Below are 55231 nucleotides of genomic sequence, written 5' to 3' on the forward strand. Positions count from 1 at the left end.
GCAACGGATCGAATAACCGCTGAAATGGCTTGCAAGGCCACTGCCACTGTCCACAGTATTTATGCGATAAACCGCGGGCTCTCTACACAATTGCCACCCTTGTACAAGAACACGGCTGCTGACAGCCTGGTAATTCGACACTATGGAAAACGGAACCGGCAAAGGGTTGTCATTTGCCAAACGCATTTATGGCCCTCGGGTACTGGGCACTGCGCTGTGCCTGGTCAGCGTGGTGGCAGGGCTTTACCCTTTGTCCCCGCCCGCCTGGCTGTTGGGGTTGCTGGCGTTCAACGGCCTGGTGTGGCCACACATTGCCTATCGATTGGCGCGCCGCGCTGCCGAGCCTTTCCAGGCCGAACGCCGCAACCTGTTGTGCGACTCGCTGTTCTGTGGATTTTGGGTCGCTGTCCTGCATTTCAACCCGTTGCCCACCGTTACCCTGCTGTCCATGGTCACCATGAACAACGTCGCCGGGGGCGGCTGGCGCCTGTTTCGTCATGGCCTGGGTGCGCAACTGCTGGGCATGCTGACGGCGGTGACCCTGTTCGGGCTCGGCTGGGCGCCACAATCCACCCCTGCCCAGGTATGGGCCTGCCTGCCTATGCTGATCCTCTACCCCCTGGCCGTCGGTTGGGTGTGCTACCGCCTGGCCATCCAGCTGTCGGAGCACAAGCGCACCCTCAGTGCCCTGAGCCGCACTGATAGCCTCACCGGGTTGCTCAACCACGGCGCCTGGAAAGACGCCCTCAACCGCAAGTTTCGCAAATGCCAGCATGAGCGCAGCCAGGCCGTGCTGGCCCTGATCGACATCGATCGGTTCAAGGAAATCAATGACACGTTCGGCCACATGATCGGCGATGAAGTGCTGCGTTACTTGAGCGTCCAACTGCGCCGCAACCTGCGCGACACCGACCTGGCGGGGCGCTATGGCGGTGATGAGTTCTGCGTGATCCTGCCAGGCCTGTCCATGGCCCAGGCTTGCGACGTGATGGAGCGCCTGCGCCGGGTGTTCGGCGATTACCACCACCCCCATGCCCACGCTATGCGGGTCAGCCTGAGCATCGGCCTGGCCGCCTGCCGGCTGGAAATGGATGACGCCGGCACCTGGCTGGGGGAAGCCGACAAAGCCCTGTATGTGGCCAAGAACACTGGCCGCAACCGCGTGAGCATCTGCGTCGCCGATAACCTGTTACTCAATTGAGTCAAGTTTCGGACAGCCGGTTAGAACAATTCTGGATCCAGCTGCTTCTATAGATCAGGACGTCTCCGTGCTGTGCGCCCTTCCGCCCATGGCATGAGCCTCAAGGAAGTGCCTGACCAAATGGACCTTACTGCCGCCGTACCGCGCCACCCGATGTTCACCCGCAGGCTGCTTGGCGTGCTGGCGGCCCTGTTCGCCCTGACGCTGGTCGGCGCCATGGTGATGCTGGTCCGGATCGCCGACGACCTCAACGCCGAGCAGCAGCGCAAGACCGTGGTGTATGCGCAGCGCGCGCTGGACAGCCGCCAGGCCGCGTCCGCCAGCCTGGTAAGCGGCTACGGGGTATGGAACGCCGGCTTCCAGCACCTCAACGGCGCCATCGACCGCCAGTGGGTGTACAGCCAGCGCAACCTGGGGCCTGCCCTGTACAGCCAGAGTGGCTACGAAGGCGTGTTCGTGGTGGACAGCCACGGCACCAAGTACAGCCTGTACCTGGGCCAACTGAGCAACGCCGAGATCGGCGACCTGGTGACCACGCCCCTACGCCCACTGATACAAGCCGCCCAGGCGGCCATGGCCGGCGCGCAACCGGTCAGCAGCGTGGTGCTGTTCAACGGCTGGCCGGCACTGGCCAGCGCCTCACCGATCCTGCCCGACGACGACAGTGCCCAACCGGCCCCTGCTGACACCTCGGTGCTGGTGTTCATCGACGCCCTGACGCCGGCCAAGCTACACGCCATGGGGAAGGCTTACGACCTTCAGGACCTGACCGTTCAAAGCCATGCCACCGGCGCGCCGGACCAGTCTCGCCTGGCGCTGGGCGATACCGGTTACGACCTGACCTGGGCCCCCTCGCGGCCCGGTAACCAACTGTTGTGGCGGGTGTTGCCGACCCTGGTGCTGGCTTTCGTGGTACTGGCCCTGTTGATGGCCTGGTTCTTTCGCTTCACCCTGCGTACCGCGCGCCAGATCGACGACAGCTACCAGAAGCTGCACCAGAGCAACCGCGCCCTGGAAGCCAGCGAGGAGCGCTTTCGAGCAGTGGCCGAGGCGGCGTCGGACTGGATTTGGGAGACGGATGCACAATGCCGTCTCAATTACCTGTCCGGCCGATTCGCGGTGGTCACCGGCTACACCAGCCAGGACTGGATGCACTGCTGCATCGACCAATTGCTGCAGTGCGAAACCATGCCCCTGCAAGCCTGGCTGCAAAGCCTGAGCCGCCACGCCTCGGCCACCAGCCTGCGCTGTGCGTACCGCGACCAGGGTGGGCAGTTGCGTTACTGCCGGGTATCGGCGCGGCCGATCATCGGCGACGACAAGGTGGTGGGCTACCGCGGCACCGCCAGCGATGTGACCGATGAAGTGGCGGCCCACGCGCAGATCCAGCACTTGTCCCTGCACGACCCGCTAACCGGGTTGGCCAACCGCAACCAGTTGATCCAGTTCTTCGAGCCTTTGCGCCAGCAAGCCACGGCGCCCCAGATCACCGTGGTGGTGCTGGACCTGGACAGTTTCAAGCCCATCAACGATGCCCTGGGCTACCCCGCAGGCGACGCCGTGCTGATAAAGATCGCCGAACGCCTGCGTGCGTCTACCCGTGGAAAGGACCTGGTGGCCCGCCTGGGCAGCGACGAGTTCGCCCTGGTGCTGTGTGGCCTGAACACCCGGCAGGAGATAGATCGTTTCTGCGCGCGGCTGGTGGAATACCTGCGCCAGCCCATTGCCTTCCAGGCCCAGACCCTGCACGTGGGCGCCAGCCTGGGCATCGCCCAGTCAGCGCACCAAGGGCTGGACGCCGGTGAATTGCTGCGCTGCGCCGACATCGCCCTGTACCAGGCCAAGGCCGCGGGCAAGAATACCTGGCGGTATTTCAGCGCGCAGATGCATGAGCAGGTGCAACAACGCCTGCAACTGGAGCAAGACTTGCGCCTGGCCATCAAGCAGCAGGAATTCGTGCTGCACTACCAACCCCGCTACCGGGTCGACGGCATGGAAATCGTATCGGTGGAGGCGCTGGTGCGCTGGCAGCACCCCATTCATGGGCTGCTTGGCCCCGACACCTTCATTCCCCTGGCCGAGCAGACCGGGCTGATCGTGCCCCTGGGCCGCTGGGTACTGCGCGAGGCCTGTGAAGCGGCGTTCCAGTGGCCGGCGGCGCTGGTGGTGTCGGTCAACCTGTCCCCGGCGCAATTCGCCGGCAGCGACGTGGTGCGCGACGTGCGCGATGTGCTGGTGCAGACCCGCCTGCCCGCCCAGCGCCTGGAGCTGGAGGTCACGGAAAACGTGATGCTCAATGACATCGACAATGCCCTGGGTACGCTGACGGCACTCAAGGAACTGGGGGTCAAGCTGAACATGGATGACTTCGGCACCGGCTATTCCTCGCTCGGCTACCTGCGCGCCTACCCCTTCGACAGCCTGAAGATCGACAAGCGTTTCATCGCCACGCTTAATGGCACCGACAGCGACCGCGCCGTGGTACAGGCCATCATCAGCCTGGGCAACGCCATGGGCCTGACCGTGACGGCCGAAGGCGTGGAAACCGCCGAGCAATTGCGCACCCTCAGCCGCGACCACTGCCACGAGGTGCAGGGCTACTTCATGAGCCCGCCCATCGACCGCCACGCCCTGACCCGCCTGCTGGGCGCCCCCCTTCCCGCCCCTGTGCTCGCCTTACCCTGACCCGGCCGGGCTGCCCAGCAAGCGATGGGTACGCCGCTGGCAAGTTTTTTCAATTACTGCTCGACTTGGCCACTGGACTTTGGGAAATTCCATTCTTGCCCACTACGCGACGCCGCAACAGGACCACCATGGGGACTACCATTGCCACCGATATCGCCACGATCGGTCGCATCAACGCCGTACCCGCTATCCTCCAGGTCATCTGCGAGACCACCGGCATGCGCTTCGCCGCGGTCGCGCGCGTCACCGACACCACCTGGACGGCCTGCGCCGTGCTGGACAACCTGGGGTTCGGCCTGGGGGTGGGCGGCGAACTGGACCTGAGCACCACGCTGTGTGACGAAATTCGCGGCAACCACCACACCATCGTGATCGACAAAGCCAGCGAAGACGAGCTGTACCACGACCACCACACCCCACGCATCTACCAGTTCGAAAGCTACATCTCGGTACCGGTGTTTCGCACTGACGGCAGCTTTTTTGGCACTATCTGCGCTCTTGACCCCATCCCCGCGCGGCTCAAGCAGAGCCCCATCCAGCCGATGATGGAGTCTTTTGCCCGGGTACTGGCCATTCAGATCGAAGCCGAGGAAAACCACCAGCGCACCGAAGCTGCCCTGAGCCAAGAGCGGGCCATCGCCGAACTGCGCGAACAGTTCATCGCTGTGCTCGGTCATGACCTGCGCAACCCGTTGTTCGCCATGAGCGCGGGCGCCGAACTACTGCTGCGCAAGGCCGCCGATGACAAGAGCCGCGGCATTCTGCAACACATCCTTACCGCCGGCCGTCGCGCCGCGCAATTGGTCGACGACGTGCTGGATTTCGCCCGTGGCCGGCTCGGTGGTGGCATCCTGCTGAACGTGCAACCGGTAGCCGACCTGACCGCCTCCCTGACCCACGTGGTCAGCGAGATCCACGGTGCGCACCCCTCGCGGCAGATTCAACTGCGCATCGGCAATGTCCAGGGCATCCATTGCGACCCGGACCGCATCGCCCAATTGCTCTCCAACCTGGTGGCCAATGCGATCCACCACGGCGCCGACGATGGCCCGGTGGAAGTCCGCGCCGACACCCTGGAAGGCGTGTTCGTGCTAGGTGTGCACAACCTGGGCAAGCCCATCGAAGCTGCCGTGCAGGCGCAGCTGTTCCAGCCGTTCTCGCGCCGGGGTACCGGCTCACCGCAAAATGGCCTGGGGCTGGGGCTGTACATCGCCAACCAGATCGCCGTGGCCCACGGCGGCCGCATGGAAGTGCTGTCCAGCCACGAGGCCGGCACCCTCTTCACCTTTCGCCTGCCGCTTCAGCCGGCGGCCTGATCCGCCACCACGGCGATCAGGCGATCCAGGCTCTGCCCCCAACCTTCATGAAAGCCCATGTCTTCATGGGCCTGACGGTCAGCGGCGCTCCAGTGCAGGGCCCGCGCGGTGTAGCGGGTCTTGCCGTCCAGGTCCTCGAAACTGATGACCGCGGTCATGAACGCCCGCGCCGAGGGTACCCAGCCAGGACCAAAAGCATCGGTAAAGACGATGCGGTGGGGCGCCTGAATATCCAGGAACACCCCTTGGCTGGGGTATTCGCTGCCGTCGGGCGCGCGCATCAGGGTGCGAAACAGCCCACCCACCCATAACTGCATTTCGCATTCCGGCGTGGTCATGCCGTGGGGGCCCCACCACTGGCACAGCAAGCGCGGTTCCACCCAGGCGCGAAACACCTGGCTGGGTGGCGCGTCGATCAGGCGGGTGATGGACAGCTCGAACTCGCCCGGCGGGGTGACGAGGGAATGAAGGCTCATATTGTTATTCTCCTTCGGCGCCCGGAAGCGGCGCAACGCCCCACTATGGCGGTATTTGCCCGTGCAACTGAAAGCGCCATTGGCAATAAGCCTGGCACTGCTAAGCACCAAGCCGATGACTGCTGGCCCGTCGCGATAAAAGCGTCGCAACGGCCACCCTGAGCTATGTTACAAGTTCACGCTTTTTTGACGGCGTGGCGGCTAGATTTTCCAGCCCGCAGGGGCACACGATTCCAGTAGCAGGTTTGAGGCGAGGAGCAGTAACGATGGTGGCACGTCAGGGCAGACGCTTTCAGCTCAGTTCAACACGACTGGTGTTGCTGTGTTCATTGGCATTGGTGGTGCTGTACAACCTCGCGACCTGGGAGGCCCTGGCCAACCTGGTCACCCTGGAGGGTGTGAAACGCGCCGGGTTCTACCTGTCCTTCGGCCTGTTCCTGTGGGCCGCCTTCACGGTACTCCTGACCCTGGTGTCATTCCGCCCGCTGCTCAAGCCAGTCATCACCCTGGTGGCGCTGTGTTCGGCGGCCGCGGCCTACTTCATGAACAACTACGGCATCGCCATCGACACGGTGATGATCCAGAACGTGGTGGAAACCAACCCGGGTGAAGCCAAGGCGCTGTTGAGCCCGAAACTGTTCGGCTACCTGCTGGTGCTCGGCGTGTTGCCCTCGGCACTGATCTGGTGGTTGCCGGTGCACTACCGGCGCTTTCTACCGGGCCTGGTGAACAAGGTGCTGGTCATCGCTGCCGCGCTGCTGGTGGTGGGCGCCTCCGTCGGCGCGTTCTACTCCACCTACGCGCCTATCTTTCGCCAGGAAGACAAACTCACCCATTTCATCAACCCCACCAACTACCTCTACGCCGTGACCAAACTGGCCAAGTCGCGCTATGCGGTCAAACAGAATGTGGTGGTGCAGCCGGTCGGCACCGACGCGGTACTCACGGCCCAGGCCAAGGCCCAGCCGAAGAAGAACCTGATGATTTTCGTGGTGGGCGAGACCGCCCGCGCGGACCATTTCTCGCTCAACGGCTACGCCCGCGAAACCAACCCGGAACTGAAGAAACTGGACATCCTCAATTTCACCCGGGTGAGTTCGTGCGGCACGTCCACGGCGGTGTCGGTGCCGTGCATGTTCTCCATGTTTCCGCGCAGCGACTACAGCGACAAGAAGGGCAAGACCTACGAGGGCCTGCTGGATATCCTGCAGCGCGCCGGGGTGCAGACCGTGTGGCTGGACAACAACAGCGACTGCAAGGGCACCTGTCTGCGCATTCCCCACCAGGATATTCCCAAGGATCAGAAAAGCCCGTTCTGCGATGGCACCAATTGCCTGGACGAGTCCTTGCTGGTGGGCCTGCAGGCCTACATCGACGGCCTGAAGGACAACGCCATCATCGTCCTGCATGCCGACGGCAGCCACGGCCCGGAATATTACGACCGCTACCCCAAGGACAAGGAACAGTTCCAGCCGGTATGCCGTACCAACCAATTGGGCAGTTGCAGCCATGAGGAACTGGTCAACGTCTACGACAACACGATTCTGTACACCGACTTCTTCCTGTCCAAGGTGGTGGCGTTGCTCAAGCAGAATCAGGACAAGTACGACACCTCGATGATCTACGTGTCGGACCACGGCGAATCACTGGGTGAGAACGGCATGTACCTGCACGCCGCGCCCTACGCCATCGCCCCGGATGCGCAGACCCACGTGCCCATGGTGATGTGGTTCGGCCAGGACACCCTGGCCCAGGAAGGCATCGACCGCGCGTGCCTGAAAGCCAAGCAGGACGAGGGCGACCTCAGCCATGACAATATCTTTCACTCCGTACTGGGGCTGTTCCAGGTTCAGACCGGGGTGTACCAGTCCGGCCTGGACATGTTCCATGACTGCCGCCGTGCACTGACCGCCAGCCAATGAACCGCGCGGCCAATCAATCCTTGATCGGCAGCCAGATTTCCAGCCGGCCGCTGCTGGTGCTGGGGTCGTAGTCATCGCTGTAGCGCTCGAACTCGGGCGCATCGGCCGCCTCCAACCCCGAGTTGGGCAGCCAAACCTGCCAGATAGCCTGGAAGGTCTGGCCCAACCCGGAAATGTGGCCCTGGTGTTCGAACACGGCGTAGCGACGGGGTGCCAGCTTGATCCAGCGGAAATCCTGGGGCAGGCCCTCTTCGGTCTCCACTTGCACCCCGGCGATGTACTCGAAGCCCCCTACCCCGTCAGGGTTGCAGCACACCCCGTAGCTCTCGCGGCCTACCTGCCCGGGCACCTTGCCCAGAAACGGCACGAACTCGCGCCACAGCGCTTCGATGCCGCTGGTCGTATCCTGGGTATAGCGGTCCGACAGCCCGGCGATGACCATCGCCGTGCCCTGCTCATAGCGCAACGGTTCAATAGCGGTGGGTTCGATACCTGACATGGTCACCTCTCTTCCTGATTAACGTCCGAACACTACTGTAGCAGCGGACCTGGCCGCGTCGCAGCGGCCCGGGTTGCAGGTGTTTTATCCCTGCGTTACCGTTCAGACCTCCCGTTCCCCGAAAAAGTCGGCATGGACCTGATTACCGAAGACTGGCACGCCGGCGCCGTGGTTGAAGCCTCGTGGGTACGCGCCAACGCGGCGAGCTTCCCGCGCCACACCCACGACGAATACGTGCTGGGCACCAACCTGACCGGCGTCGAACGCATCTGGCTCGACGGCCAAGAGCTGGAAGCCCCCGCGGGCACCGTCACCCTCTACAACCCCCAGGCGGTGCAGGCCTCGCAGTTCAGCCCCGACGGCGTCGAATACATCAGCCTGCACTTGGCCCCGGATGCCATCGAACAGGTGGTGCGCGACAACAACCTGCCCGGCAGCACCTTCGAGCAGGGCGTGTTCGAGCACCCCGGGTTGGCGGCCGCCATCCTCGACTTCGCCCGCACCCCGGCCGCCCACCGCGCCGAACACGAGGAGGCCTTCATCCAGCTATTGTGCCAGTGGGTGCAGCCAGGCCCGAGCAAGACCGGGGAGCAGCACGCCAGTGTCGAACGCAGCCTGCAATACCTGCGCGACTGCCTGGAAGAACGAATAGACCTTGATGCCCTCGCGGCTGTGGCGGGGCTGAGCAAGTACCACTTCGTGCGCTGCTTCAAGAAGCACACCGGGCTGGGCCCGCTGCAGTACCAGATGCAACTGCGCCTGCTGGAAGCGCGCAAGCGCCTGCGCGCCCAGCAGCACTCACTGGAAATCGTCAGCCAGTTGGGGTTTTACGACCAGAGCCATTTCATCAACGCCTTTCGCAAGGTCATGGGCGTGACTCCGCAGGCCTACGCCCAGGCCTTCAAGACGAAAGCCCGCTGAGGGCGGGCTTTCGTTACAACGTGCCAAGGCCTCAGTGGCCAAAAATATTCGACTTTTTCGCGCGCTTTTCCGCGCGTTTCTCGTCGGCAGTCTTGGTGGGTTTTTTCTTGGCGGCCTTTTTCGAGTCCATGCCTTTCATGCTGCGCACTCCCGTGGTTGGGTGGATGGTCTATCAGGCTCTGTACGAAATGCATCCCAACTCGGCCATGCTGCGTTGGAATACATTTCATACAGACCCTAGGTATAACACCTGCCAAGCCGCCTGCCCGACTATTTACAGGCCCGCCACGGCCGGCCCCTGGCCGAGGATGAACTCCTGGTAACCGGAGCCGATCACGTACACGGCGAACCAGGCGAAAATACCGGCTGAAGCGACGTAGCAATACCGCAGTAGCCGATCGCCCAGCAGCTTGCCGCCCTGGCTTGCCACTGCGCAGATAGCCACGCACCACAGCACACCGGCGCTGAAAAAACCCGCCAGAAACTGCCCGGCACTCAACAGGCCACCGCCCCCCGACCGCGAGATCAAGGTACCGCCAACCGCGGCGAACCAGAGAATGGCACTGGGCGACGACATGGCCAGAAATACCCCGCGCATGAAATCCCGAAACCCCGACCGGCCCCCGACTGCCTCACCTGTCTGCAGGCTGCTACCGTGGCGCCAGGCATGAATGAGCATCTTCACCGTGAAATACACCAGCAGCGCCGACCCGCCCACCCACAACCCCCACCGCACCCCGCTGTACTGCAACAACACCGTCATGCCCACCAGCGCTAGCACGGCGTACGCCAAGTCGCCGAAACAGGTGCCCAGGCCCAGCCAGAACCCCCGCAGGTACCCGCGCTGCATGGCCAGGGTGATCATGGCGATATTGGCCACGCCAATGTCCAGGCACAGGGAGAGGCTGAGGAGGAAACCGCTGGAGAATTGCATGGGTGTGTCCGAATCGTGGCTGAGTAGGCGTAGTGGACCTGAAGGGGTGGCCGGTTGTATTGGAAGAAATTGCGCCCTGCCAAATCAGCACTGTCTGCACGACATGAATGCTGCTCATGTCAGTTATGGCGCGATCGTTGTGTATTAATAACCGCCTTCCTTCTACGATGCAGCCATGCGAACCGACCACAGGGCAATACCATGACTGACGCACGCACCCTGCTGGGCATCGAGTTGCCCATCATCCAGGCCCCCATGGCGGGCACGGCCACGCCCAGGCTGGCGGCCGCGGTCAGCAACGCCGGGGCACTGGGGTCCATCTCTATCGCAGCGGTAAACGCCGCAGCCGGCCGCAGCATGATCCGCGAGCTGCGCGAACTGACCACGCGGCCGTTCAACATCAACGTGTTCTGCAACCGGCCTTCGCACCCGGATGCGGCCACAGAGGCCGCCTGGCTGGCACACCTGCAGCCGTATTTCGCGGCATTCGGTGCCGCCGCGCCGGCGAGCCTGCACGATATCTACACCAGCTTCTACAACGACAACGCGCTGTTGCCCATGCTGCTGGAGGAACGCCCGCCTATCGTCAGCCTGCATTTGGGCTTGCCGCCCCAGGCGCGTATCGATGCACTGAAAGACGCCGGGATCGTGCTGCTGGCCAGTGCCACGTCGTTGGCAGAAGGCCGCCAGGTGCAGGCCGCGGGCATTGATGCCGTGGTCGCCCAGGGGACCGAGGCCGGTGGCCACCGTGGTGTGTTCGACGAGCACGGCCCGGACCAGCATCTGAGCACACGCGACCTGGTGCGCGTGCTGCACCAACAGCTGGACATACCGATCATCGCCGCCGGCGGCCTGATGGACGGTGCCGACGTAGCCGACGTGTTGAACCTGGGCGCCGTGGCAGCACAGCTGGGTACCGCCTTCATTCTGTGCCCGGAGTCGGCGGCCAACGCGGCCTACCGGCAGATGCTGGGCAGCGAGCGGGCGCGTAGCACTGCCCTGACCACCGTCATCTCCGGGCGCCCGGCCCGGGGCATCGTCAACCGTTTCATGACCGAGGTCGGCGCGGCGGGTCACCCGCCGGTGCCAGGTTTTGGCATCGCCTACCACGCCGGCAAGGAACTGATCGCGGCCGCCGCCAAGGCCGGTTCGGCGGAGTTCGCCGCCCACTGGGCCGGCACCCAGGCGGCGCGCGCACGCAGCCTGCCGGCGGCGCAACTGGTGGAGAAACTCAAGGAGGAATACCACGCGGCGCGGTCTACTCTCTGACAGGACAACGTCTTGAAGGAGCCAGACATGGCCAAGGACACCGCGCCTACCCTGGGTATGCGCACCCTCGCTGTACACGCTGGGCAGCGCCCGGACCCCAGCACCGGCGCCATTGCCACCCCCATCAGCACGGCATCGGCCTATTCCTACGGTGATTTCGACACCGGCGAACAACGCTTCAGCGGGGAAAGCCCCGGCTACCTGTACAGCCGCTTCGCCAACCCCACGGTCGCTGCCTTCGAGGGCAAGATGGCGGCACTGGAGGGTGGCGAAGCCGCCGTGGCCTTCACCAGCGGCATGTCGGCCATTTGCGCCACGCTCATGGCACTGGTGTCCAGCGGCGATGAGCTGATTCATGTCGGCACCCTGTATGGCGGCACCGAAGGCGTGATGCGCACGCTGCTGCCGCGCTTCGGCGTGCGCGCGATTCACGTGGCCGAGGTCAGCGAGCTGGAAGCGGCCATTACCGCCAAGACCCGGGTGATCTTCGCCGAGACCCCGGACAACCCGATGCTGGGCGTGGTCGACCTGCACGAAACCGCGCGCATCGCCCGTGCCCATCAGGTGCTGACCGTGGCCGACAATACGTTCGCTACCCCTTGCCTGACCCGGCCGCTGGCCTTGGGCATCGACGTGGTGGTGCATTCGGCGACCAAGTTCATCGGGGGCCATGGCGACAGCACTGGCGGTGTGGTGGTAGCCAGCGCCGCATGGGTGAATGCGATTCGCACGGTGGGCCTGAAGCAGTTTGGCGGTTGCCTGAGCCCTTTCGAAGCATCGTTGCTGATCCGCGGCCTGAAAACCCTGCCGTTGCGGGTGGAGGCAGCGTGCTTGAGTGCCGAACGCATCGCCAGGTTACTGGAGGAACACCCGGCAGTGGCCAAGGTGTTCTATCCCGGCCTGGCGAGCCACCCGGGGCATGAAGTAGCGCGGCGGCAAATGAGCCGCTTCGGCGCACTCATGTCGTTCGAGCTCAAGGGCGGCAAGGATGCGGCGCGCACCTTTCTCGACCGCCTGGAACTGGTCACCCAGGCGGTGTCGCTGGGCGACACCGACTCCCTGGCCTGCCACCCGGCGTCCACCACCCACAGCGCGGTGGCCAAGGACATACGCGATCAGTATGGGGTCACGGAGGGATTGGTACGGTTGAGCGTGGGAATCGAGGACGTGGAAGACCTGGAACGCGACATCCGCCACGCGCTGGCGGCGCTCGCCTGACCGGCCCCCACCTGCGGGACCGGGCAGAGCGCGGGAAAGGGCCGGGGCCCACAGAGTTGAAGAGTGGGTCTCAGGCCTTGCGGCGCAGCAGAATCACCGCGAACACCGCGACCCAGATCGCCGAGGTGAAGTAATTGACGCGCTGGTACAGCCCGAAGCCGATGCCGTTTTTCGCCGAAATGGCCATCATGGGAATGGTGATCAGGGCCAGCAAGGTCAGCACCATGGAGAAGAACGCCAAGCCCCGAAAGCCTTCCAGCCGCAGCCCTAGCCAAACCCAGACTGCGCCTGCCAGCACCAGGCTCCACGGCAATACCAGTTCACCAAAGTGATGGACTGCCTGAGCGGTGGACGGCGAATCCATCGAGCAACCGGCATCGCATGAGAAATCTCCAGTTACAAAACTGGCCAAGCCGTGCAACATGATCAATACACCACTGAGCCGCCCCAGCGCCGATTGCGGAAATGTCTTGTAAACCCCTACCCCGAATAAAATGAATAACACACCCAGCGGAAAGTTATTGAACAGTGGATACAGCGAATGCGTCGGCGCATCGACAGCGCCGAGAATACTCATGGACTGTTCAAAGTGGCTATAACCGGGGTACAGGCTACCGACAATCAACAAGCCCAGCGCCATCCAGAATGGAATGACCAGGCCGGCTGCATACAGGGGTTTCAAGGAGAACGATTTCAAGCGAACACTCCGCGGGTGGTAATTGCCGGGTACCTTACTACAGCCGGGGCGCCCGCGTCGCGGCCCCGGCTGCCGCGCCCCCTGCGGGAGGCAAGGCGTGGGGCTCAGTTGTTCTGGCAACCGTTGCCCATCACCCGGTACTCGATGGTGTGGCGCTCGCCCTGATGGTCGAGGTAGGTCATTTTGGCTGGCACCACTTCGCAGACGTCAGGGATAGCGGTCATGCTTACCACCTTGGCGATATCCAGGTGAGTTCCATAACTGTATTCCTGAACACTGTTATTCTGAGCCGCGGGCAGGCTGGCAGCACCGGCCATGGTCGAGAACGCGACAAGTGCAGCGACGATAAGACTTTTCATGAGAGTTGGCCTTTAAAGCAATCACCCTGATTGACTTCGTTTGCCGTGTTGGGGCGGGAAGAAGTTGTTGCGCCGAGCGAAGCTGGACGTAACACGAAGTACCTGTCCTGACTGCAAGTTTGTTTCAGCGGGGACACAGATAGAATACAACTTCCGGCGACTGAATAAAGATCAAGTGCCGACATGCACTGTTGCACACTTTGCAATAATACAGACAACGCGCGCGCTGCACGGTAGGCTCGCCCTTCCCTCACACCACTACGGAATACATTAACGTGGAACCCGCCCCCTTACCTGCAGACCTGTGGCCACTGTTGAACAAGTTCTACCGCGAGCAACGCTCGTCCATGCGCGGCAACAAAGCCGCCTGCGCGTGGGTAACGCGCCGGGGTGAGATCGTGGCCGCGCTGAACCTCACGCCCGTGGACGAGGGTTACTGGCTGACGGGGCTGTTGGTGGCCGAGGCCTGCCGCGGCCAGGGCCTGGCGCATGAATTGATCCAGCAGGCGGTGGCCAGCGTCAGCGGCCCTGTGTGGTTGTTCTGCGACCCTGGCCTGGCCGGTTTCTACCAGCGCTCGGGGTTTGTGGAGCATTACGGCCTGCCACAGGTGCTCAATGAACGATTGGTGCGCTACCAGCGCACCAAGGCGCTGATCGCCATGGCGCGCTTATAACCGCCTCGCAGGTTCACTGCCTTAAATGTGTGAGCGACGGCCAATGCACGCGTGCTAGCCTGAAGCAATCCCCCGACAGATAAGGATTGTCATGAAACGTCTGACCCTGGCCGTGCTGGCCCTGGCCTGTGCGGCCCCCGCCTTTGCCTTGACCCTGGCCGCCGCCGCGCCGCCCTCGAACATCAGCGAACAGACGTTCAACAGCGTGCTCAAGGGTCCTTGGCGCGACGCGGCGAACAGCGCCCGCGACCGCTACCGCCACCCTCGCCAAACCCTGCAGTTCTTTGGCTTGCGCCAGGATCAGACGGTGATCGAGATCACCCCTGGCACCGGCTGGTACAGCGAAGTGCTCGCGCCACTGCTCAAGGACCACGGACAGTACATCGCAGCCGTGCAGTCGTCCGGCAGCGCCGACACCCTCAAGCAGAAATTCGCCGCCACCCCGGCCCAATACGGCAAGGCCAGCCTGCTGACCTTCGACCCCAAACAGCCCAAGTTCGGCCCTGATGACTCGGCTGACGCCGTGCTGACTTTTCGCAACGTGCACAACTGGGTGATGGCCGACAACGCCAAAGCGATGTTTCAGGGTTTCTACCAGGTGCTCAAGCCAGGTGGCACCCTTGGCGTGGTCGACCACCGCGGCAAGCCGGGCGAGACGGTCGAGCAGATCAAGAGCAGTGGCTACCTGCCAACCGACTACGTGATCAAATTGGCCACGGATGCGGGGTTTACGCTGGCCGGGCAGAGTGAAGTGAACGCCAACGCCAAGGACACCAAGGACTACCCCGAAGGTGTATGGACGCTACCACCGACCTACAAGCTGGGGGATAAGGACAAGGCCAAATACCAGGCCATCGGCGAGTCGGAGCGCATGACCTTGCGGTTCATCAAGCCAGTGGCCGTGGCCAAGGAGTAATAGCGGCGCCAAGCCCCACCCGCTCGCGTCACGAAGATCACTCGTCTGAGGCAGGGTCCAGCCCGGGGAACAGCACTTCGGTAAAGCCGAAGCGGGTGAAATCCGTGACCCGCGAGGGATACAGCCGCCCGATCAGGTGGTCGCACTCGTGCTGCACCACCCGCGCGTGAAACCCGTGGGCCACGCGTTGCATGGCCTGCCCCTGGGGGTCGAAGCCTTCGTAGCGGATGGACGAATACCGATCTACCACCCCACGCAACCCCGGCACCGACAGGCAACCTTCCCAGCCTTCCTCGGTGGCCGGGCTCAATGGCGTGATCAGCGGGTTGATCAAAATGGTCTGCGGTACGGCCTCGGCGTCCGGGTAGCGCTCGCTGCGCTCAAACCCGAAGATCACCAGTTGCAGGTCCACGCCGATCTGCGGGGCCGCCAGCCCCACGCCGCCTACATGCTCCATGGTCTCGAACATGTCGGCGATCAACTGGTCCAGCTCAGCGGTGCCGAACAAATCCGCCGGCACCGGCGGGGCGACACGCAGCAAACGCTTGTCGCCCATTTTTAGAATGTCACGAATCATTGGTCACTTCCCTGATCAGGCCTGCTCAGGGTCTGGCTTGATGGAGTGATCGCGTCCGAGCCCTGAAACATGCTTTTTATCACTTTCGGACTCGTCTTCGGGGAACTCCTTGTGCCCCGGTTCCTTGCCCTCTTCGGACATATGCTCGATCACCGCATTCATCTCCGCCCCTAGCAGCAGCACGGCCGATGAAATGTAGAAATACAGCAACAGCACGATGATCGCCCCGATGCTGCCGTACATGGCGTTGTAGTTGGCGAACCGCTGAACGTAGAAGGCAAAGCCCAGCGAGGCGATGATCCACACCACCACGGCCAGCACGGAGCCGGGGGTGATGAAGCGAAATTTCTGCTTCACATCGGGCATCACGTAATAGATCACCGCTACCGCCACCATCATCAGGATGACGATCACCGGCCAGCGGGCCACGGTCCACAGGGTTACGATGAAGTCTTCGAGGCCGATCTGCCCGGCCAGCCAGCCCATCACCTGGGGGCCCAGCACCATCAACGCGGCAGCAGCCAACAGCATGCCGGCGATACCCACGGTATAAAAAATGGACAGCGGTATACGCTTCCACACCGGGCGCTCTTCCACCACGTCATAGGCCGCGTTCATGGCGCTCATCATCAAGCGCACGCCCGCCGAAGCGGTCCACAGGGCGATGACGATACCGAAGGACAACAGCCCGCCCTTGGACTGCTGCAGTTGGTCGATCACCGGGTTTACCGAGTCCAGCGCCTGGGGCGGCAGCACCAGGCCGGCCTGCAGGCGCAGCCACGAGAAGAAGTCCGGAAGATGCAGGAAACCGATCAGCGCGATCAGGAACAGGATGAAGGGAAACAGCGAGAACAGCATCTGATAGGCAAGCGCGGAGGCGTACGTGGACATCTCGTCGTCGAGGAATTCCTTTACCGTACGAACCATGACCTTCTTTAAAGACAGTTCACGCAATTCCGGGAAAATCATAGCGTCTCCTTTCGCCGCCATTGAGGGGGGTACAACAAGTGAAACGCCGGAACCTGGGGCGCGCACTGGGGCGCAGGTTTTACCTCAAAACAGCGTAGAACACGAAGCTGGAACGGTTACCGGCGGTGTCCAGACAGCACAGCGGCCATCCGAGGATGACCGCTGTATCGTTCAGACCGCAGGCAAGCCAGTTAGTGCTTGCTCAGCTTGTCCTTCGCTTCACCGACCGTTTGCTGGACTTTGCCCTTGGCCTTGTCGGCGGCGCCTTCGGCACGCAGTTTGTCGCTGCCTACCAGCTTGCCAGCGCCTTCTTTAACGCTACCCATTGCTTCGTTGGCCTTGCCTTTCACTTTGTCTTTAGTGCCACTCATGGTATTTCTCCTAGCGGAAAGTACAGGTGTCTAAAGTCGACATAAGGTTGACCGACCGCTTCGCGCCAGAGTTTCAATTTTTTATCGGCGAATTGCTTTACCCGATGAACAGCACTGGGCGACTATCGGCCACGCCACCCGCACGCTTCGCACACCGCGCTACGCCTCTACCAGACCCCATGCCGCGTTGTCGCCACCGAGCCGGCGAACGCGAAAAAACAACAGTGTTTTTCCCGGAATCGATACCCATGCGTGTTTCTCCAGTACTGGCAGCCCTGCTGCTGGCCTTGCCCGTGGTGACTGCCCACGCGGACGAGCCCACCACGACCGCGGATGCGCCGCAGACCCTGGTGGTCAACAGCTATGCCGACGACGGCAAGGATGGCACCCTGCGCTGGGCCATCGAGCAGAACAACAAGAACCCCGGCCACTACCGCATTGAAATCCAGGCGGTGGGCAACGCGCCCTTCGTGATCAAGCCCGCCACCCCGCTACCGGAAATCAAAGGCCCCGTGACCATCCAGGGCACCGCGTGGAAGCACACCGGCGACTTCATCGCCATCGACGGCTCGGCCTACGTGCAGGGCGACGCCGCGAAGGCGTGCCCCGGCGCGGTAGCCGGGCAGTATGGCGCCAACGTCCGCACCCTGAGCAACCCCGGCCTGGTGCTGCGCGACACCCAGGGCGTGGACATCAGTGGCCTGGAAGTACGCAATTTCTGCATCGGCGTGCTGCTGAACAGGGCAGCCAACAACACCCTGCACGACAACCGCATCGTCGCCAACAAGGGCGGTGCCGGCATCCTGCTGACCGGCGACGACGGCCAGGGCAACGCCACGGCGAATACCACGAACAACAACCGCATCGTCCGCAACCAGCTGATCGACAACGGCGACGGCCTGGAATTGACCCGCGGCGCAGCCTTCAACCTGGTGGCCGACAACCTGCTGCGCGCCACCAAAGCCACGCCTGAAGCGTCCCAGGGCGTGGAGATCATGCAAGCCAGTGACAACACCTTGACCCACAACCGGTTCGAGAACTATTCCGATGGCGTGCAGATCAACGCCGGTGACCGCAATTACCTGGGCGGCAACGTGTTGAGCGGCAACTCCATCGGTATCAGCGTGACCGGTAGCGACAACCTGCTCGATGGCAACCTGATCCACGGTAACCGCATCGGTATCGCCCTGCGGCCAGAGGCCGTCAGCCACAACACCCGCCTGACCGCCAACCGCATCTGGGACAACAGCCAGGACGTTCGTCGCTGCCAGAGCGGCGGTGCCTGCCTGCCTGCCCAGCGCACCGGCGCCATTGTGTTCGGTGTGCCTGGCCCGGACAACGCCACTTTCGTCGGCTCGCGCGGCGGCGGTGTCGAACCGGGCAAGGCCACGGTGTGCGCGGCCAAAGGCCCCGCCACGGCTGACTGCCAGCAGTTGCCCAACCACAACCAGCCGGCACCGAAACTGCGCGCCATCGCTGCCGGGCGCCTGCACGGCGAGGTCAGCGGCGAGCCCAACAGCCGCTACCGCGTGGAAGTGTTCGGCAACCCCAAGCCGACTGAAACCGAAGCGGCGAACTTCCTGGGCGAGGTGTATGTATCCACCAATGGCCGCGGCGTGGCCAACTTCAGTTTCCCGCTGGATGTGAAAGAGCCCAACCGCTCGTTCACCGTCACCGCCACCAGCCCGGACGGTGCCACCTCGGAACTGAGCAAGGCCCTGCCGCGCTGACGCCATGAGCCGCTGCCCCCCTGCTGCGGCCGCCAGGCCGCGGCAGCTGTACGCAGCGCACACGCCATCGTGGGGGCCCCAGACTCGGCCTTGCGGCCACCGCTGCAGCGCCTTGGTCAGGTTTGGCTTTATGTTTGCGCGTTTTACCCCGAGAATGCACCGCGTATTCGGCCACAGCGCCGACGCTTCATTTGCGTAGGACTTCTATGAAACTCGACAAACCCCAGGCCATCGCGCGCCGCAACAAAGAACTCGGTGGCGCAGTGCTCGGTGTCAACAACTGCCATTTCACCCTGCACGACGCTCGGCGCAATATTTTCTGGTTCGATATTCCGGTCGGGCGCCTGGCGATCGGGCAGTACGAATGGATTCACATGCTCATGCACACGCCCAGCACTGACCAGTTGCTGCACCTGAAGGTGCCCACCGCGTTCCTGCGCGAGAAACTGGAAGGGCTGGTCGTGCGCAACGCAGGCAAGCGCAAATCGACGGTCAGCCTGGAGCTGAGCGCCGACAAGGATTCGTTCCTCAAGGACGTGCGGCCGGCCGGCACCGGGGTGAGCTTCGCCCAGTTCCTGCAGAACTAACCGCCGCCTTGCGGCGCTGGTTTTGCCAGCGCCTGCAAGCGACGGTCTTCAGCGGTTCGCGGCCCACACGCCAACGGCGGCCGCCAGTGCCGTCAGCACCACGCCCCAGAAAATATCGATGAACACCAGCAGCGGCGGCCAGCCCACCAGGGTGGCCCAGTTGCTCAGGTCGTACGTGCCATAGGCAATCAGCCCCAGCATCGCCCCATAGCCCAAGCCACGCCAGACGCTGCCAGCGGTCACCCCCGGCCACACGGCCAGCACCACTACGCCCAATGCATAGAGCAGGTAGAACACAGCGGCAGGGGCCAGCAGCGGCTTGTCGCGCATCAGCGAGCCGAGCATCTGTTTATAGGTAGGGCCCATGAGCACGCCAAGCCAGAGCGCGTCCAGGACGAGGACCACAAGAAGGGTGCTGATGTAGGCGATCAGGGCTTTTTTCATCGGTACACTGCCTCGAATGGGGTTCGTACAGTGTAGGCCCAACCCCGGCGAAAAAAGTTCACCGGGGTGTCTAGCTCAAGGCTTCAAGTCAGTTCGATGCGGTCTGCATGAATGACCAACCGGCCTTCCTTGTAGAGGGCACCAATGGCTTTCTTGAAGTTGCCCTTGCTGACCCCGAACAGGCCGCTGATGACCGCCGGGTCGCTTTTGTCGCTGACTGCCAGCACGCCGTTGTTGTCGCGCAGCTTGGCGAGGATCTGGTTATGCAGGCTGCTGACCAACTGTTCGCCCACCGGCTGCAGGCTGAGGGCGATCTTGCCGTCGCTGCGCAGCTCCTTGATGAAGCCCTTTTCCTGTTTGCCCGAGCGCAGGAACTTGAACACTTCGTTCTTGTGGATGAGACCCCAGTGCTTGTTGTTGATGATGGCCTTGAAACCCATGTCCGTTTCTTCGGCCACCAGCAAGTCGACTTCCTGGCCCACGCTGTAGTTGGCGGGCAGTTTGTCCAGGTAACGGTCCAGGCGCGCCGTGGCGGTGATGCGCTTGGTTCGCTTGTCCAGGTACACATGCACCACGCAGTAATCGCCCTGCTTGAGTTCGCGCTTCTCTTCCGAGTACGGCAGCAGCAGGTCCTTGGGCAGGCCCCAATCCAGGAACACGCCGATGCTGTTGATTTCCACCACCTTGAGGCTGGCGAATTCACCGACCTGCACTTTCGGCTTTTCGGTGGTGGCCAGCAATTTATCTTCACTGTCCAGATAAACGAAAACATTCAGCCAGTCTTCGTCTTCGCTGGGAATATCTTTGGGAATATAGCGGTTGGGCAGCAGTATTTCGCCGTCGGCGCCGCCATCCAGATACAGACCGAAATCCGTATGTTTAACCACTTGCAAACTGTTGTAGCGCCCGACTAAAGCCATCTGAAAAAACCCTCGTTTCGTGCGCGCATTCTACCCGAGATCGCCGCCCGCTGCTGCGCTGGCGAGTGAAGCCTTGATATTCAAGGGCTTGGCGTCCGTTCGTCAGGCCACTGGTCGCTCGGCGGTGGCCCTTGGCCCGGCGACGACACTCAATTTCTAAAACTTTCCCTTTAAAACAGGAAGTTACGGTCGTAGACAGCAATTTAAACACCTGATTGACAAATTAATATTCGCCTGATTTCGCGTCAATATTAAGTCAGCAATTAAATGCCCACTCCGGTATAATCACTGGCCGTATTGTAATTGCACAGGTGAATGGCAGCCATGCGTGTAAAAGCCTCGAACAGCAAAGCCAAGCCCGCTCCGGCGGTGGAAACCAGCGAATCGATCAATGACCAGATTGCCGCGTTCCTGAAAAGCGGTGGTGAAATCCAGCAGATCGCCAAAGGCGTCAGCGGTCAGACCTTCACGCCATCGCGCCACATCAGCCTGGGCAAGAAATAACCCAAGCGCCCTCCCCGGGCATGTGGGCCTGATGGCCCACTGCCTGCGCAGTTCCCCTCTCAGCGTTTTCCAGCCGATCGGTGCCGCAAAAACCGACGAGCGGCAAAGTCTCGCCTGTTTTCGCCGGTATGCTTGGCCCCTCTAGATCAAGCCTTCCAGCCAGGGGGAGCATGATGCTCAAGCCCAGCCTGTTCATGATTGCCACATTGATGGCCAGCGATAACGTCAGCGCACAGCTGTTGCAGCGCGACCTGGCCGACTACAACCTGCAGTTCGGCACCAGCCCCGCCCGCTCCATGGCGCAAGGCCTGGTGAAGCCGGCCAGCACCGAGAGTGTGCACGGCGGCGTGGACCTGAGCAGCGACAGCGGTTGGTATTTCGGCCAGTGGGCACCCAGCATGGGCCTGACCGCCTCCACCAACCTGGAAATCGATACCTACACCGGTTTCAAGCGCTCCCTCACCGGCAACCTGGGCTACGAAGTGGGCGTGATCCATTACACCTTTCCCGACCTTGCCACCAATGACAGCCATGAGGTGTATGCCGGCCTGACCCTCTTGGGCAACCGCTTCGGCGCAGCCTTCAGCGACGACCCTGGCCGACGCGACAGCACCCTGTTCGCCGACTTCGGCACCGTGCCGATGCTGGACTTCGGCGTGCGCATGAAAGTCGGCAGCCATCAATTGGACACCCCCTACACCATCGGTGACGACACCGAGGTGCGTGGCTTCAGTGACTGGTCGGTGCAGCTGTCGCGGGCGTTCATGGGGGTGGACCTGAACTTCATCTACAGCGACTCCAGCCTGCGCGGGCCCGAGTGCGTGGCTTATTCGGGGCAGAACAGCTGGTGCGACAGCACCGTGGTCATCCAGGCACAACGCGCGCTGTTCTGAACCCTATTCGTTGTCACGCTGCTGGCGGCGGTACGGAAACACGTCGATCACCTTGCCCTCCATGATCGCCCCTTGCAGGCCTTTCCAATAGTCCGCGTCGTACAGCTCGCCATGCAGCTGGCTGAACAGGCGCCGCTGGCCGGCATCGGCGAACAGGAAAGGCGGAAACTCTTCGGGAAACACGTCATGGGGCCCGATCGAATACCAGGGCTCCGAGGCCATCTCGTCTTCCGGGAAACGCGCTGGCGGGATCTGGCGAAAATTCACCTCGGTCAGGTAGCTGATCTCGTCGTAGTCGTAGAACACTACCCGGCCATGGCGGGTGACGCCGAAGTTCTTCAACAGCATGTCACCGGGAAAGATGTTGGCGGCCGCCAGTTGCTTGATCGCCAGGCCGTAGTCTTCCAGGGCCTCGCGCACCTGGGGTTCGTTGGCGCTTTCAAGGTACAGGTTCAGCGGCGTCATGCGCCGCTCGGTCCAGCAATGGCGGATGAGCACCGTTTCGCCCTCGACCTGCACGGTGGAGGGCGCCACTTCCAGCAGCTCGGCCAGGCATTCGGGGTCGAACTTGCTGCGTGGAAAACGGAAGTCGGCGAACTCTTGGGTGTCGGCCATGCGCCCCACCCGGTCGACGCTCTTCACCAGACGGTATTTTTCGATCACCGTGTTGCGGTCCACGTTCTTGGACGGCGAGAAGCGGTCCTTGATGATCTTGAACACGGTATTGAAACCCGGCAGCGTGAACACCGACATGACCATGCCGCGCACCCCGGGCGCCATGATGAAGCGGTCATCGGTGTCAGCCAGGTGGTGGATGAGCGCGCGGTAGAACTCGGACTTGCCGTGCTTGTAGAAGCCGATGGAAGTGTACAGTTCGGCAATGTGCTTGCCGGGCAGGATGCGCTTGAGAAAGCCGACGAATTCAGCGGGCACGGGAACATCCACCATGAAATACGAGCGGGTAAAGGAAAAGATGATCGACACCTCTGCCTCGTCCGTGATCAGCGCGTCGATGCGCACGCCCTGCCCTTCGCGGTGCAGGAATGCAATTGCCACGGGCCACTGCTCGTCATGGGTGAACAGGCGCCCTACCAGGTAGGCGCCCTTGTTGCGGTACAGCACCGAAGAAAACAGCTCCAGGCGCAGCTCGCTGTCCTTGCACACCCAGTCGGGCAGGTGCTCACGCAGTTGGCCTTCCAGGCGCTGCGTATCGCCGCTCAGGTCGGCGTAGGCCACGTCGAAACGGTAGTCGGCGAACACCTGGGCCAGCATGCCAGCCAATTGGCCATTGGGCACGTAGGTACGGGTCTGCGGCGCCCGCTCGCCACGCAGGGACGGCCGCGTGGTGTGAATGAACATGCAGCCGTCGCTGATCAGGTCATGGCTGAACAGGCCGCAGAAAATCGAGTTGTACCAGGTTTCGGCCAGCTCATCGTCAAAGCGCAGGTCGATCAGGCGAATGTAAGCGCTCTTGACCAGCGGCCATTGCCCTACGTCGTTCAGCACCTCGGTAGCGAAGCCTTCGCGCAGCCGCTCCACGGTCTGGCCGACCTTCGCCTCATACAGATTGATACGCGCAGCCGAAGCGTCCTGGATTTCCTGCCAGTGGGCCTGCTCGAAGCGCCCGCGCGCGCCGTCGGTGATCAGGCGGAAATGTTCGCGGTAGTCATCGAAACCATCGAGGATGGTGCGGGCGATCTCAGCCGCCGGCCATTGTTGCGCCATGGGTCACAGGCCTCTGCAAGGGGCATACAGGAAACCCAAGCGTAGCAGTCGGGGGCCGGCGCGACCTGCGGGACCAGGCGAAGCGCTGCAAAGGCTCACCGCGTACCGCCGGAACCACAGCGGCGCCTGCTTCCCGAGCTGGCGCCCGGTCCCACAGGGGTTGGCTGCGGTGCAGCGCTAACCCTTGCGCAGGCCCCATCGGTCAAGGACACTTGCGCCCTGCCAACCGGATCAGGAGATCCCCGTGAAACCCGCCTCCCTCATGAACATGTTGCTGCTGGCCGCCGTCTGGGGAGCGAGCTTTCTGTTCATGCGTGTCATCGCCCCTGAACTGGGTGCTTTGCCCACCGCTTTTTTTCGCGTGGCCATTGCGGCCACCGGACTGCTGGTCATGCTGGCGCTGATGCGGGTGAAATGGGCCTTCAATGGCAAGCTCAAGACCTGCCTGCTGCTGGGCATGATCAACTCGGGCATGCCGGCTACCTTGTACGCCGTCGCCGCCCAGGTGCTGCCAGCGGGCTACTCGGCGATCTTCAATGCCACGACCCCGCTCATGGGGGTGCTGATCGGCGGGCTGTTCTTCCATGAACGCCTGACCCCGATCAAGCTGCTGGGCGTGTTCGTCGGCCTGTTTGGCGTAGGCATCCTGACCCGCGCCGGCCCCGTGGCCTTCGACGCGCAATTGGCCATGGGCGCAGGGGCTTGCCTGCTCGCCACCACCTGCTACGGTTTCGCCGGCTTCCTGGCCCGCCGCTGGCTGGACCAGCAAGGCGGGCTCGACCCGCGCTTGTCGGCGCTGGGCAGCATGCTGGGGGCAACGTTACTGCTACTGCCCTTGTTCGCCGCCAGCGTCACCATCGCGCCCCCGGCGAGCTGGGGTGGCTGGGAAGTGTGGGGCTCGTTGCTGGGCCTGGGCCTGGTGTGCACGGCGTTCGCCTACATCCTGTATTTCCGCTTGCTGAGCGATATCGGCCCGGTGAAATCCAGCACCGTGACCTTCATGATTCCGGCGTTCGGGGTGCTGTGGGGGGCGTTGCTGCTGGGTGAGCCACTGTCGTGGGCGCATCTGCAGGGTGGAGCATTGATCGGGGTGGCGTTGTACCTGGTCTTGAGGCCTGCGAAATAAGTACAGGCGCTAGCGCGTCACGGTCCTGACCGCATGCCGCCTCCCGGCCAAGCTTGGGAAGGAAGCCACGTGCAATGTCAGGACCATTGCGGTGCCTGTTCCCGAGCTGGCCGGCGACCCTGCAGCTATTGCCTCAGCCCAGGATCTCCTTGAGCCGGTACCACGCCATGCCCAGCGCCAACAGCGGCGAGCGCAGGGCCTTGCCGCCGGGGAACGTCATGTGCGGCACCTTGCTGAAGACGTCGAACCCATGGCTGTGACCGGCGTGAATGGCCTCGGCCAGCAGTTTCGCCGTCCAGTGGGTGACGTTGACGCCGTGGCCGCTGTAACCCTGAGCGTAATACACGTTGGGATACTGGCTCAGCCGCCCCACCTGGGGGAAACGGTTGGCGGTGATGCCGATCATGCCGCCCCACTGGTAGTCCAGCCGCACGTTGGCCAGTTGCGGGAAAACCTTGAGCATCTTGGGCCGCATGTAGGCGCCAATGTCAGCCGGGTCGCGCCCTGAATAGTGGCAGGCGCCACCGAACAGCAGGCGGTTGTCAGCCGTCAGCCGGTAGTAGTCCAGGCCCACTTTCTGGTCGCACAGCGCCAGGTTCTGGGGAATCAGGCTGGCGGCCAGCTCGGCCCCCAGCGGCTCGGTGGTGATGATGTAGCTGCCCGCGGGCAGTACCTTGCCGCTCAGGCGCGGTTCCAGGTCATCCAGGTGGGCGTTGCAGCCCAGCACCAGGTGGCCGGCCCGCACAGTGCCACCGGCGCAGCGCACCTGCACGGTACTGCCATGGATGATCTCCAGCGCCGGGCTGTTCTCGAAAATGCGCACACCTTGGGCCTGGGCCAGGCGCGCTTCGCCCAGCACCAGGCGCAAGGGGTGCAGGTGCCCCGAACCCATGTCCACCAGACCACCGGCGTACTGATCGCTGTTCACCACTTGCCTGATCTGCGCGGGGCCGACGATGCGGGTTTCGTGGATGTAGCCCATTTCGCCCAACCAGCGCTGCTCCTCGGCAAAGGCCGCGAACTGGGCCGGGGTATTGGCCAGTTCGCAGAAGCCCCAGCGCAGGTCGCAGTCGATGCCATTGGACTCGATGCGTTCGCGCACCAACGCCACCGACTCGATACCCGCCTGCTCCAGGTAGCGCACACCGTCATTGCCCACGTAGCGGGCAAAGCCGTCCACCGCATGGCCAATGCCGCGGATCAGTTGGCCGCCATTGCGACCACTGGCGCCCCAGCCGATTCGCCGCCCTTCCAGCAGCACCACCGACAGGCCACGCGCGGCCAGTTCCAGGGCCGTGTTGACGCCAGTGAAGCCACCGCCGATCACGCACACATCCGCGACCAGGCCTTCCCCCAGGCAGGGGTACTCCAGCATCTGGCCAGCGGTTGCCGCGTAATACGACCGGGCATGTTCTGAATGCATCACCATCACATTTCTCGCTTAACGGTTCGACTTGATGTCCACCCAGTCACGCGTCATCAAACGCATGATGGCCGGTTTCGGGGCGGTGGAAATGTAGAGCTGGTCGAGTACTTCCTGAGACGGGTACACCTCAGGGTTACTCAGCAGGTCCTTGTCCATGTATTGCTTGGCTTCGACGTTCGGGTTGGCATAGCCGACCGTGGCGCTGACCTTGGCGATGACCTGCGGGTCGAGCAGGTTGTTGATGAAGGCGTGCGCCTCTTTCACGTCTGCGGCATCGGCGGGGATGGCCAGCAGGTCGAACCACAGGTTGGCGCCTTCCTTGGGAATGGCATAGGCGATATGGATGCCGTTCTTGGCTTCCTTGGCGCGGTTGGCCGCCTGGAACACGTCACCCGAATAGCCGAAGGCTACGCAGATGTTGCCGTTGGCCAAATCCGACACGTACTTGGACGAGTGGAAGTAGGTCACATACGGGCGCACGGCCTTGAGCTTGGCCTTGGCCTTGGCGTAGTCCTCGGGGTTGGCGCTGTTAGGGTCCAGCCCCATGTATTTCAGGGTGGCTGGCAACACTTCGTCAGCCGAGTCCATGAAAGAAACGCCACATTGGCTGAGTTTCTTCATGTTCTCGGGCTCGAACAGCACGGCCCAGGAATCGATGTGGTCCACACCCAGTACTTGCTTGACCTTGTCCACGTTGTAGCCGATGCCATTGGTGCCCCACAGGTAGGGTACCGAATGGGCGTTGCCGGGGTCGTTCTTCTCCAGCAGCGTCATCAGTTTGGGGTCCAGGTTCTTCCAGTTCGGCAGTTGCGAGCGGTCCAGTTTCAGGAATGCCCCGGCCTTCACCTGACGGCCGAGGAAGTGGTTGGAGGGCACCACCACGTCATAGCCGGTGTGGCCGGCCAGCAGCTTGCCTTCCAGGGTTTCGTTGGAGTCGAAGACGTCGTACACCACCTTGATGCCCGTCTTGGCGGTGAAGTCCGCCAGGGTGGTATCGCCGATGTAATCGGTCCAGTTGTAGACACTGACCGAACCTTCGGCCTGGGCCCCGGTGGCCATGGTCAGCGCAAGGGCTGCGGGTAACAGGGTTTTCAGAACTTGCATTCGACTCACTCCTTGGAAAGGTTGGCGCTGCAAGCTTGAAGCTTGCAGCGTGAAGCTGCCTCAAACACTCAACAGCAGGAACTCGCGCTCCCAGGAACTGATGACCCGCTTGAAATTTTCATGCTCCGCGCGTTTTACCGCCACGTAACCGCGCACAAACTTCTCGCCCAGGTACTGGATGACGGTGTCGCACTCTTCCATATGCGCCAGGGCGTCTTCGATGGTGATCGGCAGGCGCAGGTTGCGGCGCTCATAAGCACGACCTTCCACCGGGGCGCTGGGCTCGATGCCCTCGACCATGCCCAGGTAGCCGCACAACAGGCTCGCGGCGATGGCCAGGTAAGGGTTGGCGTCGGCGCCCGGCAGGCGGTTTTCCACGCGCATGGCTTCGGGGCTGGCATCCGGCACCCGCAGGCCCACCGTACGGTTTTCCTCGCCCCACTCCACGTTCACCGGTGCCGAGGTGTCCGGCAGGAAGCGGCGGAACGAGTTGACGTTGGGGGCGAACATGGGCAGCAGCTTGGGAATGTACTTTTGCAGGCCGCCGATGTGGTGCAGGAACAGCTGGCTCTTGGCGCCGTCGGCGTCAACGAAGATCGGCTTGCCGGTGGCGATGTCGATGACGCTCTGGTGCAGGTGCATGGCACTGCCCGGCTCGTCGCCCACCGGCTTGGCCATGAACGTGGCGGTGACGTTGTGCTTGAGGGCCGCCTCACGCATGGTGCGCTTGAAGATGGTGATCTGGTCGGCCAGGTCCAGGGCATCGCCGTGGCGGAAGTTGATCTCCATCTGCGCCGGGCCGTCTTCGTGGATCAGCGTGTCCAGGTCCAGGCCCTGGGCTTCGCACCAGTCGTAGACGTCTTCGAACAGCGGGTCGAATTCGTTGGCGGCGTCGATGGAGAACGACTGCCGGCCGCTCTCGGCACGGCCCGAACGGCCCAGGGGCGCACGCAGAGGCAGGTCGGGGTCTTCGCAGCGCTGGGTCAGGTAGAACTCCATTTCCGGCGCGACGATGGGCTGCCAGCCTTTGTCGGCGTACAGCTTGAGCACTTTCTTCAGCACGTTGCGCGGCGACAGCTCAACGGGGTTGCCCTGTTTGTCGAAGGTGTCGTGGATGACGATGGCCGTCGGTTCGATGGCCCAGGGGATCACATAGATCGACGAAGGGTCCGGGCGGCAGATCATGTCGATGTCGGCAGGGTCCAGCAGGTCGTAGTAGATGTCATCGTCGACAAAATCCCCGGTTACCGTTTGCAACAGCACACTTTCCGGCAGGCGCATGCCGCGCTCATGCAGGAATTTGTTGGTGGGTGCTATCTTGCCGCGGGCAATGCCGGTCAGGTCGCTGACCACGCATTCAACCTCGGTAATCTTGTGATCTTTCAGCCAACTGGACAGTTGGTCGAAGGGGGCATTCATAAAGACCTCATCTCGATTTTTGTTAGCGCCGATAGTGCCTGGTTTTTGCCTCGAATGAACGAAGCGTGGGGCCGATCTTCCCCTCGGGCGCGTTCCCTTATATCTTGCGCATGCAGCTTATAACCATCTATCCACTTTACGCACGCCTTAATGCACCATCGTGGTGCGACCAGGTCATCGTATGAAAGAGCCCTACCCGCTTACCGTCCAGGCCTACCAGACCGGCAGTTTCACCGAGCAGATCCAGGCCACGCCCGGCTGGGTGCAGGACTATCAGCAGATGTCACCGGGGCATTTCCGCGGGCAGATCCGTTACCTGGACCTGCACGGCGTGGAAATTTACGAAGAAGGCATGAACACCCGGGTAGAGCAGCACTTCAGCGCCCCCCAAGGGTCACTGGCTTTCTGTTTCGACCAGAGTGAGCAGTCGCTTTACCTGCTGAACGGCGAAAGCCGCAATATCTGGATCACCCCGGAGCACTACCGGGAGACCGCCGTGGTGTTCGGCCCCCAATTCGTGCGCGAGCATGGCCTGGAGGTGGCGCGCCTGGAAGGGTTGTTCATGGCGCCGCTGCGCTGCGGGCAGAACCAACTGTTCACGCGCTGGCTGGGCAGCACCCTCACCCGCCTGGCCGACGATGCCGACGGCCCAGACCGCGACAGCCTCACGCGGCAATTGCTGGACGACTGCCTGTTCATCCTCGACAACGCCTCGGTGGGCTTGGATACCGGTGCCTTGCAACGCCGGGGGGCAGAGCGGCGGATCATGAAGCGGGTGTTCGAGTGGGCTGCCGACGTGCCCGATGAAACCCTCAACCTGGTGGAACTGGCGCGGGTCGCCGGCGTGTCGCTGCGCCAGTTGCGGCAAGCCTTCAAGGCCTACACCGGGATGGCGCCGGCCCAATGGCTGCGGCTCAAGCGCCTGAACAACGCCCACCGCGAACTGCTGCGCGCCCAAGGCAACGCCACCACGGTGGCCGAGGTGGCGATGCATTGGTCGTTCTGGCACTTGGGGCGGTTTTCCAGCAGCTACCGGGCATTGTTCGATGAACTGCCCAGCGAGACGCTCAGGCGCAGGCGCTGAAACCCGATACCCGCGGGACATGGGTGGGACAAAGCATCCTACCCCGTGTGAAGATAACCGCCCTGCCCCCACCCATGAAAAGGACTGAATGATGCGTAGCAAAGCCGTACTGGGCCACACCGAGACCACCCGTATCCTGGCCGCCGCCCGCGCCGAAGCGCAGCAGAACAACTGGGCGGTGACCATCGCCATCGTCGACGACGGCGGCCATCTGCTGGCCCTGGAGCGCCTGGACGGCGCCGCCGCCAGCACCGCGTACCTGGCGCCGGAAAAAGCCCGCACTTCGGCCATCAGCGGCCGCGAATCGAAATATTACGAAGACCTGGTGAACACCACGGGCCGCACCTCGTTCCTGTCGGTGGACATCATGACCTGCCTGGAAGGCGCGGTACCCATCATCCACGACGGCCAGGTGATTGGCGCGGTTGGCGTTTCAGGGGTGAAGTCGGAGTTCGATGCGCAGATCGCCCGGGCGGGCGTGGCCGTGCTGGGCTAGGAAAGCGAGAGGCCCCGGCCGAGCGGCCGGGGCACGGGGTTCAACCGAACAGCCAGTAACCCAGGGCAGTCAGCAGCACCACCGCCAGCACAGGCCGCAGAACGCGGTAGGCCTTGGGGTTGGCGCGCTTGAATGTCTTCACCTTGCCGGAAATGCCGTCACTGAAACGCTTGCTCCAGGCGTAGGCCTGGTTGATACCGCCCACGCGCTCTTCATCAACGTTCTGCGGTGCCGTGGCACGGCCCAGGAAGGCGCTGACGCTGCGGTTGATGCGGCCCATCAGGCGGTTGCTCAACGGGCGCTCGATGTCGCAGAACAGGATCACGCGGGTGAAGTCGGTCTCGTTCTTGACCCAGTGCACGTAGGTCTCGTCGAACATCACATCTTCGCCGTCGCGCCAGGCGTATTCCTGACCGTCCACGAAGATGCGGCAAGCGTCGGAATTGGGCGTCGACAGGCCCAGGTGGTAGCGCAGCGAACCGGCGAACGGGTCGCGGTGCGGGTTCAGGTGGCTGCCGCCCGGCAGCAGGGCAAACATGGCGCCCTTGACGTTGGGGATGCTGCTCACCAGCTCCACCGTCTTGGGGCACAGGGCCACGGCCGACGGCAATGGCTGGTCGTACCACTTGAGGTAGAAGCGTTTCCAGCCTTTCTTGAAGAACGAACCGAAGCCGGCGTCGTTGTTCTTTTCGGCGGCGCGAATGTAGCCCTCGTCGAACAGGTGCATGGCCTCTTCGCGAATGGTTTCCCAGTTGTTCTTCAACAGGTCCAGTTCGGGAAACTTGCTGCGGTCCAGGTAAGGCTTGGACGGCACGGCGGAAAACAGGTACATCAGCGCGTTGTACGGCGCGAAGAACGCGGAGTGGTTGACGAACTGGCGCAGCACCGGCAGGCGCGCCTTGCCGCGCAGATGCACGTAGAGGATGCTGCAGACGAACAGCATCAGCACAGCAACCTTGACGGCGAGTGAAAGGGTCATGCAACAACTCCTTGAATGGGCAGTCAGCCATGATAAACCCTGGAAGGCTGCCTGGGCAGCCATTCCGGACGACATTCATTATTGCGCGGGCCGCCAGCCTCTTCCTTGAGGCAAGTCAACACTGGTAGCCGTGGCCGTAAGGCCGCGTTGGCGGTACAGGCTTACTGCTGGGTTTCAGCCTCGGTGAACAGGTCGCTGAACAGCATGCTCGAGAGGTAACGCTCACCCGAGTCCGGCAGGATGACGACGATGGTCTTGCCCTGCATTTCCGGCTTCTCGGCCAGGCGCACGGCCGCCGCCATGGCCGCGCCACAGGAAATGCCGCACAGGATGCCTTCTTCCTGCATCAGGCGCAGGGCCATGGCCTTGGCTTCGTCGTCGCTGACCAATTCCACCCGGTCCACCAGCGCCAGGTCAAGGTTCTTGGGCACGAACCCGGCACCAATGCCCTGGATCTTGTGCGGGTTGGGCTTGATCTCTTCTCCCGCCAGGGCCTGGGTGATGACCGGCGAAGTGATGGGCTCCACCGCCACAGAGAGAATGGACTTGCCCTGGGTTTTCTTGATGTAGCGCGACACGCCGGTGATGGTGCCGCCCGTGCCCACGCCGGCCACCAGCACATCGACGGCGCCATCGGTATCGTTCCAGATCTCCGGCCCCGTGGTCTTCTCGTGGATGGCCGGGTTGGCCGGGTTGCTGAACTGCTGGGGCATGAAATAGGTGTCGGGGTTGGCGTTGGCCAGTTCCTCGGCCTTCTCGATGGCGCCTTTCATGCCCTTGGCAGGCTCGGTGAGTACCAACTCGGCGCCCAGGGCTTTCAGCACCTTGCGACGTTCGATGCTCATGGAGGCCGGCATGGTCAGCACCAGCTTGTAGCCACGGGCGGCGGCAACGAAGGCCAGGCCAATGCCAGTGTTACCGGAGGTAGGCTCGATGATGGTCATGCCCGGCTTGAGCTTGCCGCTGCTTTCGGCGTCCCAGATCATGTTGGCGCCGATGCGGCACTTGACCGAATAACCGGGGTTGCGGCCTTCGATCTTGGCCAGCACGGTTACGCCGCGCGGGGCGATGCGGTTGATCTGCACCAGCGGCGTGTTGCCGATGGAATGCGCGTTGTCAGCGAAAATGCGGCTCATGGCAGGAGGTCCTTATGCACCAGCGTAAAAATCCAAGGGTAAGCCTGGTGGCCGGGGGAGTCCAGTCGTGGCGAACGGATGCCGCGCGCACCGGTCAATGTCTTATAACGTTCAGGACACCAGCATCATGAAACGTCGCTACAGTTGGCCCCTGTGGACGGTGGCAGTCATCGTACTGCTGCTGATCGTGCTGCACGTCGCCTTGCCCTACGTGGTGCGCAACTACCTCAACGACAAGCTCGCCGACATGGGCGCCTACCGCGGCCACGTGGCTGACGTGGACCTGGCCCTGTGGCGCGGCGCCTATAAAATCAACGGTTTGGAAATCGTCAAGGTCGACGGCAAGGTGCCGGTGCCTCTGCTGACTGCGCCGTTGATCGACCTGGCGGTGAGCTGGCATTCGCTGTGGTACGACCATGCGGTGGTGGCCAAGGTGGAGTTTGCGAACCCGGAACTGAACTTCGTTGACGGCGGCACCAACAAGCAGGCCTCCCAGACCGGTGCCGGTACCGACTGGCGGGCGCAGTTGAATAAATTGGTGCCGTTCACCCTGGACGAGGTGCGGGTCAACGACGGCACCATCACCTTCCGCAACTTCAATTCCAAGCCGCCGGTGAACCTGTCGGCCAATCATGTCAACGCCAGCCTCTATAACCTCACCAACGTGGAAGACAAGCAGGGCAAGCGCGATGCCCGCTTCGAAGGCCATGCGCAACTGTTCGGCCAGGCCCCGCTGGAGGCGACCGCCACCTTCGACCCCTTCAGCAACTTCGAGGACTTCCAGTTCCGCCTGCGTACCACCGGTGTGCAACTGCGCAAGGTCAACGATTTCTCCAGCGCCTACGGCAAGTTCGACTTCAATGCCGGTACCGGTGACGTGGTGGTGGAGGCCCAGGCCACCAAGGGCCAGCTCACGGGCTACATCAAGCCGTTGCTGCACAACGTCGAGGTGTTCAACTGGCAGCAGGACGTGGAGAACAAGGACAAGGGCTTCTTCCGCTCGGTGTGGGAAGCCATTGTCGGCGGTACCCAGACAGTGCTGAAGAACCACAACAAGAACCAGTTCGCCACCCGCGTGGACCTCAGCGGCAGTGTGCACCGCCAGGACATCAGTGCCCTGGAGGCGTTCTGGGAGATCCTGCGCAACGGCTTCGTGCAGGCCTTCAACGCCAAGTATGAACAGGCGCCGCCCAAGGAAGGTGATTGATAGCGCTGGCGTGTGTTCATTCAGCGACTGAATGACGGCGCTGCGTTCACATTCGACCGAACCCCGCGTTATAGTCGCAGCATGACAAAACGTTCAGACTGAGGGCAAGCAGACATGAAGTTCGAAGGCACCGCGGCATACGTCGCCACAGACGACCTGAAACTGGCGGTGAACGCGGCCATCACCCTGCAACGCCCGCTGCTGGTCAAGGGCGAGCCTGGCACGGGCAAGACCATGCTCGCCGAGCAACTGGCCGAGTCCTTCGGCGCCCGCCTGATCACCTGGCACATCAAGTCCACCACCAAGGCCCACCAAGGGCTGTACGAGTACGACGCGGTCAGCCGCCTGCGTGACTCGCAACTGGGCGTGGACAAGGTCCACGATGTGCGCAACTACCTGAAGAAGGGCAAGCTGTGGGAGGCCTTCGAGTCCGAGGAACGGGTGATTCTGCTGATCGATGAAATCGACAAGGCCGACATCGAGTTCCCCAACGACCTGTTGCAGGAACTCGACAAGATGGAGTTCTACGTCTACGAGATCGACGAGACCATCAAGGCCAAACAGCGCCCGATCATCATCATCACTTCCAACAACGAAAAAGAGCTGCCAGACGCGTTCCTGCGCCGCTGCTTCTTCCATTACATCGCCTTCCCCGACCGCCCTACCCTGCAAAAAATCGTCGATGTGCATTACCCCGACATCAAGAAAGAGCTGGTGAGCGAAGCGCTGGACGTGTTCTTCGACGTGCGCAAAGTGCCCGGCCTGAAGAAAAAGCCCTCTACCTCTGAACTGGTGGACTGGCTGAAACTGCTGATGGCCGACAACATCGGTGAAGCGGTGCTGCGCGAACGCGACCCTACCAAGGCCATCCCGCCGCTGGCCGGTGCCCTGGTGAAAAACGAGCAAGACGTGCAGTTGCTCGAACGCCTGGCGTTCATGAGCCGGCGCGGCAACCGCTGAGGGGCCTGGCATGCTGCTCAACCTCTTCAACGAGATGCGCGCCGCCAAGGTGCCGGTCTCGGTGCGCGAACTGCTGGACTTGATCAACGCCTTGCAGGCGCGGGTCACGTTCGCCGACATGGACGAGTTCTACTACCTGTCCCGCGCCATCCTGGTGAAGGATGAACGGCACTTCGACAAGTTCGACCGTGCCTTCGCCGCCTACTTCAATGGTTTGGAAAAACTCGACGACCACTTGCAGGCGCTGATTCCCGAAGAGTGGCTGCGCAAGGAGTTCGAGCGCTCGCTGACCGACGAGGAGCGCGCGCAGATCCAGTCCCTGGGGGGCCTGGACAAACTCATCGAGGCATTCAAGCAGCGCCTGGAAGAACAGAAGGAACGCCACGCCGGCGGCAACAAATGGATCGGCACGGGCGGCACCAGCCCGTTCGGCTCCGGTGGTTTCAACCCCGAAGGCATCCGCGTGGGCGACGCCGGCAAGCGCCAGGGCAAGGCCGTGAAGGTATGGGACCAGCGCGAGTACAAGAACCTCGACGACCAAGTGGAACTGGGCACGCGCAACATCAAGGTAGCCCTGCGCCGCCTGCGCAAGTTCGCCCGCCAGGGCGCCGCCGAGGAACTGGACATCGACGGCACCATCGACCACACCGCTCGTGATGCCGGCCTGCTGAACATCCAGATGCGCCCCGAGCGGCGCAACACCGTCAAGTTGCTGCTGTTGTTCGACATCGGCGGTTCGATGGACGCCCACGTGAAGATCTGCGAGGAACTGTTCTCGGCCTGCAAGACCGAGTTCAAGCACCTGGAGTACTTCTACTTCCACAACTTCGTGTACGAGTCGGTGTGGAAGAACAACCTGCGCCGCACCTCTGAGCGCACCGCCACCCAGGACCTGCTGCACAAGTACGGGCCAGACTGGAAGGTGATTTTCGTCGGTGACGCGGCCATGGCGCCCTACGAAATCACCCAACCGGGGGGTAGCGTGGAGCACTGGAACGAAGAAGCCGGCTACGTGTGGATGCAGCGGTTCATGGAGAAGTACAAGAAGCTCATCTGGATCAACCCCTACCCCAAGGACACCTGGGGGTACACGGCGTCGACCAACATCGTACGTGAACTGATCGAAGACCAGATGTATCCGCTGACCTTGCGCGGGCTTGAGGAGGGGATGCGGTTCCTGTCCAAGTGAGATCGGCGCGGGCCGCTTCCCGAATGTCGCCCGGCCATTGAGCCGGGCGCAGCCAGGGGGCCTAGCGCCAGTGTTCCGGCACTTCACCCTTGTAGCGACGCACGCCATACAGGGTCCACGCCGGCAACATCACCAGGCACTCCAGCACCAGCGCCAGAATGAACGCCACCGCCACGCCCCAGCCAATTGCCTCGGGCACAAGCAACACCTGGTAGGTATACCCGTTCAGGGTTTCCTGGCTGATCTTCGGATCGGCTGCCGTGATCACGTGCCAGTCGCGCCACCACCACGGCCCCTGCAGCGCCAGCCACTCGGCGTCCAGCGCCTTGTGCCGCTCGATCAGGGTGCCCACACTCTGGCCATCGCTCTGGAACACGGGGTCGCTGCTGTCGTGGTAATGGGCCACCAACGCCTGCAAGTCACCGTTGAAGAACTTGTCAGCAGTGTCCTGGAAGCCGCGTAGGCTTTGCTGCGCTTCCATCAGGTGGGCTTCCACCCGGTGCACGTAATCATTGATCAGGCCGGGCACCTGAACGCCCAGCAACAACCCCACGGCAAACAGCACCAGTCGCAAGTAACTTCGCAGCATCGGGCCTTCCTAGTCAGTGGTGCCCTGCAGCACGCATTCGCCGCGGCGCCACAGCGCCCATTGGCCGGGCTCGTAGCGCTGCCAGGTTTCGTTTTCGGTCAGCGGTTCGGTGGCAATCACCGTGACCACGTCGTTGGGGGTGGTCTCGGCCTGGAAGTCGACGATCACGTCCACGTCCTTGAGCCGGGCCGGGCCGAACGGCGCCCGGCGGGTAATGTGGGCCAGTTTGGTGGAGCAGAAGCAGAACAGCCAGTCGCCGTCACTGAACAGGCAGTTGAAAACACCCTTGGCCCGGTAGTGAGCGCACGCTTCGATGAGGACAGGCAGTATCTGCTCGATTTCCACTGGCTCGGGAAACGCTTCGCGCACGCGGTTGAGCAGGTCGCAGAACGCCGCTTCGCTATCGGTATCACCCACTGGCCGGTAGAACGTGGCAGACGGGTTGAAGTCGGCCAGTTGGCCGTTGTGGGCGAAGCACCAGTTGCGCCCCCACAGTTCACGCACGAACGGGTGGGTATTGGACAGGCACACCTTGCCCACGTTGGCCTGGCGGATATGGCCGATGACCACCTCGCTCTTGATCGGGTAGCGCTGCACCAGCTCGGCCACTTGCGATTCGCTGCTCGCGGCCGGGTCCTGGAACAGGCGCAGGCCGCGCCCCTCGTAGAATGCGATGCCCCAGCCGTCGCGGTGGGGGCCGGTCCGGCCGCCACGCTGCATCAGCCCGGTGAAGCTGAAAACGATGTCGGTCGGCACGTTGGCGCTCATGCCCAGCAGTTCACACATGGCAGCTCCCCGGCGGCGTTACAGGCGCGGCTCGACGCGCATGCGCCCGACAGGGCTGGGCGGTGTCGGCTGGGGCGGCGTGCGGCCGAAACGGTCGGCGCTGCCAAAAGGCTCGTCGGGTTCGTCACGGCGCCGCTGGTCGGCCTCGGCCTTGGCCAGGGCTTCGTCACGGGCGGCCTGTTCGGCACGGCGGGCGCGGCTGCTGCGTTCGATCGGCCAGCGAATCAGGGCGTAGATCACGTACAGCACCAGGGCGACCAGGCTGTACATGGCCAGGTCCGACATGGCGGGCAAGGCATGGCCGGCATCCTTGAACAGGATGTCCAGGGCGGTCATGGCCACCGCGGGGGCGAACATGTCCTTGCCCGGGTCGACGATGGTGGGGGTAAACAGCACCACCGCCATCACCAGGCGCAGCGGCTGGCGCAGCCAGCGCCAGATCCAGGTGGTCAGGCGCAGCCATACCATCAGGCAACCAAAGGCGGCGAAGGCATAGATACCCCAGGCGAGGAAATAGTCGTTCTCGGTCATGGTGTCCGTGGCAAGGCAGGCGAATAGGCGCTTATGATAACGACTTTTCGCCGTGCAGGCGCCCCCTATGCCAAAAGGCCCGCCGGGTGCCGCCAAATCCCCCTTTGCGACTGAACCGCCCATGCCCCCATCAGCCACCGCCCCACGTGCCCCCATCGCCCGCAAGGCCGACGGCACCGACCCCTACGCCTGGCTGCAGGAACGCGACAGCGCCGAGGTGCTTGATTACCTGAAGGCTGAAAACGCTTACCAGGAAGCGCAACTGGCCGACCAGGTCGAACTGCGCGAACAACTGTTCGAGGAGATCAAGGGCCGCATCCGCGAGACCGACCTGTCCCTGGCGTCGCCTTGGGGCCCTTACCTGTACTACACCCGCACCACGGCCGGCGACGAATATGCGCGCCACTACCGCTGCCCCCGTCCAGCCGACGACAGCGCCACGGTCGACGAAGCCCGCGAGGAACTGCTACTGGACCCCAACGCCCTGGCCGCGGGCGGGTTCCTGTCCCTGGGCGCCTTCAACATCAGCCCCGACCACCGGTTGCTGGCCTACAGCCTGGACACCAGCGGTGACGAAATCTACCGCCTGTACGTGAAGGACCTGGCGACCGGCGACGTCACCGAGCTGCCCTTCGATGACTGCGACGGCAGCATGACCTGGGCCAACGACAGCCAGACGCTGTTCTTCGGCGAACTGGACGATACCCACCGCCCCCACAAGCTGTACCGTCACCGCCTGGGCGGCAGCGACGCCACTCTGGTGTTCGAGGAGACCGACGGGCGCTTCTTTCTGCACTGCTACCGCGCCAGCTCCGAACGTCAACTGATCCTGCTGCTCAACAGCAAGACCACCAGCGAAGCCTGGGTGCTGGACGCCACCACCCCGGAACAGGCTTTCCAATGCCTGGCCCCCCGGGTCGAGGATCACGAGTACTACCCCGACCACGGCCAGCTGGACGGCGCCTGGACCTGGTTCATTCGCAGCAACCAGGACGGCATCAACTTCGCGCTGTTCCAGGCCCCGGACGATGGTCAGGCGCCGACGCGCGTGCGCTGGCAGCCGTTGATCGGCCACCGCGACGATGTGATGCTCGAAGGCGTGACCCTGAACGCCCAGGCCTTCACCCTGAGCCTTCGCGAAGGCGGCCTGCCGATCATCGAGGTGCACCCCCAGGGCCTGGCCAGTTATCGCGTGCAGCTGCCGGACGCCGCCTACAGCTTGCACGTCTCCGATAGCCTGGAGTTCGTCAGCACGCGCATTCGCCTGCGCTATGAGGCGCTGAACCGGCCTGCCCAGGTCCGTCAACTGACCCTGGCCGATGGCGAGCAGAAGGTACTGAAGGAAACCCCGGTGCTGGGAGCGTTCAACGCCGACGACTACGTCAGCCAGCGCCTGTGGGCCACGGCGGCCGACGGCACGCGCATCCCCATCAGCCTGGTGGTGAAGCGCAGCGCCCTGGGGCAACCGACGCCGCTGTACCTGTACGGTTACGGCGCCTACGGCGAAAGCCTCGACCCGTGGTTCTCCCACGCCCGCCTGAGCCTGCTGGAACGCGGCATAGCCTTCGCCATCGCCCATGTGCGCGGCGGCGGCGAGCTGGGCGAAGCCTGGTATCGGGCGGGCAAACAAGAGCACAAGGCCAATACCTTCAGCGACTTCATCGCCTGCGCCGAACACTTGATCGCCCAGGGCCTGACCACCAGTCAGCAGCTGGCCATCAGCGGCGGCAGCGCCGGTGGCCTGCTGATCGGCGCGGTGCTCAACCAGCGCCCCGAGCTGTTCAAGGCGGCCATCGCCGAAGTGCCGTTCGTCGACGTGCTCAATACCATGCTCGACCCGGACCTGCCGCTGACCGTCACCGAGTATGACGAGTGGGGCAACCCCGAAGAGCCCGACGTATACGAGCGCATCAAAGGGTACGCGCCCTACGAAAACGTCAGCGCCCAGGCCTACCCTGCCCTCCTGGTGGTGGCCGGTTACAACGACAGCCGCGTGCAGTACTGGGAAGCGGCCAAATGGGTGGCACGCCTTCGCGACACCAAAACCGACAGCAACCTGCTGCTGCTCAAGACTGAACTGGGCGCCGGCCATGGCGGCATGAGCGGCCGCTACCAGGGCCTGCGCGATGTCGCGCTGGAATACGGTTTCGTGTTCAAGGTACTGGGCCTGGCCTGAGGGAACTTCGCGACCACCTGATGTCTGATTGACACTGTTTTTCACACACTTGCCAGTGCCCGCCACCTACACTCAGGGGCGGGACCCGTGCGTATAACAAGACCGTGATGCCATGCCAGATCCGACCTACCTGAATAACGAAATCCGCGACATGCTCATGGACTGCGGGTTGTTCAACCAACTGCTGCCGGCGGACTTCGCTGCCGCTTCCGGCTATTTCATCATCACCAGCATTGCCCAGGGCGAGGAAATCTTCCATGAGGGCGATGCGGGGACATTCATGTGCATCATTCACCGCGGCACCGTGACCGTGCGCAAGACCGGTGCCGACGAGCAGCCGGTGGACGTCGCCAGCCTGCGCAAGGGCCGGGCGTTCGGCGAGATGGCGGTGCTGGACGGCGAACGACGCTCGGCCACCTGCGTGGCGGCCAGTGACTGTCAATTGCTCAACTTGGGCAAGGACTCGTTGGACAAGATGCTCAACGATGCGCCGAAAATCGCCGCGAAGATCATCCGCGCCCTGGCGGTGTCCATGTCCAAGCGCTTGCGCATGGTGGATGGCCAACTGCTCTCCCAGCACCCCTGATCGCCCAGCCTGTCCCGCGCGCAATCCACTCAGCCGGGCGGGGGTTTGTTGGGCGAGGCTTGCAGTTCCGGCAAGGCATCATCCTTGGGCGGCCCCGGTACCTTGATCGGTGGCAGCAACGGCGCGCTCCCCGCCGGCCCGGCCTTGGGCAGGATGGGGCTCGAGACCTGCGGGTAGGGCGTCGGCGTCGGCGTGCCGGGGGCGCCGCTGCTGGGTGTGACCACGTTTGCCTGCACTTCTACCGCCTGCACCGCGCCAATACTCAGCGCAAGGGCGGCAATGCCCGATACAATAAGCGACTTCATCGACGGCTCCGCTGCCGGGTACTTGTTCTGCACCCAAGGCTACTCTTTGCCGCGCCCGCTGTCCCCTCCCTCTGCGAGATCCTCATGAAACGCTTTGTACTGCTGGACACCACGCCCATCCCCGACAACGGCGGTGCCCTGTGCCTGTTCGAATACGGCGAGGATTTCGTCATCAAGATCCAGGGCGGCGACGGCGGCCAACTGATGAACACGCGCATGCACGGCTCCGAGGACGCGCTGGCCGAAATCCCTTGCCGCAAAGTGGCCGGGCGGCCGAATTCACGGGTACTGATCGGCGGCCTGGGCATGGGCTTCACCCTGGCCTCGGCGCTCAAGCACCTGGGCAAGAGCGCCGAAGTGGTGGTGGCCGAACTGGTGCCTGGCGTGGTGCAGTGGAACCACGGGCCGCTCGGGGAGAAGGCCGGCATGCCGGTGCTGGACCCGCGCACCACCATCGTTCAGGAAGACGTGGCCAAGGTGCTGCAAAACGAGCCCCAGGGCTTTGATGCCATCATGCTCGACGTCGATAATGGCCCCGAGGGCCTGACCCAGAAGGCCAACTCCTGGCTCTATTCCAGCGGCGGCCTCGCAGCCTGCGGCCGCGCCTTGCGGCCCAAGGGCATCCTGGCGGTGTGGTCGGCCAGTGCCGACCGCCAGTTCAACGACCGCCTGCGCAAGGCCGGCTTCAAGGCCGAAGAGGTGCAGGTGTATGCCCATGGCAACAAGGGTACGCGGCACACCATCTGGATCTGCGAAAAGCTCAAGGGCTAACCCCTGAACGGCCCTCCTTGCGCTGCACGGCCCGGTTTCGCGCTAGAATGCAGGCTGACCGTCATTACCCCTTTGAGGTGAACCCATGAGTTCGTCCACCCCCCATACCGCCAAGCTCGACCGCATCCTGGCCGAGACCCAGCGCGAGCGCGAAAGCGGCTACCGCGACAAGGCGCTGAAGATGTACCCGCACGTGTGCGGCCGCTGCGCCCGTGAGTTCTCCGGCAAGCGCCTGAGCGAACTGACCGTGCACCACCGCGACCATAACCACGACAACAATCCGCAGGACGGCTCCAATTGGGAGCTGCTGTGCCTGTACTGCCACGACAACGAGCACGCTCGTTACACCGACCAGCAGTACTTCGGCGAAGGTTCCCTGAGCAGCCCGACCATCGCCAAGGCCACCCACAACCCCTTCGCGGCCCTGGCCGGCCTGATGAAAAAGGACTGATCCGGCGTGGCCAACAAGCGTTACAGCTGCATCGGTCTGTTCAACCCCAAATCCCCTGAAAACGTCGGCTCGGTCATGCGAGCCGCCGGCTGCTATGGCGTGAATTCGGTGTTCTACACCGGCAAGCGTTACGAGCGGGCCCGGGACTTTGTCACCGACACCAAGCGCATCCACTATGACATCCCGCTGATCGGCATCGACGACCTGCAGAAGATCATCCCCCTGGGCTGCACGCCCGTGGCCGTCGAGTTGGTGGAAGGCGCGCGCCCACTGCCCGAGTACACCCACCCGGACCGTGCCATCTACATCTTCGGCCCCGAAGACGGCTCCCTGGACCAGAGCGTGCGCGACTGGTGCGAAGACACCATCTACATCCCCACCGAGGGCTGCATGAACCTGGCGGCGACGGTGAACGTTGTGCTGTATGACCGCATGGCCAAGGGCTTGAATACCCGCTCCGGGCCGAAATTCAAATAGGCCGATGGAACAGCGGCGGGGTTTGGCAGTCAGCTACTGAAGACCAAAACCCATCAGGAGTACGATCATGAGCGACAACCAGCACCTGGAAGTGTTCGACACCATCGCCCGGCGGGCCTCGTCCACCGATCACAACGTGCAAGGCTGGGAACGTGCCGGCTCGGTGGCCACCGGTATCGTCATGGTCGGCAAGGGATTGCGCCGCGGCGGCCTGTTCGGCCTGGTGCAGATCGCCATCGGCGGCGTCGCCCTGGCCCGCGGCCTGACCGGCCACAGCGCGACCAAGGCGCTGATCGCGCAAAGCCGCCAGGAGTTGGACGGCGTGCGTGCCAAGATCGAGCGGGCAGGTGAAGAGCTGAGCAAGTTGCAGGACACCGCGGTACAAGCCACCAAGACCGCTACCGTGACCGGCAACGACGAGCTGGCTTCGCCCAAGGCTTGATCCTGCTTGACCGCCCTGCGCTGCTACGCCGCTCCGTGTAGCAGCGGACCTGGCCGCGTCGAGGCAGATGCGGTGGGCCTGATACTCCGCAGCGCCCGGGACGCGGCCGGGTCCGCTGCTACGTCGGTTCGTGTAGCAGCGGACCTGGCCGCGTCGAGGCAGATACGGTGGGCCTGACACTCCGCAGCGCTCGGGACGCGGCCGGGTCCGCTGCTACGTCGGTTCGTGTAGCAGCGGACCTGGCCGCGTCGAGGCAGATACGGTAGGCCTGATACTCCGCGGCGCCAGGGACGCGGCCGGGTCCGCGGTTCGTGTAGCAGCGGACCTGGCCGCGTCGAGGCAGATGCGGTGGGCCTGACACTCCGCAGCGCTCGGGACGCGGCCGCTGATCAGCCGGCGCGGAAGATCAGGTAGTCTTCCCAGTCATCCTCGTCCACATCCTTCTCACTGAGCATGCGCCCCGACTGGGAGATGTGCTTCTTGTGCACGCGCTTGCGGTCACCACACACCAGGTGGTGCCAGCTGGGAAGGTCCTTGCGCTCGCTGACCAGCCGGTAACCGCAGGTCGGCGGCAGCCATTTGAACTGGTCGGCCTGCCCTGGGGTGAGCTGGATGCAGTCCGGGACCTTGGCCTTGCGGTTGGGGTAGTCGGTGCACTGACAGGTCTTGAGGTCCAGCAATTGGCAGGCGATGCGGGTGTAGTAGACGCTGTGATCGTCTTCATCTTCCAGTTTCTGCAAGCAGCATAACCCGCAGCCATCGCACAGCGACTCCCACTCCACCGGGGTGAGCTGGTCGAGGGTCTTGGTGCGCCAGAAGGGGTCGATATGCGTAGCCATGTTGCAGGTGTCCTGTATCGAGATGCATTTCGCCGGCAGCCGGCTGAAAAGGCCGCCAGTCTAGTGCTGTAAGGCCCGCGGGCCAAGCGCCGGCGACATCCGGTCGAACACTTCACTTGTCAGCGAGGGCCTTGGCGCAGTAGTTTCGCTGTTTTCCCTCAACTTCGTAGGAAGCGTTCATGAGTGTTAACCCGCGTATCGCCGAGCTCGGCATCCACGAGCAGTTCATCAACCGCTGGTCGCCACGCGCCTTCAGTGACGAAAACATCTCGGAAGAAACCCTGCTCAGCTTCCTTGAGGCGGCACGCTGGGCGCCTTCGGCGTACAACTCGCAGCCATGGCGCTTTCTGTTCGCCCGCCGCGGCACGCCGAACTGGGAGCGTTACCTGGGCCTGCTGAACGAGTTCAACCGCAGCTGGGCGCAGCACGCGTCGGCACTGGTGATCATCCTGTCCAAGACCACCTTCACCGCACCGGGGGCCACGGAAGAAACGCCCGCCCTGTGGCACACCTTCGACACCGGTGCCGCCTGGGGCCACCTGGCGCTGCAAGCCAGCCTGAGCGGCTGGCACACCCACGGCATGGCCGGTTTCGACAAGGCACTGGCCCGCAAGGAGCTCAAGGTGCCGGAAGGTTACGAGCTGCACGCTGCCATCGCCATCGGCAAACTCGGTGACAAGGCCAGCCTGGCCGAACACCTGCAAGCACGCGAATTGCCCAGCCCACGCCGCCCGCTGAGCGAACTGGCTGCCGAAGGCGACTTCACCCTGTAGGCCATCCCGAAGGGATGAAGCTGCAAGTGGCGTGCCCCCCACTTGCAGCGCCCCGAAGGGGCTCAGTAGCCCCGGGCGAAGTCCACTTCGCCGCGCAGTGGCTGGCCAGCGCTGTAGTTGCGCAGGTTTTCCACGAACAAACGCACCATCGCCAGGGGTGACGTGGGTGCCGAGCTGTGCCCGGTCAATAGCAGGCCCCAGGCAGTCCAGAACGGATGACGTTGGGGGAGCGGCTCCTGGCGGCAGACATCGATCACCGCGCCGGCCAGGTGACCTTGTTTCAGCGCTTCCACCAGGTCGGCATCGACCACCGCCACGCCCCGCCCGGCGTTGATGAACAAGGCATCCGGGTTGAAGCGGGCGAACAGCGCAGCGTCGTAGATATCCTGGGTCGCCGGCGTATCGGGCAGAAGGTTGATCACGTAGTCCACCTGACCCACCTTCTCCCCCAGGGCATCCAGGCCCAGCACGTCGACGAAGGGCGCCTGCTCACGCGGGCTGCTGGCAATGCCATACAGCGTCACGCCAAAGGGCAGCAGAAACTCCGCTACCCGCTGGCCGATGTCGCCGGCACCCACGATCAGCACGCGCCGCCCTTCCAGGCTGCGCCCCGGGCGGCTATCCCACTTGCGCTCCACCTGGGCTACCAGGCGCGCCAGCACCTCACGCTCGTGGCCCAGCATGTAGGTCAGCATGTACTCGGCCATCACCTGGCCAAAAATGCCCACGGCGCGGGTCAAGCGGTAGTGGCGTGGCAGGCCGGGCAACAGCAACGGCGTGATGCCCGCCCAGGTGGACTGCAACCACTGGGGCTGGTGCCCTTGGCGCAGCAGGGTACCCAGCAGGTCTGGCTGGCCCAGCCACACGGGGCAGTCGGCAGCCAGTTTCGACAGTTCGGCCGAATCCCCGCTGGTGAGAACATCTACGTCCGGCGCCGCTTCACGCAACAACTGCGCGTAAAGGGCGTAATCCTGTTCTGCGATCAGAACCCGCATGCTTGAAAAACCCTTGAAAACCCTGCCCGCCCCACGGACGACTGCCGGGTGTGACGGTCAGACCGGATCGTTGCGACGCAACAGCTCTTCGGGCAGGTGCTCGATGTACTCTTCTTCAGGCGGCGGCATCTGCAGGTGGTAACCCTGGCTGTCCAGGTTGGCCAGCACCTGGGTAATGTCTTCGCGGGCCAGGGTGCGTTCCGGGGTCAGTACCATGTCGAAGGCATGCACGGGCTTGCCAAACACGGTCAACAGGCCGTCGGGCACGCGCGCCAGGGCGTCGCTTTTGAGCACATACAGGTACATCTCGTTCTTGCGCGGGCTTTTGTAGATGGAGCAAATGCGTTTCATGGTGTCTCTCCTGCGCCTGCCAGGGCCTGGAGCAGGGCCTGGCCCATGAGCTCGCGGCGCCAGCCACGCAGTGTGTCAGGCAATTGATAGGGGCCGTCGGGGTAGCCGCTCTTGAGCAGGGCTTCGAGGGTTTTCTTGCGCAGCATCACTTCCGGGGCGATGCCCAGGCGCTCGCCTTCGGCCTGGCCGATGGCGCGCAGTTGCTTGAGCACGCCCGCCGCTTCGATCGGCAACGGCTCAGGCAGGGCTGGCGGCCATTGCTCGGGCGGCACGCTGCCGGCGTCCTTGATCAGCGTGAGCAGGAACTCGCCGTCCTGGCGCACGGTGCGCGGGTGCATGTCTTCGATCTTGGCCAGGGCACCGAGGTTGTCCGGTTGGGTACGGGCCAGGGGCCACAACGAATGCTCGCGCAGGATGCGGTTGCGCGGCAGGTCGCGGGCGCGGGCCTCGCGCTCGCGCCAGGCGCACAGCTCGCGCAGCACGGCCAGTTGCTGACGGGACAGCTTCCAGGCCAGCTTGGCCTCACGGTAGATTTCGTACGGGTCCACTTCGCGGCGCAGTTGCGCCACCAGTTCGCTGCCATCTTCCAGCACCCAGGCGTACTTGTCGTCGGACAATTGCGGGCGCAGCTTTTCGTAGACTTCAGCCAGGTGCACCGCGTCTTCGGCGGCATAGCTGACCTGGGTGTCCGACAACGGCCGCTGCAGCCAGTCGGAACGGGTCTCGCCCTTGGGCAGCTCGATGTCGAGCACGGCCTGTACCAGGCGCGAATAGCCCATGGAGAAACCCAGGTTCAGGTAGGCAGCGGCCAGCTGGGTGTCGAACAGCGGCGCCGGCAGGCTGCCGGTGAGACGCAGCAGCACTTCAAGGTCTTCGCTGCAGGCATGCACTACCTTGATCACGGCAGGGTTTTCCAGCAACTGCGCCAGTGGTTGCCACTGCTGGATGGTCAACGGGTCGATCAGCCAGGCGCCAGCGCCGTCGCCAATCTGGATCAAGCCGGCTATCGGGTAAAAGGTGTCGACCCGCATGAACTCGGTGTCGAGTGCAACGTACGGCAGACGCTGCCATTCGGCACACTGCCGGGCCAGGCTTTCGTCGTCGCGAATCCAGTGAATATCGATGGCCACAAGGCTCTCCCTCGAACAATGGCGCGCAGTATATATCGACCCCGACGGTTACTGGGCATTCCATCGACAAAGGCGATGCGGATCAAGCCTTGCGCAGCACGTAGGTCCGCCACATGGCGTAGCCCGGGACCAGGTCATGATGGTCGACAATGGCGAACCCCGCCTGGCGAAATTCGGCTTCGATCTGCGCCCGGGGTACCACGAATCGGTTGTGGCGGTCACTGCCCTGCCCGGCATCGAGGCGGCGCTGCTCCAGCCGGCGCCGACGCCAGGCGCGGAAGTTGCCGTCCACCCACAGGGAAATGATCACCGTGTCCCGGCTGACCCGGTGGAATTCGCGCAACACGCTGAGGCGTTGCGCGCTGCTGGGCACATGGTGGAACCAGCGCATGCAGAAAATGCAGTCCACCGCGTTGTTGCCCAGGCTGATGGCCTCGGCGCTGGCCTTGAGCGGGGCCACCCGGGCGGACAGCGCGGCAGGTGAGCCGCTCATGGCCAGGCTGAGCTGGTCGGGGTCATGGTCGGCGGCGAGAATGACGCGGTTGGCGTGTTCCGCCAGCACCGGCCAGAAACGACCGCTGCCACAGGGCAGGTCCAACACCAGCCCGGGCTCCCCGGCGGCATCCAGGCACTGGCGCGCCAACTGGGCTTCACGCCATTGTTGCAGGCGTCCGGCCAGGCCCGAATGGGGCGGTGCTGCAGCGTACAGTTGACCGGAACCGCGGTGCGAAGGTGGCAACGACATGAATGACGAGCGCTCGGAAAGGCCAGGGTGAGACGTCACCTTAGCGCCGTGGGAGTTAAATGCGGGTCAATCCAATGTGAAAAAAACGTCAGCAAACTCCGGGCTTTTTTCACCACGGCTCCCTCCCCCCATGCCCACCCCAGCGGTTGGCCCGGCCGGCCGATGGAATCAAGGCTATCCTCAATAGTCTCAACCTAGGCCCACAAACCCAGCAGAGGTGACGAGAATGCCGGTCAAACACAATCTGTACGAGGACTTGAAACTCACTCGCGAAGAGGTCGAAACCCGCAGGAAAAGCGATGACAGGCTCAGCAAGCTGCTGAACGACTACGACGCCATTGACGCAGATGTGCTCAAGGCCGAATCCGCCGCCGCCCCGGATGACGAGGTGAAGAAACTCAAGGAGAAACGTTTGCTGGCCAAGGACCGCATCGTGCAGCAATTGGAATACCCAGGCACCCGCGGGGCGGGGGCGGGGTTTGATCAGTAAGTGACGGGGTGGACAAGTCCGCCCCCCGACGAAAAGCCCGCAATGAAATCATTGCGGGCTTTTTCTTTCGGGGCCCCTGCAACGCGGCGTTACATCGCGGTATGGAAGATCTGCTCGATCTCGCCCTGGGTGGCGGTGCGCGGGTTGGTGAAGCCGCACGCATCCTTCATCGCATTCGCGGCCAAGGTAGGAATGTCATCCGCCTTGGCGCCCAACTCGGCCAGCCCACCGGGAATACCAATGTCGGCGGACAACGCGCGAATGGCGGCGATCGCGGCGGCGGCGCCCTTTTCATCGTCCAGCCCCTGGGTGTCGACGCCCATGGCCGTGGCAACGTCTTTCAGGCGCGCCGGGCAGACGCTGGCGTTGAAGCTTTCCACGTGGGGCAGCAGCACCGCGTTGCACACCCCATGGGGCAGGTCATAGAAACCACCCAGCTGGTGGGCCATGGCATGCACGTAGCCCAGGGAGGCGTTGTTGAAGGCCATGCCCGCCAGGAACTGCGCATAGGCCATGTTTTCCCGGGCGGTCATGTCGTCGCCCTGGGCCACGGCCGTGCGCAGGTTGGCGGCAATCAGCTGCACTGCCTTGAGTGCGCAGGCGTCGGTGATCGGCGTGGCGGCGGTGGAAACATAGGCCTCCACGGCGTGGGTCAGGGCGTCCATGCCGGTGGCCGCGGTGAGCCCCTTGGGCATCTTGGCCATCAGCGCAGGGTCGTTCACCGACAGCAGCGGCGTGACGTTGCGGTCGACGATGGCCATCTTCACGTGGCGGGTTTCATCGGTGATGATGCAGAACCGGGTCATCTCGCTGGCCGTGCCGGCCGTGGTATTGATGGCAATCAACGGCAGTTGCGGCTTGGCCGACTGGTCGACACCTTCGTACTCACTGATATGGCCGCCGTTGGTGGCGCACAGGGCGATGCCTTTGGCGCAGTCGTGGGGCGAACCACCGCCCAGGGAAATGATGAAATCGCTGCCCGACTGTTTCAGCGCGGCCAGACCGTTCTCGACGTTGCTTACGGTGGGGTTGGGCTGGGCGCCGTCGAAGAGGGTGGCATTGATGTCTTGCTCGGCCAGCAGGCCCGCCACCTTGTCGGCCACTCCGGCCTTGGCCAGGCCAGCATCGGTGACGATCAGGGCCTTGCGAAAGCCATATTTGCGAATGGCGACCACTGCTTCGTCGAGGCTGCCGATACCCATCATGTTCACGGAGGGAATGAAGAAAGTGCTGCTCATGATTGATCCTCTTTTATTGTGGGTGGCCCAGGGCCGGGCCGAGGTTGCGGTTCATCAGGCGAGCTCGTTGCTGGATCAATGCTAGGCGCGCGGGGGTGGGGGAAGAATGGTGCTTTGGGGGGGATGGAGGGGGTGCTTTGGTAGTACACCCGGCGGCAGGCCAACAGGGGGCCTGCGCTGTCGTTCAGGAGCGGGAGGCGTCCTTCTGAAGTACCTCACGGGTGAAAATCAGGAAATCGTCCATGTTCTTGAGGTTGGAGGATAGCGTTTCATCTACCCAACCGGCTTGTGCAATCAGCGCCAGTGCGCTTCATCGACCATAAACGCTTCCGTCCTTCAAGATATCCGACAACACTCCTGCCCTGGCGGCATCGAGCGCCCATTTCTCACTGACGACGAAGCACTCGAACAGCCCGGCGGCCAAGTTCTGACCCCAGAGCCGCTCTCCAGTGGTGATGACCTGAAACTGCATGATCGTACTCGCAGAGCGCAAATCGACAAGGTCGACCGCACACCCCGCCAAATCGGCAAGCTCCCCTGCCAACTCCCAGAGTGCGACAGGGTCAGCCGACGTCGGCAGCAGCACCGCAAGGTCTAGATCGCTATCGGGCCCGGCATGGCCGCTGGACTGGCTGCCAAAACAATAGATAGCCTGCAACGCTGGCAAACGCTGTTGGAGCCTTTCAATAATCTTTTCCATGTTCATGAAGCGTATCCAAGCACGTTTTGCCCGATAAGGCACGCCCCGCGCTGACGGCTGCCCGTTCGGTCTCTTCCGGACACTTACACAAGCCGCGCCGGCTGCTAGGATATCGACCATCAGAAGAACAAAGCCGGCGCTATCTTTGTAGTCTCCCGGACGGAGGAAAGATGAACGCCCAGAAAGAGCCGCCCCTCATCGAACTGCAGCGCCTGCCGCGCCAGGCCTGGCTGCGGCTGCTGGGCCAGGCACCGGCCGGCCTGTGGTTCTGGCCGATCATGCTGCTGGCCACCCTGGCGCGCCTGTACCAGCTGACGGCTTCGGCGATCTGGTGCGACGAAGGCTCCAGCCTGGTGATCAGCGCCTACCCTCCCTCGCAGATCTGGGCCCACGCCGGCCATGACGTACACCCCCCACTGTATTACCTGGTCCTACATGGCTGGATGGCCCTGTTCGGCAACGGCCTGTTTTCCATTCGGGTGATCAGCGCCCTGCCCGGCATCGTCAGTGTGGGCCTGGGGGTGTGGCTGACGCAGCTGGCAGCCGGGCGGCGCGCGGCGTTGCTGGGCGGGCTGATGCTGGCACTGTTGCCGATCGCCGTGCACTACAGCCAGGAAATTCGCATGTACCCGTTGATGGGCATGTGGCTGATGGGTGCCACCCTGGCGCTCGTCTATTGGGTAAAGCACCCGCGCCGCAACGGTTTCCTGGTGGCGTACGTGCTGCTGATGACCGCCAGTTTCTACACCCATTACTTCACCAGCCTGTGCGTGCTGGCCCATTGGGCGTACCTGGCGCTGTTGCGTGGCGGGGGCAACCGGCTGGTTCAGCGCCCGGCGTGGTGGCTGGCCAACGTGGCCATCGTGGCACTGTATGTGCCCTGGATCCCCAGCCTGGCCGACCTGGTGCAGCACGTGCCGGAACTGGCCGCCGGCAACGACGTAGGCTGGATCAGTGACGTGACCCTGGGCTCGCTGCCCTCCATGGTCTGGCAATACCTGATCCTCAGCGACGGCTTCGACCTGCCGGTGGCGTTGTTCGCTGGCCTGCCTTTGCTGCTGGGCGCTATCGTCGGGTGGGTGCTGTACAGCGATCGGCATCCCCTGCGGCTGCCGTCGCTGCTGGTGATCTACAGCACGCTGCCGTTACTGGTGATCTTCCTGATCTCGTTCAAGACACCCTTGCTGGTGGACCGCTACATGATGTTCTCGGCCATGGGCCTGCCCTTGGTGCTGGGCATCGCCGCCGACCGCCTGGCTCGTCATTCGCGCAAGCTGGCGCTGACCGCGGTGATCGCATTCGTTGCCGTGCAAGCGGTGGGGCTGCAGCGCAACTATGACGTGGACGATGACCAGTTCGACAAGATGGTGGCGTTCGTCAACCAGCGCTATCAAGCGGGCGACCGCATCGTGGTCAGCGACCTGTTCTGGTATTTCGGCTACCTGTACTACAACACCACGGGCGCCGAACCGCTGCTCTACACGCCGCCCAAGGCGGACGGCAGCAGCGGCCGTCCGACTGACTACGGCTTCGGCAACCTGGTGGATGAAGAGGCTGAGCGGATCTACGTGGATGCCCTGAACGACCTGCCCCGGGACCACCAACGGGTGTGGTTGATCAGCGGTACTGGTGACACCGACGACTTCGCCTCGATCCCCTCCCAGTGGCGCAAGGTTGACCAGACCGTGGTCGGCGACACTGAGGCACGGCTATACGAACGGCCTTGATCAGGGCAGGTAGAGCTTGAAGTAACCGCCGCCCAACGTGCCACCGTTCGCCAGTTCCACCCGCCCCACCACGCCGTTGCGCTCATGGCGCTCGGCAATGCGCGCGGCAAAATACAGGCCAAGGCCGGTGCTGCCGCTGACCGAGTTGATGCCCTGCACATAGGCCGACTGCGACTCGATCAGGGCTGGCGGGTAGCCGGGACCGTCATCGTTGATGCCCAGTACCAATTGCCCGTCCTCCTCCCACGCACTGATGTGAATGGCCCCACGGGCAAAGCGGATAGCGTTGATGATCACGTTGGCCACTACCGAGCCCACCAGCTCGCGATCGAAAAACCCCAGCGGGCACAGCACGTCCACGTCATAGCTGGCGCTGATGCCGCGGCTGCCCAGCACTTCCTGGTGCCAGGCCAACTGCGCTTCGATGAAGTCGTCCATCTCGTGGTATTCGGGGCGCAGCGGCAACTGGTTGACCCCCAGCTTGTACAGCCCCAGCAGTTGCACCATCATGCCGTTGAGGTTGGCGAATTCGTAGTCGATGACCCCACGCTCCGGGGTGTCGCGCTGGGCTTCGGGCAGGCTCTGGGACCACTTGCCGTGGGCGGTCATGACCGACGACAGGGAGTTCTTCATGTCATGCACGATGGAAGCGATGACCATGGAAAAGTCCAGGCCGCTGTTGTTTTCGCTCATGCGCCAAACGCCCTGTTCCGCAGTTTCTGATAACGCTCGAAGCGAACATCGCTTTCGGGCATGTGGCCCACGGTGCGCAGGCAGGCCCGGCATTCCTCCAGGCCCGCGCCGGTGATCGGCACGCCCTTGGCGTGCAGCAGGCCCTGGGCCAGGTTGAGGGCGATACTGATGTTCTTCGGTTGCAGCGCCAGGGCCTGGCGGAACAGTTGCTGAGCCTCGACGAAACGCCCTTCGCGGTAGGCGCGCACGCCCTGCTGGTTGTAGTCGATGGCAATCTTGTTGGACCCGAGGATAGCCGGGTCATCGGTCTGCTTGGCGATGTTCTGCATCACCTGCGGGTCGTCGCCATAGATTTCCGCGCAGCTCTTGAGCACGCCGACGCCGGCTTCGTCCTGCCCCAGGTTCTGCAGCTGCGCGGCCACCGACAAGGCGGCGTCAGCGCTGAGAAATTGGTCCATGCTCTGCAGGCGCGTGACGGCCTCCTCAGCCAGCTTGGCGGCCTCTTCCGGGTTGGAGCGCTGCAGGCTGGTGGCCTTGATCAGGCGCGTGCGCACCTGAATGCCCTGGTCGTCACCGTTGTCCTTGGCGACATCGGTCAGGGTCTGGTTCAACTCCACCCGGCTGCGTGCGTCCAGCCCCGCGTCCCCGCCCTTGCTGATCAACGCCTGGGCAAAGCCCAGGTTGGTCTCGGGGTTCTTGAATCGCGAATACTGGCCCTGGCTGACCGCCTGGCGGAACGCCCGCGAGGCGCTGTCGAAATCCTGGTTTTCCATGGCCAGCTTGCCCAGCAAGCTCTGGCGGCGCACGGCCAGGGGCGACAATTTCACCGCGTCTTCCAGCACCTGCTGGGCGCGCTTGACCTCGTTGCGCGCAACCAGCACGTCGGCCAAACCGTCGTAGAGCGCCGGCAACATGAGGAACGTCTTCAGGGCACGCTCGTACACATCCTGGGCTTCCGTGAGCTTTTTGCGCTTGAACAGCAAATTGCCCAGGGCACCGAAAGCCCACGGTGTGGGGCGATCGGCCAAAATGGTCTTGAGGAAGGCTTCCAACGGCTCATGCTGGTTCAGGTCGCGCAGGGCCTCGGCCTTGTAGCGGTGGCACAACGGCGCGTACCGGGCATCTTCCTGGGTCAGGCGCGTGCAGGCGGCCAGCACCTCCATCGGCTGGCCTTTGTCCAGGGCCTGCAGAATCGGCTTGAGCAGGGTCTTGCGCTGCACCAGCTTTTCCAGGCGCTGGGCCAGCCCGGCACGGTTGAAGGGCTTGGTCAGGTAGGCGTCGGGCTCCCATTCCAGGGCGCTCATCACCATGGCCTGGCTATTCTCGGCAGTGACCATGATGAATACGCTTTCGTGGCTGAGCAGCTTGTCGAGCATCAGGTCTTCGAGCACCTGCTGGCCGTTCTTCTTGCCATCGCCCAGGTTGAAATCGTGCAGCACGAAATCGTAGCGCTTCTGCGCGCACGCCTTCAGCGCCTGTTCACCGGTGTCCGCCGTGTCCACATCCTTCACGCCCAACTCACGCAGCATGGAGCGCACGGAGCTGCGGAAATCGGAGAAGTCGTCGACGATGAGAAACGATTTTTGGTTGTACGCCAGCATGCGCGATCCCGTTGGGGGAATGAATATGAGCCCGCGGGGGCTTTCCAATACGTGGGCTATCGGCATGGGGTGGATTTTCTAGAGGTGGTGACCTCATGAAATACGTGCCTTTGCGCCACTCTGTGGGACCATGAAGCACAGGGCTGGGTCACACCGCAAATGCCATTATTTAGCCACTAACCGCCGCATTGCGTGCGATTACCGCAAGGCCTTGATAAAAGTAGGCGAAATAGCGAGGTTGTGCCGGGCTTTCGCGGCAGGCCACGGCACGTTGCAGCGAATGTGGACCGGGCTCTGCCCGGGAGGCGTCCGCCACGCTCATCCAATTGATCGCCCATGAAAAAGGCACTCTGAACAAGTGCCTTGTCTACTGATTGCCCGCCGCTCAACTCTCCTTGCTGCAATCACGCGGCGTGATGCGCTTCTCCTCGGCGTACTTGTGGGACGAGGCCTCGATGATCGGCCGCAGCAGCGCCCGATCCGCCTGCACCCAATCGCTGATAACGTTCCACTTCTGCCCGTCCCACTGCTGGAATTTAACCGCGCCGCCGCCTTCGTGATCGGCACAGGACAGCTTCAGCGGTTGTACCAACCCCTTGGCTCCCAGCGCCGTAAGCCGTGCGTCGTCAAGGTTCAAGTGCTCGAAGCCCCAACGCACCTGCTCCCCGGTCAGCGGCTTGTCGCCAAACCTGGCCTGGGCAATGCGCAGGGCTTCGACGTTGAGGATGCCGTTTACCACACCCAGGTTGTAGTACACGGTGCCGAAACGTTTGGGATCGGCCAGATCGCCTTCGCCCTTGTCCAGCACCTCCTTCTTGATCCCTTGCAGCACTGGGAAGCCAGTCCCTGACGGGTGCGTGGTAATCGAGATGAACCCCTTGGCCGCAGCCCCCGCGGGTGCC

58 protein-coding genes (1 of these 58 running past the window's edge) are annotated in these 55231 nt (G+C 63.2%); 28 read left to right on the forward strand and 30 right to left on the reverse strand.

The window, feature by feature from the left end:
- Positions 1-142 precede the first annotated feature (142 nt).
- The 3 genes from HWQ56_RS22765 (at position 143) to HWQ56_RS22775 (ending at position 5202) form a co-directional block, all read left to right on the forward strand.
- Positions 143-1201, forward strand: a complete 1059-nt coding sequence (locus HWQ56_RS22765) for a diguanylate cyclase (RefSeq protein ID WP_158158318.1) — start codon at positions 143-145, stop codon at positions 1199-1201.
- Between the two features lie 120 nt (positions 1202-1321).
- Positions 1322-3886, forward strand: a complete 2565-nt coding sequence (locus HWQ56_RS22770; RefSeq protein ID WP_176571844.1) for a bifunctional diguanylate cyclase/phosphodiesterase — start codon at positions 1322-1324, stop codon at positions 3884-3886.
- A gap of 128 nt (positions 3887-4014) precedes the next feature.
- Positions 4015-5202, forward strand: a complete 1188-nt coding sequence (locus tag HWQ56_RS22775; protein WP_176571845.1) for a GAF domain-containing sensor histidine kinase — start codon at positions 4015-4017, stop codon at positions 5200-5202.
- Here the strand turns inward: HWQ56_RS22775 and HWQ56_RS22780 are convergent.
- Positions 5187-5678, reverse strand: coding sequence for an SRPBCC family protein (locus tag HWQ56_RS22780; protein ID WP_176571846.1), 492 nt, complete (start codon positions 5676-5678; stop codon positions 5187-5189). The genes HWQ56_RS22775 and HWQ56_RS22780 overlap by 16 nt on opposite strands.
- Before the next feature lie 266 nt (positions 5679-5944).
- Between HWQ56_RS22780 and HWQ56_RS22785 the strand changes: the two genes are divergently transcribed.
- Complete coding sequence (locus HWQ56_RS22785) at positions 5945-7600, forward strand: phosphoethanolamine transferase (RefSeq protein WP_176571847.1); 1656 nt, start codon at positions 5945-5947, stop codon at positions 7598-7600.
- Between the two features lie 13 nt (positions 7601-7613).
- Here the strand turns inward: HWQ56_RS22785 and HWQ56_RS22790 are convergent, their stop codons facing one another.
- Positions 7614-8099, reverse strand: coding sequence for a GyrI-like domain-containing protein (locus HWQ56_RS22790; RefSeq protein WP_158158859.1), 486 nt, complete (start codon positions 8097-8099; stop codon positions 7614-7616).
- A 132-nt stretch (positions 8100-8231) separates the two neighbouring features.
- Here HWQ56_RS22790 and HWQ56_RS22795 point away from each other — a divergent pair, with 132 nt between their 5' ends.
- Complete coding sequence (locus HWQ56_RS22795) at positions 8232-9020, forward strand: AraC family transcriptional regulator (RefSeq protein WP_176571848.1); 789 nt, start codon at positions 8232-8234, stop codon at positions 9018-9020.
- Positions 9021-9294: 274 nt separating this feature from the next.
- Here HWQ56_RS22795 and HWQ56_RS22800 read toward each other — a convergent pair whose 3' ends face one another.
- Positions 9295-9954 (reverse strand): LysE family translocator, encoded by a 660-nt coding sequence (locus tag HWQ56_RS22800; protein ID WP_176571849.1) that lies wholly within the window; start codon positions 9952-9954, stop codon positions 9295-9297.
- Positions 9955-10155: 201 nt separating this feature from the next.
- Between HWQ56_RS22800 and HWQ56_RS22805 the strand changes: the two genes are divergently transcribed.
- Together HWQ56_RS22805 and HWQ56_RS22810 are read left to right on the forward strand one after the other, a co-directional pair.
- Positions 10156-11223 carry an NAD(P)H-dependent flavin oxidoreductase gene (locus tag HWQ56_RS22805; protein WP_176571850.1) on the forward strand — a complete coding sequence of 356 codons (1068 nt, stop codon included), beginning with the start codon at positions 10156-10158 and terminating at the stop codon, positions 11221-11223.
- Positions 11224-11250: 27 nt separating this feature from the next.
- On the forward strand, positions 11251-12441 hold the full coding sequence (locus tag HWQ56_RS22810; protein WP_176571851.1) for a trans-sulfuration enzyme family protein: 1191 nt from the start codon (positions 11251-11253) through the stop codon (positions 12439-12441).
- Between the two features lie 70 nt (positions 12442-12511).
- On the opposite strand, the gene HWQ56_RS22815 is transcribed toward HWQ56_RS22810, so the two are convergent.
- Together HWQ56_RS22815 and HWQ56_RS22820 are read right to left on the reverse strand one after the other, a co-directional pair.
- Positions 12512-13138, reverse strand: coding sequence for a DUF998 domain-containing protein (locus HWQ56_RS22815; RefSeq protein WP_158152552.1), 627 nt, complete (start codon positions 13136-13138; stop codon positions 12512-12514).
- A gap of 104 nt (positions 13139-13242) precedes the next feature.
- Positions 13243-13497 (reverse strand): DUF2790 domain-containing protein, encoded by a 255-nt coding sequence (locus HWQ56_RS22820; protein WP_158152551.1) that lies wholly within the window; start codon positions 13495-13497, stop codon positions 13243-13245.
- A gap of 275 nt (positions 13498-13772) precedes the next feature.
- Between HWQ56_RS22820 and HWQ56_RS22825 the strand changes: the two genes are divergently transcribed.
- Positions 13773-14171, forward strand: a complete 399-nt coding sequence (locus HWQ56_RS22825) for a GNAT family N-acetyltransferase (protein ID WP_245217800.1) — start codon at positions 13773-13775, stop codon at positions 14169-14171.
- A gap of 100 nt (positions 14172-14271) precedes the next feature.
- The gene (locus HWQ56_RS22830) at positions 14272-15087 is read left to right on the forward strand and encodes a class I SAM-dependent methyltransferase (protein WP_425331979.1); all 816 of its coding nucleotides are present in this window, start codon (positions 14272-14274) and stop codon (positions 15085-15087) included.
- 37 nt (positions 15088-15124) lie between these two features.
- Here the strand turns inward: HWQ56_RS22830 and def are convergent, their stop codons facing one another.
- From def to HWQ56_RS22845, 3 genes are all read right to left on the reverse strand, one after another.
- Positions 15125-15664, reverse strand: coding sequence for a peptide deformylase (def, locus tag HWQ56_RS22835; RefSeq protein ID WP_158152549.1), 540 nt, complete (start codon positions 15662-15664; stop codon positions 15125-15127).
- Positions 15665-15679: 15 nt separating this feature from the next.
- A complete protein-coding gene (locus tag HWQ56_RS22840; RefSeq protein ID WP_176571853.1) occupies positions 15680-16633 on the reverse strand; it encodes a YihY/virulence factor BrkB family protein in 954 nt (317 codons plus the stop codon).
- A 191-nt stretch (positions 16634-16824) separates the two neighbouring features.
- Positions 16825-17004: a CsbD family protein gene (locus HWQ56_RS22845; protein ID WP_176571854.1), complete on the reverse strand. Its 180-nt coding sequence runs from the start codon at positions 17002-17004 to the stop codon at positions 16825-16827.
- A 248-nt stretch (positions 17005-17252) separates the two neighbouring features.
- Between HWQ56_RS22845 and HWQ56_RS22850 the strand changes: the two genes are divergently transcribed.
- Positions 17253-18734: a right-handed parallel beta-helix repeat-containing protein gene (locus HWQ56_RS22850; protein WP_176571855.1), complete on the forward strand. Its 1482-nt coding sequence runs from the start codon at positions 17253-17255 to the stop codon at positions 18732-18734.
- A 206-nt stretch (positions 18735-18940) separates the two neighbouring features.
- Entirely contained in the window at positions 18941-19321 is a 381-nt protein-coding gene (locus tag HWQ56_RS22855; protein ID WP_176571856.1) for a hypothetical protein, read from the forward strand.
- A gap of 48 nt (positions 19322-19369) precedes the next feature.
- Here the strand turns inward: HWQ56_RS22855 and HWQ56_RS22860 are convergent, their stop codons facing one another.
- Complete coding sequence (locus HWQ56_RS22860) at positions 19370-19765, reverse strand: DUF2177 family protein (protein WP_176571857.1); 396 nt, start codon at positions 19763-19765, stop codon at positions 19370-19372.
- 83 nt (positions 19766-19848) lie between these two features.
- Complete coding sequence (locus tag HWQ56_RS22865; protein WP_158152543.1) at positions 19849-20685, reverse strand: CvfB family protein; 837 nt, start codon at positions 20683-20685, stop codon at positions 19849-19851.
- A gap of 315 nt (positions 20686-21000) precedes the next feature.
- Between HWQ56_RS22865 and HWQ56_RS22870 the strand changes: the two genes are divergently transcribed.
- Together HWQ56_RS22870 and HWQ56_RS22875 are read left to right on the forward strand one after the other, a co-directional pair.
- Positions 21001-21189 (forward strand): hypothetical protein, encoded by a 189-nt coding sequence (locus tag HWQ56_RS22870; RefSeq protein WP_027977102.1) that lies wholly within the window; start codon positions 21001-21003, stop codon positions 21187-21189.
- A gap of 173 nt (positions 21190-21362) precedes the next feature.
- Complete coding sequence (locus tag HWQ56_RS22875) at positions 21363-22082, forward strand: TorF family putative porin (protein WP_176572471.1); 720 nt, start codon at positions 21363-21365, stop codon at positions 22080-22082.
- Positions 22083-22085: 3 nt separating this feature from the next.
- Here HWQ56_RS22875 and aceK read toward each other — a convergent pair whose 3' ends face one another.
- Positions 22086-23807 (reverse strand): bifunctional isocitrate dehydrogenase kinase/phosphatase, encoded by a 1722-nt coding sequence (gene aceK, locus HWQ56_RS22880; protein ID WP_176571858.1) that lies wholly within the window; start codon positions 23805-23807, stop codon positions 22086-22088.
- Positions 23808-24069: 262 nt separating this feature from the next.
- On the opposite strand from aceK, the gene HWQ56_RS22885 reads away from it, so the two are divergent.
- Positions 24070-24933 (forward strand): DMT family transporter, encoded by an 864-nt coding sequence (locus HWQ56_RS22885; protein ID WP_425331980.1) that lies wholly within the window; start codon positions 24070-24072, stop codon positions 24931-24933.
- 133 nt (positions 24934-25066) lie between these two features.
- On the opposite strand, the gene HWQ56_RS22890 is transcribed toward HWQ56_RS22885, so the two are convergent.
- From HWQ56_RS22890 to HWQ56_RS22900, 3 genes are read right to left on the reverse strand one after another with little or no spacing between them, the layout of a single operon-like run.
- Positions 25067-26356 (reverse strand): NAD(P)/FAD-dependent oxidoreductase, encoded by a 1290-nt coding sequence (locus HWQ56_RS22890; protein WP_425331914.1) that lies wholly within the window; start codon positions 26354-26356, stop codon positions 25067-25069.
- 18 nt (positions 26357-26374) lie between these two features.
- Positions 26375-27463, reverse strand: a complete 1089-nt coding sequence (locus tag HWQ56_RS22895; protein ID WP_158152538.1) for a polyamine ABC transporter substrate-binding protein — start codon at positions 27461-27463, stop codon at positions 26375-26377.
- Positions 27464-27523: 60 nt separating this feature from the next.
- Positions 27524-28882 carry a glutamine synthetase family protein gene (locus tag HWQ56_RS22900; protein ID WP_158152537.1) on the reverse strand — a complete coding sequence of 453 codons (1359 nt, stop codon included), beginning with the start codon at positions 28880-28882 and terminating at the stop codon, positions 27524-27526.
- 181 nt (positions 28883-29063) lie between these two features.
- Here HWQ56_RS22900 and HWQ56_RS22905 point away from each other — a divergent pair, with 181 nt between their 5' ends.
- Together HWQ56_RS22905 and HWQ56_RS22910 are read left to right on the forward strand one after the other, a co-directional pair.
- Complete coding sequence (locus HWQ56_RS22905; protein WP_176571861.1) at positions 29064-29966, forward strand: helix-turn-helix domain-containing protein; 903 nt, start codon at positions 29064-29066, stop codon at positions 29964-29966.
- 91 nt (positions 29967-30057) lie between these two features.
- Positions 30058-30462 carry a GlcG/HbpS family heme-binding protein gene (locus HWQ56_RS22910; RefSeq protein ID WP_176571862.1) on the forward strand — a complete coding sequence of 135 codons (405 nt, stop codon included), beginning with the start codon at positions 30058-30060 and terminating at the stop codon, positions 30460-30462.
- A 40-nt stretch (positions 30463-30502) separates the two neighbouring features.
- On the opposite strand, the gene HWQ56_RS22915 is transcribed toward HWQ56_RS22910, so the two are convergent.
- Both HWQ56_RS22915 and cysK read right to left on the reverse strand, forming a co-directional pair.
- Entirely contained in the window at positions 30503-31441 is a 939-nt protein-coding gene (locus HWQ56_RS22915) for an aspartyl/asparaginyl beta-hydroxylase domain-containing protein (RefSeq protein WP_158152535.1), read from the reverse strand.
- Positions 31442-31602: 161 nt separating this feature from the next.
- Positions 31603-32577, reverse strand: a complete 975-nt coding sequence (gene cysK, locus HWQ56_RS22920) for a cysteine synthase A (RefSeq protein WP_176571863.1) — start codon at positions 32575-32577, stop codon at positions 31603-31605.
- Positions 32578-32704: 127 nt separating this feature from the next.
- Here cysK and HWQ56_RS22925 point away from each other — a divergent pair, with 127 nt between their 5' ends.
- The 3 genes from HWQ56_RS22925 to HWQ56_RS22935 all read left to right on the forward strand — a co-directional run bounded on the left by HWQ56_RS22925 (position 32705) and on the right by HWQ56_RS22935 (position 35933).
- Positions 32705-33784, forward strand: a complete 1080-nt coding sequence (locus tag HWQ56_RS22925; RefSeq protein WP_158152533.1) for a DUF748 domain-containing protein — start codon at positions 32705-32707, stop codon at positions 33782-33784.
- A 114-nt stretch (positions 33785-33898) separates the two neighbouring features.
- Positions 33899-34744 carry an AAA family ATPase gene (locus tag HWQ56_RS22930; protein ID WP_158152532.1) on the forward strand — a complete coding sequence of 282 codons (846 nt, stop codon included), beginning with the start codon at positions 33899-33901 and terminating at the stop codon, positions 34742-34744.
- 10 nt (positions 34745-34754) lie between these two features.
- On the forward strand, positions 34755-35933 hold the full coding sequence (locus HWQ56_RS22935) for a vWA domain-containing protein (RefSeq protein WP_158152531.1): 1179 nt from the start codon (positions 34755-34757) through the stop codon (positions 35931-35933).
- 61 nt (positions 35934-35994) lie between these two features.
- On the opposite strand, the gene HWQ56_RS22940 is transcribed toward HWQ56_RS22935, so the two are convergent.
- Genes HWQ56_RS22940 through HWQ56_RS22950 form a run of 3 tightly spaced genes read right to left on the reverse strand, consistent with a single transcriptional unit; the run spans position 35995 to position 37839 of the window.
- Positions 35995-36522 carry a DUF2937 family protein gene (locus tag HWQ56_RS22940; RefSeq protein WP_176571864.1) on the reverse strand — a complete coding sequence of 176 codons (528 nt, stop codon included), beginning with the start codon at positions 36520-36522 and terminating at the stop codon, positions 35995-35997.
- A gap of 9 nt (positions 36523-36531) precedes the next feature.
- On the reverse strand, positions 36532-37308 hold the full coding sequence (locus tag HWQ56_RS22945; RefSeq protein ID WP_158152529.1) for a class II glutamine amidotransferase: 777 nt from the start codon (positions 37306-37308) through the stop codon (positions 36532-36534).
- 18 nt (positions 37309-37326) lie between these two features.
- Positions 37327-37839, reverse strand: a complete 513-nt coding sequence (locus tag HWQ56_RS22950) for an MFS transporter (RefSeq protein WP_158152528.1) — start codon at positions 37837-37839, stop codon at positions 37327-37329.
- Between the two features lie 121 nt (positions 37840-37960).
- On the opposite strand from HWQ56_RS22950, the gene HWQ56_RS22955 reads away from it, so the two are divergent.
- Positions 37961-40015: a S9 family peptidase gene (locus tag HWQ56_RS22955; protein ID WP_176571865.1), complete on the forward strand. Its 2055-nt coding sequence runs from the start codon at positions 37961-37963 to the stop codon at positions 40013-40015.
- Positions 40016-40127: 112 nt separating this feature from the next.
- Positions 40128-40601, forward strand: coding sequence for a cyclic nucleotide-binding domain-containing protein (locus tag HWQ56_RS22960; RefSeq protein WP_158158554.1), 474 nt, complete (start codon positions 40128-40130; stop codon positions 40599-40601).
- 29 nt (positions 40602-40630) lie between these two features.
- Here HWQ56_RS22960 and HWQ56_RS22965 read toward each other — a convergent pair whose 3' ends face one another.
- The gene (locus HWQ56_RS22965; protein ID WP_176571866.1) at positions 40631-40906 is read right to left on the reverse strand and encodes a hypothetical protein; all 276 of its coding nucleotides are present in this window, start codon (positions 40904-40906) and stop codon (positions 40631-40633) included.
- 84 nt (positions 40907-40990) lie between these two features.
- Here HWQ56_RS22965 and HWQ56_RS22970 point away from each other — a divergent pair, with 84 nt between their 5' ends.
- The 4 genes from HWQ56_RS22970 (at position 40991) to HWQ56_RS22985 (ending at position 43047) form a co-directional block, all read left to right on the forward strand.
- Positions 40991-41677, forward strand: a complete 687-nt coding sequence (locus tag HWQ56_RS22970) for a spermidine synthase (RefSeq protein WP_176571867.1) — start codon at positions 40991-40993, stop codon at positions 41675-41677.
- 85 nt (positions 41678-41762) lie between these two features.
- Positions 41763-42128 (forward strand): YajD family HNH nuclease, encoded by a 366-nt coding sequence (locus HWQ56_RS22975; RefSeq protein WP_158158551.1) that lies wholly within the window; start codon positions 41763-41765, stop codon positions 42126-42128.
- Positions 42129-42134: 6 nt separating this feature from the next.
- Positions 42135-42605 (forward strand): RNA methyltransferase, encoded by a 471-nt coding sequence (locus HWQ56_RS22980; RefSeq protein ID WP_027977079.1) that lies wholly within the window; start codon positions 42135-42137, stop codon positions 42603-42605.
- A 67-nt stretch (positions 42606-42672) separates the two neighbouring features.
- Positions 42673-43047 (forward strand): YgaP family membrane protein, encoded by a 375-nt coding sequence (locus tag HWQ56_RS22985; protein WP_176571868.1) that lies wholly within the window; start codon positions 42673-42675, stop codon positions 43045-43047.
- A 389-nt stretch (positions 43048-43436) separates the two neighbouring features.
- Here the strand turns inward: HWQ56_RS22985 and HWQ56_RS22990 are convergent, their stop codons facing one another.
- Positions 43437-43886, reverse strand: a complete 450-nt coding sequence (locus HWQ56_RS22990; protein WP_158158549.1) for a YcgN family cysteine cluster protein — start codon at positions 43884-43886, stop codon at positions 43437-43439.
- A 179-nt stretch (positions 43887-44065) separates the two neighbouring features.
- On the opposite strand from HWQ56_RS22990, the gene HWQ56_RS22995 reads away from it, so the two are divergent.
- Positions 44066-44659, forward strand: a complete 594-nt coding sequence (locus HWQ56_RS22995; protein ID WP_158158548.1) for a nitroreductase family protein — start codon at positions 44066-44068, stop codon at positions 44657-44659.
- Positions 44660-44721: 62 nt separating this feature from the next.
- Here the strand turns inward: HWQ56_RS22995 and HWQ56_RS23000 are convergent, their stop codons facing one another.
- From HWQ56_RS23000 to HWQ56_RS23015, 4 genes are all read right to left on the reverse strand, one after another.
- Complete coding sequence (locus tag HWQ56_RS23000) at positions 44722-45654, reverse strand: D-2-hydroxyacid dehydrogenase (protein WP_176571869.1); 933 nt, start codon at positions 45652-45654, stop codon at positions 44722-44724.
- Between the two features lie 57 nt (positions 45655-45711).
- Positions 45712-46005 carry a YcgL domain-containing protein gene (locus HWQ56_RS23005; protein ID WP_158158546.1) on the reverse strand — a complete coding sequence of 98 codons (294 nt, stop codon included), beginning with the start codon at positions 46003-46005 and terminating at the stop codon, positions 45712-45714.
- On the reverse strand, positions 46002-47135 hold the full coding sequence (gene rnd / locus HWQ56_RS23010; protein ID WP_158158545.1) for a ribonuclease D: 1134 nt from the start codon (positions 47133-47135) through the stop codon (positions 46002-46004). The genes HWQ56_RS23005 and rnd overlap by 4 nt, the downstream gene beginning before the upstream one ends.
- Positions 47136-47217: 82 nt before the next feature.
- On the reverse strand, positions 47218-47880 hold the full coding sequence (locus HWQ56_RS23015) for a class I SAM-dependent methyltransferase (protein WP_176571870.1): 663 nt from the start codon (positions 47878-47880) through the stop codon (positions 47218-47220).
- A gap of 226 nt (positions 47881-48106) precedes the next feature.
- Here HWQ56_RS23015 and HWQ56_RS23020 point away from each other — a divergent pair, with 226 nt between their 5' ends.
- Positions 48107-48370, forward strand: coding sequence for a hypothetical protein (locus HWQ56_RS23020; RefSeq protein WP_158158543.1), 264 nt, complete (start codon positions 48107-48109; stop codon positions 48368-48370).
- 89 nt (positions 48371-48459) lie between these two features.
- Here the strand turns inward: HWQ56_RS23020 and yiaY are convergent, their stop codons facing one another.
- Positions 48460-49608 carry an L-threonine dehydrogenase gene (gene yiaY / locus HWQ56_RS23025; protein ID WP_158158542.1) on the reverse strand — a complete coding sequence of 383 codons (1149 nt, stop codon included), beginning with the start codon at positions 49606-49608 and terminating at the stop codon, positions 48460-48462.
- A 310-nt stretch (positions 49609-49918) separates the two neighbouring features.
- Positions 49919-50314, reverse strand: a complete 396-nt coding sequence (gene mntA / locus HWQ56_RS23030) for a type VII toxin-antitoxin system MntA family adenylyltransferase antitoxin (RefSeq protein WP_158158590.1) — start codon at positions 50312-50314, stop codon at positions 49919-49921.
- 164 nt (positions 50315-50478) lie between these two features.
- On the opposite strand from mntA, the gene HWQ56_RS23035 reads away from it, so the two are divergent.
- Positions 50479-52035, forward strand: a complete 1557-nt coding sequence (locus HWQ56_RS23035) for a glycosyltransferase family 39 protein (protein WP_176571871.1) — start codon at positions 50479-50481, stop codon at positions 52033-52035.
- Here HWQ56_RS23035 and HWQ56_RS23040 read toward each other — a convergent pair whose 3' ends face one another.
- The 3 genes from HWQ56_RS23040 to HWQ56_RS23050 form a co-directional block, all read right to left on the reverse strand.
- Positions 52036-52728 (reverse strand): sensor histidine kinase, encoded by a 693-nt coding sequence (locus HWQ56_RS23040; protein ID WP_158158588.1) that lies wholly within the window; start codon positions 52726-52728, stop codon positions 52036-52038.
- Positions 52725-54329 carry a response regulator gene (locus HWQ56_RS23045; RefSeq protein ID WP_176571872.1) on the reverse strand — a complete coding sequence of 535 codons (1605 nt, stop codon included), beginning with the start codon at positions 54327-54329 and terminating at the stop codon, positions 52725-52727. Before HWQ56_RS23045 ends, HWQ56_RS23040 begins: the two co-directional genes overlap by 4 nt.
- Positions 54330-54714: 385 nt before the next feature.
- Positions 54715-55231 carry the end of an ABC transporter substrate-binding protein gene (locus HWQ56_RS23050; protein ID WP_158158586.1) on the reverse strand. The gene runs 809 nt beyond the window's last position, so only the last 517 of its 1326 coding nucleotides appear in the window; its start codon lies beyond the right edge, outside the window; its stop codon occupies positions 54715-54717.

Source organism: Pseudomonas eucalypticola (assembly GCF_013374995.1).
Classification (GTDB): domain Bacteria; phylum Pseudomonadota; class Gammaproteobacteria; order Pseudomonadales; family Pseudomonadaceae; genus Aquipseudomonas; species Aquipseudomonas eucalypticola.

Coding starts and splice junctions, on each gene's coding strand:
- HWQ56_RS22800 (WP_176571849.1), bottom strand. CDS start 9,954: ATGCAATTCTCCAGCGGTTTCCTCCTCAGCCTCTCCCTGTGCCTGGAC.
- HWQ56_RS22820 (WP_158152551.1), bottom strand. CDS start 13,497: ATGAAAAGTCTTATCGTCGCTGCACTTGTCGCGTTCTCGACCATGGCC.
- HWQ56_RS23035 (WP_176571871.1), top strand. CDS start 50,479: ATGAACGCCCAGAAAGAGCCGCCCCTCATCGAACTGCAGCGCCTGCCG.
- aceK (WP_176571858.1), bottom strand. CDS start 23,807: ATGGCGCAACAATGGCCGGCGGCTGAGATCGCCCGCACCATCCTCGAT.
- HWQ56_RS22955 (WP_176571865.1), top strand. CDS start 37,961: ATGCCCCCATCAGCCACCGCCCCACGTGCCCCCATCGCCCGCAAGGCC.
- HWQ56_RS22810 (WP_176571851.1), top strand. CDS start 11,251: ATGGCCAAGGACACCGCGCCTACCCTGGGTATGCGCACCCTCGCTGTA.
- cysK (WP_176571863.1), bottom strand. CDS start 32,577: ATGAGCCGCATTTTCGCTGACAACGCGCATTCCATCGGCAACACGCCG.
- HWQ56_RS22990 (WP_158158549.1), bottom strand. CDS start 43,886: ATGGCTACGCATATCGACCCCTTCTGGCGCACCAAGACCCTCGACCAG.
- HWQ56_RS22865 (WP_158152543.1), bottom strand. CDS start 20,685: ATGGCTTTAGTCGGGCGCTACAACAGTTTGCAAGTGGTTAAACATACG.
- HWQ56_RS22780 (WP_176571846.1), bottom strand. CDS start 5,678: ATGAGCCTTCATTCCCTCGTCACCCCGCCGGGCGAGTTCGAGCTGTCC.
- HWQ56_RS22970 (WP_176571867.1), top strand. CDS start 40,991: ATGAAACGCTTTGTACTGCTGGACACCACGCCCATCCCCGACAACGGC.
- HWQ56_RS22960 (WP_158158554.1), top strand. CDS start 40,128: ATGCCAGATCCGACCTACCTGAATAACGAAATCCGCGACATGCTCATG.
- HWQ56_RS22840 (WP_176571853.1), bottom strand. CDS start 16,633: ATGATTTTCCCGGAATTGCGTGAACTGTCTTTAAAGAAGGTCATGGTT.
- HWQ56_RS22965 (WP_176571866.1), bottom strand. CDS start 40,906: ATGAAGTCGCTTATTGTATCGGGCATTGCCGCCCTTGCGCTGAGTATT.
- HWQ56_RS22790 (WP_158158859.1), bottom strand. CDS start 8,099: ATGTCAGGTATCGAACCCACCGCTATTGAACCGTTGCGCTATGAGCAG.
- HWQ56_RS22900 (WP_158152537.1), bottom strand. CDS start 28,882: ATGAATGCCCCCTTCGACCAACTGTCCAGTTGGCTGAAAGATCACAAG.
- yiaY (WP_158158542.1), bottom strand. CDS start 49,608: ATGAGCAGCACTTTCTTCATTCCCTCCGTGAACATGATGGGTATCGGC.
- HWQ56_RS22795 (WP_176571848.1), top strand. CDS start 8,232: ATGGACCTGATTACCGAAGACTGGCACGCCGGCGCCGTGGTTGAAGCC.
- HWQ56_RS22945 (WP_158152529.1), bottom strand. CDS start 37,308: ATGTGTGAACTGCTGGGCATGAGCGCCAACGTGCCGACCGACATCGTT.
- HWQ56_RS22845 (WP_176571854.1), bottom strand. CDS start 17,004: ATGAGTGGCACTAAAGACAAAGTGAAAGGCAAGGCCAACGAAGCAATG.
- HWQ56_RS23020 (WP_158158543.1), top strand. CDS start 48,107: ATGCCGGTCAAACACAATCTGTACGAGGACTTGAAACTCACTCGCGAA.
- HWQ56_RS22885 (WP_425331980.1), top strand. CDS start 24,070: ATGAACATGTTGCTGCTGGCCGCCGTCTGGGGAGCGAGCTTTCTGTTC.
- HWQ56_RS22975 (WP_158158551.1), top strand. CDS start 41,763: ATGAGTTCGTCCACCCCCCATACCGCCAAGCTCGACCGCATCCTGGCC.
- HWQ56_RS23000 (WP_176571869.1), bottom strand. CDS start 45,654: ATGCGGGTTCTGATCGCAGAACAGGATTACGCCCTTTACGCGCAGTTG.
- HWQ56_RS22775 (WP_176571845.1), top strand. CDS start 4,015: ATGGGGACTACCATTGCCACCGATATCGCCACGATCGGTCGCATCAAC.
- HWQ56_RS22930 (WP_158152532.1), top strand. CDS start 33,899: ATGAAGTTCGAAGGCACCGCGGCATACGTCGCCACAGACGACCTGAAA.
- HWQ56_RS22910 (WP_176571862.1), top strand. CDS start 30,058: ATGCGTAGCAAAGCCGTACTGGGCCACACCGAGACCACCCGTATCCTG.
- HWQ56_RS22785 (WP_176571847.1), top strand. CDS start 5,945: ATGGTGGCACGTCAGGGCAGACGCTTTCAGCTCAGTTCAACACGACTG.
- HWQ56_RS22985 (WP_176571868.1), top strand. CDS start 42,673: ATGAGCGACAACCAGCACCTGGAAGTGTTCGACACCATCGCCCGGCGG.
- HWQ56_RS22915 (WP_158152535.1), bottom strand. CDS start 31,441: ATGACCCTTTCACTCGCCGTCAAGGTTGCTGTGCTGATGCTGTTCGTC.
- HWQ56_RS22765 (WP_158158318.1), top strand. CDS start 143: ATGGAAAACGGAACCGGCAAAGGGTTGTCATTTGCCAAACGCATTTAT.
- HWQ56_RS23045 (WP_176571872.1), bottom strand. CDS start 54,329: ATGCTGGCGTACAACCAAAAATCGTTTCTCATCGTCGACGACTTCTCC.
- HWQ56_RS22890 (WP_425331914.1), bottom strand. CDS start 26,356: ATGCATTCAGAACATGCCCGGTCGTATTACGCGGCAACCGCTGGCCAG.
- HWQ56_RS22940 (WP_176571864.1), bottom strand. CDS start 36,522: ATGCTGCGAAGTTACTTGCGACTGGTGCTGTTTGCCGTGGGGTTGTTG.
- HWQ56_RS22935 (WP_158152531.1), top strand. CDS start 34,755: ATGCTGCTCAACCTCTTCAACGAGATGCGCGCCGCCAAGGTGCCGGTC.
- mntA (WP_158158590.1), bottom strand. CDS start 50,314: ATGAACATGGAAAAGATTATTGAAAGGCTCCAACAGCGTTTGCCAGCG.
- HWQ56_RS22850 (WP_176571855.1), top strand. CDS start 17,253: ATGCGTGTTTCTCCAGTACTGGCAGCCCTGCTGCTGGCCTTGCCCGTG.
- HWQ56_RS22770 (WP_176571844.1), top strand. CDS start 1,322: ATGGACCTTACTGCCGCCGTACCGCGCCACCCGATGTTCACCCGCAGG.
- HWQ56_RS22860 (WP_176571857.1), bottom strand. CDS start 19,765: ATGAAAAAAGCCCTGATCGCCTACATCAGCACCCTTCTTGTGGTCCTC.
- HWQ56_RS22995 (WP_158158548.1), top strand. CDS start 44,066: ATGAGTGTTAACCCGCGTATCGCCGAGCTCGGCATCCACGAGCAGTTC.
- HWQ56_RS22870 (WP_027977102.1), top strand. CDS start 21,001: ATGGCAGCCATGCGTGTAAAAGCCTCGAACAGCAAAGCCAAGCCCGCT.
- HWQ56_RS22895 (WP_158152538.1), bottom strand. CDS start 27,463: ATGCAAGTTCTGAAAACCCTGTTACCCGCAGCCCTTGCGCTGACCATG.
- HWQ56_RS23015 (WP_176571870.1), bottom strand. CDS start 47,880: ATGTCGTTGCCACCTTCGCACCGCGGTTCCGGTCAACTGTACGCTGCA.
- HWQ56_RS22805 (WP_176571850.1), top strand. CDS start 10,156: ATGACTGACGCACGCACCCTGCTGGGCATCGAGTTGCCCATCATCCAG.
- HWQ56_RS22855 (WP_176571856.1), top strand. CDS start 18,941: ATGAAACTCGACAAACCCCAGGCCATCGCGCGCCGCAACAAAGAACTC.
- HWQ56_RS22950 (WP_158152528.1), bottom strand. CDS start 37,839: ATGACCGAGAACGACTATTTCCTCGCCTGGGGTATCTATGCCTTCGCC.
- HWQ56_RS22875 (WP_176572471.1), top strand. CDS start 21,363: ATGCTCAAGCCCAGCCTGTTCATGATTGCCACATTGATGGCCAGCGAT.
- HWQ56_RS22905 (WP_176571861.1), top strand. CDS start 29,064: ATGAAAGAGCCCTACCCGCTTACCGTCCAGGCCTACCAGACCGGCAGT.
- HWQ56_RS22925 (WP_158152533.1), top strand. CDS start 32,705: ATGAAACGTCGCTACAGTTGGCCCCTGTGGACGGTGGCAGTCATCGTA.
- HWQ56_RS23040 (WP_158158588.1), bottom strand. CDS start 52,728: ATGAGCGAAAACAACAGCGGCCTGGACTTTTCCATGGTCATCGCTTCC.
- HWQ56_RS23005 (WP_158158546.1), bottom strand. CDS start 46,005: ATGAAACGCATTTGCTCCATCTACAAAAGCCCGCGCAAGAACGAGATG.
- def (WP_158152549.1), bottom strand. CDS start 15,664: ATGATTCGTGACATTCTAAAAATGGGCGACAAGCGTTTGCTGCGTGTC.